This window comes from Clostridium sp. YIM B02555 (genome assembly GCF_022320955.1).
GTDB classification, from domain to species: domain Bacteria; phylum Bacillota; class Clostridia; order Clostridiales; family Clostridiaceae; genus Clostridium; species Clostridium saccharoperbutylacetonicum.
In genome coordinates, this window is record NZ_JAKJJY010000033.1 from 1 (window position 1) to 44,641 (window position 44,641).

At 29.6% G+C, this 44,641-nt stretch carries 36 protein-coding genes and 1 other annotated feature; all 36 genes read right to left on the reverse strand.

The genetic code is table 11. The features are described 5' to 3' along the window. Nucleotides 1-304: 304 nt before the first annotated feature. On the reverse strand, nt 305-1,414 hold the full coding sequence (locus L3B98_RS26985; RefSeq protein ID WP_015391736.1) for a BMP family ABC transporter substrate-binding protein: 1,110 nt from the start codon (nt 1,412-1,414) through the stop codon (nt 305-307). A gap of 161 nt (nt 1,415-1,575) precedes the next feature. After that, nucleotides 1,576-2,592, reverse strand: a complete 1,017-nt coding sequence (locus L3B98_RS26990) for a LacI family DNA-binding transcriptional regulator (protein WP_238918975.1) — start codon at nt 2,590-2,592, stop codon at nt 1,576-1,578. A gap of 242 nt (nt 2,593-2,834) precedes the next feature. Further along, a complete protein-coding gene (locus L3B98_RS26995; protein WP_238918976.1) occupies nt 2,835-4,007 on the reverse strand; it encodes an aminotransferase class I/II-fold pyridoxal phosphate-dependent enzyme in 1,173 nt (390 codons plus the stop codon). Next, complete coding sequence (locus tag L3B98_RS27000) at nt 4,004-4,483, reverse strand: Lrp/AsnC family transcriptional regulator (protein WP_015391733.1); 480 nt, start codon at nt 4,481-4,483, stop codon at nt 4,004-4,006. Before L3B98_RS27000 ends, L3B98_RS26995 begins: the two co-directional genes overlap by 4 nt. Nucleotides 4,484-4,757: 274 nt before the next feature. Continuing rightward, nucleotides 4,758-5,022: a binding site (T-box leader), on the reverse strand. A 231-nt stretch (nt 5,023-5,253) separates the two neighbouring features. Next, on the reverse strand, nt 5,254-5,406 hold the full coding sequence (locus L3B98_RS27005) for a zinc-ribbon domain-containing protein (protein WP_015391732.1): 153 nt from the start codon (nt 5,404-5,406) through the stop codon (nt 5,254-5,256). A gap of 128 nt (nt 5,407-5,534) precedes the next feature. Continuing rightward, on the reverse strand, nt 5,535-7,814 hold the full coding sequence (clpA, locus tag L3B98_RS27010; protein ID WP_238918977.1) for an ATP-dependent Clp protease ATP-binding subunit ClpA: 2,280 nt from the start codon (nt 7,812-7,814) through the stop codon (nt 5,535-5,537). 3 nt (nt 7,815-7,817) lie between these two features. Beyond that, nucleotides 7,818-8,117 (reverse strand): ATP-dependent Clp protease adaptor ClpS, encoded by a 300-nt coding sequence (locus L3B98_RS27015; RefSeq protein ID WP_015391730.1) that lies wholly within the window; start codon nt 8,115-8,117, stop codon nt 7,818-7,820. Between the two features lie 103 nt (nt 8,118-8,220). Then, entirely contained in the window at nt 8,221-8,409 is a 189-nt protein-coding gene (locus L3B98_RS27020; protein ID WP_238918978.1) for a hypothetical protein, read from the reverse strand. Between the two features lie 181 nt (nt 8,410-8,590). After that, nucleotides 8,591-10,021, reverse strand: a complete 1,431-nt coding sequence (locus tag L3B98_RS27025) for an aminotransferase class I/II-fold pyridoxal phosphate-dependent enzyme (protein ID WP_238918979.1) — start codon at nt 10,019-10,021, stop codon at nt 8,591-8,593. 85 nt (nt 10,022-10,106) lie between these two features. After that, on the reverse strand, nt 10,107-11,126 hold the full coding sequence (locus L3B98_RS27030) for an aminotransferase class I/II-fold pyridoxal phosphate-dependent enzyme (RefSeq protein ID WP_238918980.1): 1,020 nt from the start codon (nt 11,124-11,126) through the stop codon (nt 10,107-10,109). Between the two features lie 15 nt (nt 11,127-11,141). Then, on the reverse strand, nt 11,142-12,380 hold the full coding sequence (locus L3B98_RS27035; protein WP_238918981.1) for a pitrilysin family protein: 1,239 nt from the start codon (nt 12,378-12,380) through the stop codon (nt 11,142-11,144). Between the two features lie 560 nt (nt 12,381-12,940). Then, nucleotides 12,941-14,302 carry a thioether cross-link-forming SCIFF peptide maturase gene (scfB, locus tag L3B98_RS27040; protein WP_238918982.1) on the reverse strand — a complete coding sequence of 454 codons (1,362 nt, stop codon included), beginning with the start codon at nt 14,300-14,302 and terminating at the stop codon, nt 12,941-12,943. A gap of 58 nt (nt 14,303-14,360) precedes the next feature. After that, nucleotides 14,361-14,498, reverse strand: a complete 138-nt coding sequence (gene scfA, locus L3B98_RS27045; RefSeq protein WP_009172015.1) for a six-cysteine ranthipeptide SCIFF — start codon at nt 14,496-14,498, stop codon at nt 14,361-14,363. A 71-nt stretch (nt 14,499-14,569) separates the two neighbouring features. After that, entirely contained in the window at nt 14,570-14,839 is a 270-nt protein-coding gene (locus L3B98_RS27050; RefSeq protein WP_238918983.1) for a PTS transporter subunit EIIB, read from the reverse strand. Between the two features lie 417 nt (nt 14,840-15,256). Then, a complete protein-coding gene (locus tag L3B98_RS27055; RefSeq protein ID WP_238918984.1) occupies nt 15,257-17,722 on the reverse strand; it encodes a LuxR C-terminal-related transcriptional regulator in 2,466 nt (821 codons plus the stop codon). A 328-nt stretch (nt 17,723-18,050) separates the two neighbouring features. After that, complete coding sequence (gene htpG, locus L3B98_RS27060) at nt 18,051-19,985, reverse strand: molecular chaperone HtpG (protein WP_238918985.1); 1,935 nt, start codon at nt 19,983-19,985, stop codon at nt 18,051-18,053. Nucleotides 19,986-20,062: 77 nt separating this feature from the next. Next, nucleotides 20,063-21,331 carry an MFS transporter gene (locus L3B98_RS27065; RefSeq protein WP_238918986.1) on the reverse strand — a complete coding sequence of 423 codons (1,269 nt, stop codon included), beginning with the start codon at nt 21,329-21,331 and terminating at the stop codon, nt 20,063-20,065. A gap of 154 nt (nt 21,332-21,485) precedes the next feature. After that, nucleotides 21,486-23,249 carry an HD-GYP domain-containing protein gene (locus L3B98_RS27070; RefSeq protein WP_238918987.1) on the reverse strand — a complete coding sequence of 588 codons (1,764 nt, stop codon included), beginning with the start codon at nt 23,247-23,249 and terminating at the stop codon, nt 21,486-21,488. Between the two features lie 173 nt (nt 23,250-23,422). Beyond that, nucleotides 23,423-24,235: a purine-nucleoside phosphorylase gene (locus L3B98_RS27075; protein WP_015391720.1), complete on the reverse strand. Its 813-nt coding sequence runs from the start codon at nt 24,233-24,235 to the stop codon at nt 23,423-23,425. Between the two features lie 650 nt (nt 24,236-24,885). Beyond that, nucleotides 24,886-26,916 (reverse strand): ABC transporter permease, encoded by a 2,031-nt coding sequence (locus L3B98_RS27080; protein WP_015391719.1) that lies wholly within the window; start codon nt 26,914-26,916, stop codon nt 24,886-24,888. Further along, nucleotides 26,906-27,673: an ABC transporter ATP-binding protein gene (locus L3B98_RS27085; protein ID WP_015391718.1), complete on the reverse strand. Its 768-nt coding sequence runs from the start codon at nt 27,671-27,673 to the stop codon at nt 26,906-26,908. Before L3B98_RS27085 ends, L3B98_RS27080 begins: the two co-directional genes overlap by 11 nt. 191 nt (nt 27,674-27,864) lie before the next feature. Next, nucleotides 27,865-28,158, reverse strand: coding sequence for a hypothetical protein (locus tag L3B98_RS27090; RefSeq protein ID WP_238918988.1), 294 nt, complete (start codon nt 28,156-28,158; stop codon nt 27,865-27,867). 111 nt (nt 28,159-28,269) lie between these two features. Beyond that, a complete protein-coding gene (locus L3B98_RS27095; protein ID WP_238918989.1) occupies nt 28,270-29,283 on the reverse strand; it encodes a sensor histidine kinase in 1,014 nt (337 codons plus the stop codon). Next, the gene (locus L3B98_RS27100) at nt 29,280-29,951 is read right to left on the reverse strand and encodes a response regulator transcription factor (protein ID WP_238918990.1); all 672 of its coding nucleotides are present in this window, start codon (nt 29,949-29,951) and stop codon (nt 29,280-29,282) included. The genes L3B98_RS27095 and L3B98_RS27100 overlap by 4 nt, the downstream gene beginning before the upstream one ends. Nucleotides 29,952-30,050: 99 nt before the next feature. Then, on the reverse strand, nt 30,051-31,766 hold the full coding sequence (locus L3B98_RS27105; RefSeq protein WP_238918991.1) for a methyl-accepting chemotaxis protein: 1,716 nt from the start codon (nt 31,764-31,766) through the stop codon (nt 30,051-30,053). Nucleotides 31,767-31,907: 141 nt separating this feature from the next. After that, nucleotides 31,908-32,540, reverse strand: coding sequence for an amino acid ABC transporter permease (locus L3B98_RS27110; protein ID WP_015391713.1), 633 nt, complete (start codon nt 32,538-32,540; stop codon nt 31,908-31,910). A gap of 2 nt (nt 32,541-32,542) precedes the next feature. Then, nucleotides 32,543-33,271 carry an amino acid ABC transporter permease gene (locus L3B98_RS27115; protein ID WP_238918992.1) on the reverse strand — a complete coding sequence of 243 codons (729 nt, stop codon included), beginning with the start codon at nt 33,269-33,271 and terminating at the stop codon, nt 32,543-32,545. Then, entirely contained in the window at nt 33,271-34,086 is an 816-nt protein-coding gene (locus L3B98_RS27120; RefSeq protein WP_077361541.1) for a transporter substrate-binding domain-containing protein, read from the reverse strand. The genes L3B98_RS27115 and L3B98_RS27120 overlap by 1 nt, the downstream gene beginning before the upstream one ends. Nucleotides 34,087-34,114: 28 nt before the next feature. Then, nucleotides 34,115-34,837: an amino acid ABC transporter ATP-binding protein gene (locus tag L3B98_RS27125; RefSeq protein WP_015391710.1), complete on the reverse strand. Its 723-nt coding sequence runs from the start codon at nt 34,835-34,837 to the stop codon at nt 34,115-34,117. A gap of 156 nt (nt 34,838-34,993) precedes the next feature. Continuing rightward, the gene (locus tag L3B98_RS27130) at nt 34,994-36,673 is read right to left on the reverse strand and encodes an acetolactate synthase large subunit (RefSeq protein ID WP_238918993.1); all 1,680 of its coding nucleotides are present in this window, start codon (nt 36,671-36,673) and stop codon (nt 34,994-34,996) included. Nucleotides 36,674-36,928: 255 nt separating this feature from the next. After that, nucleotides 36,929-37,816 (reverse strand): response regulator, encoded by an 888-nt coding sequence (locus L3B98_RS27135; protein WP_238918994.1) that lies wholly within the window; start codon nt 37,814-37,816, stop codon nt 36,929-36,931. Nucleotides 37,817-37,972: 156 nt separating this feature from the next. Beyond that, nucleotides 37,973-39,235: a sensor histidine kinase gene (locus tag L3B98_RS27140; RefSeq protein ID WP_238918995.1), complete on the reverse strand. Its 1,263-nt coding sequence runs from the start codon at nt 39,233-39,235 to the stop codon at nt 37,973-37,975. Nucleotides 39,236-39,587: 352 nt separating this feature from the next. Beyond that, a complete protein-coding gene (locus tag L3B98_RS27145; RefSeq protein WP_238918996.1) occupies nt 39,588-40,502 on the reverse strand; it encodes an AEC family transporter in 915 nt (304 codons plus the stop codon). Between the two features lie 286 nt (nt 40,503-40,788). Continuing rightward, entirely contained in the window at nt 40,789-42,117 is a 1,329-nt protein-coding gene (locus L3B98_RS27150) for a pectate lyase (RefSeq protein ID WP_238918997.1), read from the reverse strand. A gap of 242 nt (nt 42,118-42,359) precedes the next feature. Further along, on the reverse strand, nt 42,360-44,165 hold the full coding sequence (locus L3B98_RS27155) for a pectate lyase (RefSeq protein WP_238918998.1): 1,806 nt from the start codon (nt 44,163-44,165) through the stop codon (nt 42,360-42,362). Between the two features lie 275 nt (nt 44,166-44,440). Continuing rightward, nucleotides 44,441-44,641, reverse strand: a 201-nt coding sequence (locus L3B98_RS27160) for a hypothetical protein (RefSeq protein ID WP_238918999.1), incomplete at its 5' end; no start/stop codon positions are given.

Here is a 44,641-nt window from a genome sequence, read left to right on the forward strand (position 1 = left end):
ACTTACCAGCTCCATTTTCACCAAGTAACGCGTGAATCTCACCCTTTTTCAATCTAAGAGTAATATTATCATTTGCTACTATTCCTGGGAATTCTTTTCGAATATTTAGCATTTCAACTACATATTCCATTAATAGACTCCTCCTTATTTCGATCATAATTTGTTATTTGCATTATGCTCTATATACAATGAAGGATGGAATTTCTATCAGTTTTAAATCAATTAAGACTATAGAACTGCAGAAATACATCCTTCACTAATATCACTTCATCCTAATTACGTTGTTTTAGGAATTTATTCTATATTATTTAATTAATGATCCATCATTTTTGTCATTTACTTTAACTGATCCATCTTTAAGTTTTGCAATTACATCATTAACTGTTTTCATTGTATCGTCAGTTAAATTTGGATTCTTTTCTGGAATACCAACTGCATCCTTAGTGATATCAAAAGTTAATGTTTGACCACCTGGGAACTTACCATCTTTTAATTGTTTAACCATGTCGTAACTTGCTGCTTCAACTTTCTTAATAGCTGAAGTAAGCACGATTGACTTACCATCTGCACCAACACCATCTTGATATTGGTCTCTATCAACACCAATCATCCAAACTGGTTTACCAGCTGCTGCTCTTGCTTTAGCTTCTGTTATAACACCATTTCCAACTCCACCAGCTGCACAGAATACTGCTTTTACGCCTCTGTCATACATTTGAGCTGCAAGTTGTTGTCCTGCTGCTGAATCGTTGAATGTACCTTGATATACTACATTTTCTGCTTTTAATGTCATTTTAGTTCCTAAATTCTTGTTTGCATAAGCAACACCTTGTTGGAATCCCCAGTTGAATTTTTGAACAGCAGGAATTTCCATACCACCAATAAATCCTAGGTCTCCTTCTTTAAGTTGAACTGATGCTGCAACACCTGCAATAAATCCTGCTTGATGTTCTGCAAATAATATAGATACTGCATTGTCTCCTACTTTGTAGTTTGCTTTTGGAGTAGCTCCATCATTTGGAGTACCATCAATTAATACAAAGTGTGCATCCTTATATTGATCTTGAGCTTTGAAAATAGCTGTTTCAAATTTAAATCCTGGAGTAGCTATAAACTTGAATCCAGAGTCATAAAGATCCCCAATGTTCTTTAAGTAGTCTGCTTCAGTTTCTCCACTTGGCTTAACATATTTTGTTTCAGTTCCAAAATCTTTTTCAGTCTTCTTTAATCCTTCCCAAGTACCTTGGTTGAATGACTTATCGTCGATTGTTCCTGAGTCAGTTACCATACCTACTTTTAATTTTTCTTCAGTCTTACCAGCTTTGTCACCAGCACCTGATGAACTTCCACATCCAGCAAATAAAGCCATTGATATTGCTGAAACTGCAATTAATGATAATAATCTTTTTTTCATTAATCTTCCTCCTAATTAAATAATTAATATTTAAGATCATGAAAATTTCATGATTTAAATTACAAATGTTAACTATTGTTAATCTAACTATAATTATGTATAATATGTAACTTGATTTTTATGCCTACAAATAAAGATTATACCCCGTTGTAGAATCTTATTCACAGCTTCTTTTCTGACCCTCGAATTATTATTTGAGGTGAAATAATCATCCTTCTTACGTCTGTCATTTCTGCATCGCTAAAAATCTGACTGAGCATCTCCATTGCTGCTCTTCCTAGCTCAAGCGGACTATCTTCCATATATGTGATATTTATTCCTACAATGTCTAATAAGTCAATTTTGTTGAAACCCACTATGGCTAAATCCTTAGGAATATCCTTATGTTCCTCTTTTAATGCTTTTATTACTCCCATTGTCATCATATTACTACAAACAAATAGTGCTGTAGGAGGATCGTCTTCACAAAGCATTTTCTTTGTTAATTCATATGCTTTTTCTAGTTTAAACTCTCCATGATATATGTAATTTTTATTCAATTTTATATTATTATCAAATAGTGCTTTTTTATACCCTTCCAACATATCAGTTGTGGGTTCAGAACTTAATAATCCAGTCATAATTCCAATTTTATTATGGCCTTCTTTAATCAACAAATTCGTTGCATCATATCCACCTTTAATATTATCTACAAAAACTCCATTTAGCTGAGTAAATTTAATATCTGCAGAAACTAATATTATTGGAACATTCAGTGAAGTTATTGTTTTTAAATACGTTTCATTAAATTTTTCTTCTCCAAAACCTGGAGTCATAATAATCCCTTTAATTCTTTGCTCTTTTAATAAATTAATGGCTCTTATTTCTTTTTCTAGATAATTATCTGTATTAAATAAAATTATATTCAAATTACTTTTTTCGGCAATTTCACTTACACCTTTTATAATTTCACCAAAATATGTATTAGTTATGTCAGGTACAATAATTCCTATTGTATTTGTTTCACTTTTTGACAAACTCCTTGCTATTGCACTTGGTGTATAGTTCATTTCCTTAATTGCTGTTAATATTCTTTGTTTTGTATCTTCTTTTACATAACCCGAACTATTTAAAACTCTTGAAACCGTTGCTGGAGATACTTTTGCTCTCTTGGCAATATCACTTATTGTTGCTGACATAATTCCACCCCGATCCAAGAATTGTATATGGTATCGCTACCACATATATGATAATATATTAAGAATATCATGTCAATATTCTTAATATATTATTGCTTTTATGACAATAAATTGTTATTTTTGTAGCTAAAGCCAGATTACGCCTTGCTTAAATTAGTTTTATTGTCACTTTCAAAACTAATTTGATGATTGATTTTACATAAAAAAATCCAAAATATAATTTTCTTACAACATTTTCAAACTCACTTTTGTTTTATTTTATTAACAAATCTTTCTATTCTTTTTAACGCTTCAGTAATATCCTCCATAGATGATGCATAACAAACTCTGATAAAGCCTTCTCCACAATCACCAAAAGCATTTCCTGGTACCACCAAAACTTTTTCATTTATAAGTAACTGCTCACAAAATTCATCTGAAGTTATGCCAGTAGACTTAATACTTGGAAATATATAAAATGCTCCAAGAGGTTCAAAACAGTCTAGCCCTATTTTCCTAAAGCCATTTAGAAGCACTCTTCTTCTTCTGTTATATTCCTTACACATTTCTTCAACATTTTTATCACCACTTTTTAATGCTTCAATAGCTGCATACTGTGCTGTTGTTGGAGAACACATAAGTGCATATTGATGAATTTTTTTCATAGCCTCGATTAAAACTGGATGCCCGCAAATATATCCAAGTCTCCAGCCTGTCATTGCGTAAGATTTAGAAAAACCGTTTATCACTAAAGTCTTTTCTTTCATTTCTGGAAAAGATGCAATCGAAACATGCTTTTCTCCATAACAAAGTTCTGAATATATTTCATCTGAAATTGCTATAATATTTTTATCCTTTAAAACTTCTACAATTTTAGCTAATTCATCTCTTGTCATTATTGCACCTGTCGGATTATTAGGAAAAGGTATTATAACAACTTTAGTTTTAGGAGTAATAGCTTTTTCTAATGCCTCTGCTGTAAGTTTAAACTCATCTTCTGCTTTAAGATCAAGTACCTTTGCAGTTGCTCCAGTAAAAGCTGTACATCCTTTATAAGCTACAAAGCTTGGTTCTGGAACTATAACTTCATCTCCTGGTCCAACTAAAGCTCTAAGTGCTATATCAATACCCTCACTACCTCCAACGGTAACTATTATTTCATCTACTGGATTATAATTTAAACTAAATCTTCTATGAAGATATTTTGCTATTTCAGTTCTAAGCTCTATAAATCCAGCATTCGATGAATAATGTGTATGACCTTGTTCCAAAGAATAAATTCCAGCTTCTCTAACATTCCAAGGAGTAACAAAGTCTGGCTCCCCTACCCCAAGGGATATTACATCCTCCATTTCATTTATAATATCAAAATATTTTCTTATACCTGAAGGAGGCATATTTTTAACATTATCTAAAATCATATCTTCTAAAATCATATGAATATTGCCTCCCTATCATCTAGTTTCTTTTCTTTAAATATTGTTCCATGGTCTTTATATTTTTTTAGCACAAAGTGAGTAGCTGTACTTAATACATATTGCTGTACTGCAAGCTTTTCAGAAACAAATAGCGCCACTTGCTTCATAGTCTTCCCTTCAACTATAACGGTCAAATCAAAACCTCCAGACATTAAATAACATGCTTTAACCTCTGAAAATTTATAAATTCTTTCTGCCACTTTATCAAAGCCTTCTCCTCTTTGAGGTGTTATTTTAACTTCAATTAGCGCTGTAACTGTTTCACTACCTGTATTTTCCCAATTTATAAGAGTTGTATACCCAGCTATTATGCTTTTTTCTTCATAATCTCTGATTGCTTCTCTAACTTCTTCAACTGTTTTTCCTGCCATCACAGCAATTTCTTCATCACTATAACGACTATTCTTTTCTAGAATTTCAAGTATTTCTTCCATTTAAAATAACCTCCTTAAAATATAAAAAAATCGCAGGCGACTGTGGAGCCGGAGATTTTTTTTACGCATCTGCCTTTTCGAACGCATGTGAGAAAAATGTGCACCTTAGAAAGAGCAGCTATGCTGCATATAAGAACATTTTATGCAGGCGAATAAGATTTATTTTTTATTCTTTTTGACACACAAAACCTACTTAATTTGCCTTTTCAATAAGTTATCCACAGATTTAACTTTATTATAAACTCCTAAAGAATAAAAAAATCCTTCATCCCAAAAAAGGGACGAAGGAACTACTTCGCGGTACCACCCTAATAAACAATATAAATATTGTTCACTCAGTTAGAGTATATTTTCATACTCCGCCTCTATAACGTGAGGAATACGTTATAACCTAATTAAAAATTATCGTATGTTACAATTTTTATTTTTCAGTTATAAAATTCAAAGGCTGCTTCTATAAAGTTTGCTTACTAGATTGCACCAACCTCTAGCTCTCTTAAAAACTCACTCCATATACTATTCCTTATCACCATTTTTAATTATATTAAATATTAATTAATTTAATGTACATTATTAATTATTCTTTAAAGAAATAAAGAAAATATAATTTTCAAATCATTCCTTCAATTAAAGCTTTTTTTACATTATACTAGTAAAAGTATAAAAAATTCAATAGAATTTAAATATTTTTATTAAATTATTATTTTTATAATTAAAAAGAACCACATTTCTATGGTTCTTTAATAAACAAACAACTTTATACTTACTAATTATCTTCTAGCTTGATCTTTTTTAGCTCTTCTACACTCAGCACATCGAACAGGCTCATTTTCAAATCCTTTTTCTTTATAAAATTCTTGTTCTCCTACAGTAAAAGTAAATTCTTTTCCGCAGTCTTTGCATATTAAATGTTTATCTTCCATTAAAATGTCCCATTGTTAAAGTTAAATAATAACTTTACAATAGTTCACCTCCTCTTTTAGTTTAAAGATTTCTCTTTGTATAAACATATTATGCCTAAATATTATTTTTTTATTCATTAATTATTGTTTTAATTTATTGTTAATTCAAATTTATCTCCTATTAAATCAATTTGGCATTTACCACCATCACTTAATTTTCCAAATAAAATTTCATCAACTAATAAAGGCTTAATATTTGAAGCTATCACTCTTGCAATTTCTCTTGCACCAAACTCATCAGAGGTTCCAATCTTAGCAACATGCTTTATACATTCATCACTAAATTTAATTTCTATATTTTTACTACTTAGCTTAGCTTCAAAATCATTTAATTGCTTTTTAGCTACACTTAAGGCCATTGAATCGCTCATGCTGTTAAACACAACAATCTTATCTAATCTATTTCTAAACTCAGGCGTAAAGAATTTCTTAACTTCTTCCATTATAGCTTCACCTTTAACTTCACGCTCACCAAAACCTATAAGCTTTTTCCCTATGTTCTTTGCACCCGCATTAGAAGTCATTATTATTATTACATTTCTAAAATCAGCTTTTCTGCCTTTATTATCTGTTAGGGTTGCATAATCCATAACTTGAAGCAATACCCCTAAGATATCTTCATGAGCTTTTTCTATTTCATCTAATAACAACACACAATGTGGTGTTTTTCTTATAGAATCTGTTAATAATCCACCTTCTTCATACCCTACATATCCTGGAGGAGATCCTATTAATTTAGCTGCCGCATGCTTTTCTCCATATTCACTCATGTCAAATCTAATTAGATCTATTCCAAGCAGTTTAGAAAGAGTCCTTGCTATTTCAGTTTTACCAACCCCTGTTGGTCCAACAAAAAGCATTGATGCAACTGGTTTATCCTCTTCATTTAATCCTGATCTAGACATCTTAATGCATCTTACAACCTCTTCGATTGCATTATCTTGTGAAAAAATATTTTCTTTTAATTTAGCTTCAAGGTGCTGCAGTGCATTTATTTCACTGCTTTCAACAGTTTGCTTTGGAATACTGCACACTTTTGATATTATTTCCTCAATGCTCTTTCTATCAATAGTTATTTTCTCTTCCAAGTTTTCATTGTGCATACGAGCATAAGCCCCTGCTTCATCTATAATATCAACAGCTTTATCAGGTAAAAATTTATCCTTGATATATTTATCACTTAAAGTTACAGAATCACTTATTGCATCACTTGTATAAATTACATTGTGATATTCCTCATAATTTACTTTAAGTCCATTGAGTATTTCTATAGCTTCTTTAATAGATGGCTCTTTAACATCTATTTTTTGAAATCTTCTACTTAAAGCTTTATCCTTTTCAAAAAACTTTTTATATTCATCAAAAGTAGTTGCTCCAATAAATCTTATTTTCCCCTCTGTTAAATAAGGTTTTAAAAGATTTGATGCATCTAAAGCTCCACCATTCAATGCTCCAGCACCAACTATATTATGAATTTCATCTATATAAACAATAGGCTTTTCCTGTTTACTGATTATATCCAAAATTCTCTTTATTCTCTCTTCAAAATCACCTCTATATTTAGTACCAGCGATCACAGAACCTATGTCTAAAGAAAACATTGAGCTTCCCTTTATTCTATCAGGAACTTTATTTTCTCTAATAAGCTTTGCAAGACCAAAGGTAATTGCAGTTTTTCCCACACCAGATTCTCCAACATGAATTGGATTATTTTTTATTCTTCTGCAAAGGATTTGAATACTCCTCTCCAAAATATCTTCTCTTCCTATTAAAGGATCATTATTTTCTTCATTAACTTTTTCAATTAGATTTATAGTAAACTTACTAAGAAAAGCATCTTCTTTTTTCTTAGTAACAACTGCTTCATCTTCTTCTGCCTCAGAAGAATTTATTTGTAAATCTTCCTTAATTTCTTTCTTCCTTTGATCTTCATAAGAATTTTCCTCATCCTTTATACTATGACATAAGGAATATAATAAGTCCCTTTTAGTAACACCTTCCTGTTCTAAATAATAACGTGCGTAACTATCCTCCAACTCAAAAATTGCTGCAAGTATATGATCAACATCTATAGCATCTTTACCACTATATTTAATTTGCTCATTTGCTGTTAAAATCACCCTTTGAAATTCAATACTTTCTTGAGGATCCCCCTGCCCAATTTTATTAATATATGTCCTAATATAAGTAATTAAATTATATCTTAAATTTTCTAAACTCCCACCGCATTCTTTTATAGCATTTCCAACACTATTATCAAAGGTAGCTGCATAAAGCAAATGCTCTGGAGTAATATATTCACTATTTCTTCCACTCGCTTCTTCATAAGCCTTTAGTAATATTAAATTCACTTCATTAGTAATTTTCATTCATTACGCCTCCTCCACAGTAAGTTTAAACGGAAATCCATTTTCTTTAGCCAAAGACATTGCAGTTGTAACTTTAGTCATTGCAATATCATAGCTATATATTCCAGCCAGTCCTTTGCCCTTTTTATGTACATCTAACATTATTTTTTCAGCTTCAATTTGATTTTTATTAAATATAACCATCAATATTTCAATAACAAATTCCATCGTAGTATAATCATCATTATACATAATAACTTTATATAATTTAGGTTTTTTCACCTTAATTTTTTCCTTTTGCTTGGTAGCAATATTTGTTTCCATAAGCTATCGATTTGCCCCCTAACATTGTTTTTTCAATTGTCAACTGTCAATGTTTAACTGTCAAGTAGTAGAAATCATCCTATATTTTACTTAGACACATGAACTAAAAAGTCAAAAATACCATTATATTATGTGTTCTTAATTGTAGCATAGCTACTTTTTTTATATAAGTTCTTAATTGTAGCATAGCTACTTTTTTTATATAAGTTCTTAATTGTAGCATAGCTACTTTTTTTATATAAGTTCTTAATTGTAGCATAGCTACTTTTTTTATATGTGTATATTTTATCATAACTATATATAGATATCCAAATTAATAATCAGACAACCAAGTGGAATATACATGTATTGTTGAGAAATTTTTAATCATATCACTACACTAGAAATTAGATACATTTTTCTGGAAGCAGGCATGTGAAATTGAGCTGCTGAAGAAGATAAATGTATCTGCTTTCGGTAATTGTTGCATAAAACTAATTAATAACTACTCTTATTTTATTATCCTTAACGCCAATAATAGTTTTTTTATTTCTACTATAATCTATTACAATATCAATTATTTCTTTAGAAATCACTTCTCCAGGGCAAACTACAGGTATTCCTGGTGGATATGGTATTATTGAATCTTTTGCAATTCTTCCTTCACACTTTTTAATGTCATACCATTCACTAGTTTTTTCAAATACTTCATAAGGTTCTAATTTCTTTATAGGAATCTCAGAAACATACTTTGCTTCTGTTTCACCAACTATATCCTTCATTTCTAATTTTACAATAGCATTATAGATAATATTAAAATCCTCATCTGTATTAAAAGGTGATAATATTAAAACTACTCCTCTTGCAAAACTCATTTCAGCCTGTATTTTTTCTTTTCTAAGATAATCCAATAACTTATGTCCGCTATATCCTTTTGGCAAAATCATTATATATCGGCTTAAATCAATACTATACATTCCCTCTTCTGTATGTGATTTATTTAATGCATGTTCATCAAACAAGTGTACTTTGTTTAGTTTATTAATTTTTTCTTTCCAGCTTTCAGCTTTATCTATTAGTATTTCATAATCTCTTTCACCATAATTATCTAAATAATGTCTAGCATAATCTAAAGAAGCCATAATTAAATAGGACGGTGATGTTGTCATAAAGGCTCTTAAATAAAATTCTAATAAATTATTTTCTTCATTAACCAAAAGATATGCACCTTGCGTCAAAGCTGGCAAGGTTTTATGGGCACTTAAAATAACATAATCACCTAAACTTGCAATTGATTTAGGTAGTCTCGTGTTTATTCCAAAGTGAGCCCCATGAGCACAATCTACAATAACCTTAATCCCTTTTGCTTTTAAGTCTATTATTATATCCCCAATATCATAAGTGATTCCAAAATAATTAGGATAAGTTAAAATAATCCCCTTTGGATTTAAACCTTCGCTTAATGCCTTATAAATATTTTCTTTATCTGGAGGTAAAAAAAGCCCCGATTCATCATCAATAATAGGCTCAATATATTTAATTTTTAATTTTCTCATTATCAAACCATTATAAATTGATTTATGGCAATTTCTTTCAACTAATACCTCATCGCCTTCTTCAAATGCCGAGAAAATAGCAGCCATATTTCCTGACGAACTACCATTAACTAAAAAATACGCTTTTTGAGCCGTATAAGTTTTAGCCAATAATTCTTGTGCTTCCTTAATTATTCCCTCTGGATAGTGTAAATTATCTAATGGTTCAACTTCAGTTATATCCAAATTTCCTAATCTTTCTACGAATTCCTTCCCAATATCATCCCTTAGAAATCCACTTCCACCTTTATTTCCTGGCATTGAAAGAAGTAAATTCTTTTCATCATGATACTTAAGCAATTCTTGTAATAGTGGTAACTTTTCAACCATAAAATATACCTCTTAATTATTAATTCTTTTTATCAACTGTAAATTGTAAACTGTAAACTATTCTTCACCAACTGTAAATTGTAAACTATAAATTTAGTTCTTCCACAAATTCTAATACTTTTTCTTTACTTGTTGCCCAAGAGGTTACTAATCTAATCACAGTATTGTTTTCATCAATTACTCTTTCAACATTAAAAGAATATTTTTCACTTATCTTGTTCACAACCTCATTAGGCAAAATAGGAAATTGCTGATTAGTGTAAGATTCGCATAAAAATTCATAGCCTTTTTCTATTAATGCATTTTTTAATATTATAGCCAGATTATTTGCATATTTTGCCAATTCAAAATATAAATCATCTTTGAATAATTCTTCAAATTGAATTCCAAGCAATCTTCCCTTAGCTAAAAGTCCACCCTTTTGCTTAATAAAATATCTAAAATCTTCTTTTAACTCATCCTTACATATTACAAGTGCTTCTCCAAAAAGTGCTCCATTTTTAGTTCCTCCAATATAAAATGCATCAACTAATTTAGCTATATCAGCCAAAGTTAAATCATTTTTTTCTGCTGTAAGAGCAGATCCAAGTCTAGCACCATCTAAATATAATAATAATTTATTTTTCTTACAACAATTATGTAAATCAGTTAATTCTGCTTTTGTATATAAAGTTCCAAGTTCTGTGGAATCAGAAATATAAACAAGCTTTGGCTGAACCATATGTTCATCTTGATGTGCATCCACAACCTTTTGAATTAAACTTGGTGTTAATTTCCCATCATCTGTTTTCATTGTCATTACCTTATGTCCTGTCGCCTCAATTGCTCCTGTCTCATGACAATTAATGTGACTTGTATCTGCTCCTATTGCTGCTTGATGAGGTCTTAAGAAGGCTGATATTGCTGTAAGATTAACTTGAGTGCCACCTACAAGTAAATGAATGTCTACATTTTGATTATCTATTTTATCCTTTAATATTTGAACTGCTCTTTCTGTATGATAGTCCTCACTATAGCCATCTGTTTGTTCAAAATTACTTTCAACCAGTGCATTTAATATTCTTTCATGAGCACCTTCACTATAATCATTTTTAAAACTGTACATAATCTTTTCCTCCATCTATGCCTTATTAATTATTTGTATTGTCATATTATTTAATACTTTATTAGTAACTTCAACTATTTTTTCACTTGTAATCTTATTTAAATCCTCAGTTTCATTAATGTAAATATTATAATCCCCAAACATACAATCATAAGTTGCTAATTCTTTTGCTAATACTATACTTTGTTCTTCCCTGAATAATCTTTTTAATTTAAAACTTTTAAATAATTGGTTTAATTGCTTTCCATCAAGCTTATATATTAAATTCGATATATTTTGTATGCACTCTTTTACTAACTTTATTGCTTTGTCAACATTTTCTTTTGATGTGTTAAATGAAATTTTATATAATTTTATATAGTTTTCATAAGCAACATTAGTGATAACATCATATATCAGTCCATTTTTAGTCCTTAAGGTATCGTAAAGTACAGAGTTTACGCCTTCTCCAAAATACTGATTGAAGATTTTTAGACATTTCATTTCCTTCTCACTTAATGAATCTATAGGGAATATAATTTCAACCCTACAAGTTTTTATGCCCTCTCTTTTATCATTATATTCGCCAGGTTTCAATGCTTCATATTTAATATATCTCTCTAATCTATTTCTATCTTGCTTTTCACCACTTTGCCTTCTCCAGCCACCAAAATATTTATTCACTTCAGCTTTTACTTGTTCAAATTCTAAAGATGAAACTATTACTATAGATGTATTACCTGGAAAGTAATGCATTTCGTAAAATTCTCTTATTTCCTTCAAAGTAATATTATTCAAGCTCTCTTCTGTACCTATAATAGGATATTTTATTCTCCTACTTTCAAAGGAATTAAAAAACAACTTATCCTCACAATATTGCTCTAACTCTTCATCCCATTCCCTTAATTCTTCTTTTATTACAGCCATTTCTTCTTCAAAGCCAAATTCCTTAAAACTTGGATTAATAACTATATCACTTAATAAATCTAATCCTTTTTCTAAATCCTCTTTAAGCAAAGTTCCATAATAAATTACATAAGGATAATTTGTCATAGCATTATTAAAACCAAAAACATTACTTAAACCTTCATTTATTTCTTTCTCATTCCTATTTTTTGTTCCCTTATAAACCATATGTTCAGTTGCATGAGCAATCCCATACTTTTCATTTTCAACTCCTGCTCCAGCATCTACTGCTATACAAATCGACGTTAATTCAGAATCGCTACGCCTGTATATCAATTTTAAATCATTTTCCAAAATATATTCTTTCATTAATTGTTCTCCTAAAAAATCACAGATAATTTTCAATTTACTCTTTGTCTTTTATTATAGATATCCAAATTAATAATTCAACTTATAAATGTAATATATATGTATTATTGAGAAAGTCTAATCGTAACACTACACTAGAAATTAGATACATTTTTCTGGAAGCAGGCATGTGAAATTGAGCTGTGATGGTTATTAAGCAGAGAACCCAAATCTATGATTTGGTGTGAATCGCTTACTCAGCGAACGAACGTGAGTCGAGTTTCCTCTAAGGTTGTTCCATTTTCTGCTTGTCATAAATTTACTTTAGGAACATGCAGAAATGGGGGCATCCTTCCACTTATAACCCATCCAGCGAAAATTTCACTAGTCCTGTGGAAGATAAATGTATCTGATTTCGGTAAGTTTTGCATAAGTCTAATTCTCGCGTTGGATATATATATTCTAAAATAAAAGTGAGTGTCCAATAGATCTTTTTTCATTAGTTGACCTTTGACAATTGATATAGAAAAAGATAATAACTTTGCATATTATCAAAATTATTATCTTTAATATTTTTATTTTTAGTTTTCTTCAACCTTTAATGCGATTGCACATTCAATTCTCTTCTTTTGCATTTTACAACCAATTTCATATGGAATATTCATATCTCCATTAAAATTGTAGTTATTTGCCTGACATCCACCACTACAGTAGAACTTTGCCCAACATTCTCTACATTTAGGTTTATTGTATATATGAGCTTTCTTAAACTTCTTAGCAAGTTCTGAATTATATGTATCCTCATAGATACTTCCTAACTTAAACTCTTCTTTTCCTACAAATTGATGGCAAGGATATACTTCTCCTTGAGGTGTTATTGCCACATATTCAAAACCTGCTCCACAGCCTGAAATTCTCTTATAAACACATGGACCACCTTGTAAATCTATATTAAAGTGATAGAATTTAAATTCATCATTTCCTTCTCTTTTTCTGTTTTTCATTTCTTCATATAGCTTATCATAATTTTCAAAAATCGTATCAATATCTTCTTCTCTGATTGCAAGAGGATGTCCATTTTCTAAAACAACAGGTTCTATAGATAATTCTCTAAACCCTTCGTTTACCATAGCCATTACATCTTCATAAAAATCAGTATTCTCTCTTGTGAAGGTGCCTCTAACATAATAAGTTTTGCCTTTAGTTCTTCTCTTAATCATTTCCTTAATATTAGGAACTATATCTTCATAAGAACCACTCTTATCAGGCTTAATTCTTACATTATCATTAACTTCTTTTCTACCATCTAAAGAAAGAATTATATTTCCCATTTCTTTATCCATATAATCCATCATTTCTGGAGTTAAAAGCGTTGCATTAGTTGTCATAGTAAATCTAACATTTTTGCCCCACTTCTTTTCATTATCTCTAGCATATTGAATTATTTCCTTTATTGTATCCATGATCAAGGTTGGTTCTCCACCAAATAAATCAATTTCTATATTTTTTCTTGGACCACTTCTTTTAATAACATAATCTATTGCCTTTTTAGCTGTCTCAGCACTCATGACACCACCATGTCCATGATACTCACCTTCATCAGCAAAGCAATATTTACATCTTAAATTACATCCATGAATTACGTTTAAACAAATAGCCTTAATATAATCCCTGTCATCCATAGAACTATGTGCAATTTCTTCATATTGATCTTCTGAATAAAGGATCCCTTCTTCTGCTAATTCTTGTATTTCATCATAAGCTTCTGAAAGTTCCTCTTCATTATATTTACCTTTAAGGACTTCCATTACTTCCTTTTTATTTTTCAATTTATCATCATCCAATATATCATAAACCAGTTCATCAACAACATGAACTGCACCTGTATTCACATCTAAAACAAAATAATTTTCACCTTGTTTAAATTTATGTATTAAAGACAAATCTTTTCCCTCCTAAACATATAAAGTAAGCAGTAACTATAAAGCTACTGCTTGAAAATTAGTTTTCACATTCTAAGTTTGCAACTGTACAAGATGTCTTACAAGCTGATTGACATGAGTTTGCACATTCTTTGCATCCTGGTTTGCATAAACTATTTTTTATATTTGGTTTGTTTATAGTTTTTATGTGTTTCATTCCAAAATCCTCCATCAAAAAAAATATCCGTAGCTATTATATCATACTATAGGAGGTTATTAAAGATTTATCTAAATTCTATTTTTGAATTCATAAACTTTTTTGAATTCAGTAATTAAATTTTTTGCCTTTTTAGGCTCTAGTATTATTTGTAATTGTTCTTTTGTTTCAACAATCCCTAAAACTCCCTCAACTTTTTTAAATTGTCCAACATCTACCTTTCTTTTGTCTCTTAAATTTAATCTTAATCTTGTTGTGCAGTTTCCAACGGATACAATATTATCTTCATATCCAATGAAACCTAAAATATCTTCTGCTGATTTAGTAAGTTCTGTGTTCATCTAAACTCTCCCCCTAATTTTTAATTGATTCTATATCAAAAGCATACAAATTGTAAATTTCACAAAATATTACAACATTGCATATTTCAATACTTCTCAACAAACTTAACAATTTTCTCCCTAATTTTTCTAGAAAAAAATATAATAAATACCTTATAATCAGAACCTATCCCTAAACCCCTTGTTTTTTAGATCCCCAAAAAAGTATTTACTATATTTTGATTTTTTCGGTAGTACAATTAACCCCTTAATTAGTACTACCACACCCTTCATTAACTCTATAAATTCAATTTTCACCCATAGTTGATCTATATTTACCCTAACATATTAAATCTCTCAACAATTAGATTATATTACTATTTGGAAAATTTGTGTATTATACTAAAGTATAATTTATTGTATTTTTTTATGTTTTTTTTATAATATTCCTTTTTGTTTTAATAAATTTATTGCTACTGTTTTATTATTAACATCCAATTTATAGTAAACAGATGCCATGTGCTTTTTTACAGTTATTAATGCTATATGTAATTTATTTGAAATTTCAGTTTGCTTGTACCCCTCGTCCACTAATTTCATAACTTCAAGTTCTCTCGGTGTCAATTCTATTTCTTCACTTTTAGCATAATTCTTTTGATATATATCATTAAATCGCTCGCATTTTGGTAATAATACCTTAGCAAACTCATCTTCTTTTGCAAGTTCTCTTAAAACATGGATTATATGAGGACTAAGTTCAACAAAAACCATTACTATGTTATCTCTTTTTGCTAAATTTATAGCTTTCTGTAACGATTCTTTAGCACTTTCTACTCCATAAAGCTTGTACTTTGCTATAGAATCTATCATATATGCATATAAAATCCCAAAGATAAGCTTTTTTGTCAAATAAACTTCTAACATAATTTCCGCTTGTACTTCTAATTCAATATAACTTTTTTCGTGCAGCATAGTAAAAGCAGAAACAATATATTTCATCCTTCTAGATGGAAAAACTATTTGTAGATTAGGACATTCACCATCTTCGAGCCATTTACTCATATTAGGTAAATTTCCAGTGATTCCATCAATATAGCCTAGTGCAATTTCTGTTCCATTAAAAAATCTTGGCACTTCAAAATTTCTATATTGCTCCGTTAAAATATCATATTTTTCTTTAACATCGCTTGCATCATTTTTAATTACACTAATTCGCATCAAAAGAAATAGTGCACATATTTCTATGTAAGTTTGATTTTTAAGTTTAGCTTTATGTAATGCCTTATATGCAAATAATTCTGCTTTATCACAATCACCAGTTTCAAAAAAATATTCAGCACTTACTAAATAATCTCCACCTTCGCCACATCCGCCCGAAATCTTAGCTAAATACTTTGTAAACTGCCTTAAGTTTGCTTCATCATTTATTAAGCTGCCTTCACTTTTATAAAATAAGCTTAATAAATGTGGTGAACCAAAGGTAAGCGGCATTGAATTTTCTCCTACTCTTGATACTCTTCCTCCAAGCAAATCATATGCCTTCTTAAGATATTGAACCATCTTACTAGAATCACCATATATACCTAGTGTTTCAACATATGCTATCTCTCCCAATACTTGTTGCCTATATGGTAAATCCTCATTCATTTCATAAATAATCCAAAATTCATATAAAAGTTCTTTCCCTTTTTCTATATTTAAATAAACAATATAAAAAACAATATAAATCAAATATGCTACAGGTCTATTTACCTTTTGCTCCATACTAAGCATTTCTATAACTGGTTTCATAATTCTATCCCAAACATTGGTAAGGGATACTAAGGTATTCCTTTCCATTATATCCATTACTCGATCAAAGTTATTTGCCTTATAGTAATATTCTATAGCCTCCATATCATGGTGCTTTTCATAGTACCATTCCCCACACAGATTATTTATCTTAATTATATCTGAATTTAGCAATGCCTCTTCTATCAATGCACTTCTCAAAATAGAATGTAACGTATAAATTTTACTTTCAGTATCATATCTTATAAAACAGTTATTCGATGATAAAGCTCTGATAACATCTCTTGAGCACTGATTTTCTGTTACATAAATAGCTTGCTCCAACGTAAATTTATCAATAGGTGCTAATTTTAAAAGTATTTGTTTAGTAGATTCATCAAGTTTATCATATACTGCCAGCTTAATTAATTCTGTTGCCTGAGGTATATTATCAAAGGTTTTTTCATTATAATATTGAATCAATGAAAGATAGGTAGCAGAAGTCCATCCTGCTGTATACTCATACACTTTTTCCTTCTCTTCATCATTTAGTCTAATTCCATTAAGTTTAAAAAAATCTACAGTTTCCTCAAACGTATATGAAATATCATCCTGCCACATCACCAAACATTTTTGCTTTAGTTCAAGTTCTATATATTGATTAGAAGGTTTATTACGACTTATTATAACAATATGCAAATCAGGTATTTCTTCTAACGCAATAGCTTTTATTAAATAATTAACATAAATATTTTCCGCATCATACCAATCGTCAATAATCATTACAGTTTTTTGCCTTATTGCATTTTGTATTGTTTCTATTATTGTATATAAATCTGTATTATTTTTGGGAACTCCATATGCGCTAAGTTTTTGACCTAAATTAGGATTTGCAACTTTAATTGAATTGCAAAATTTAATCCATCTCCAAGTGGAATCAATATCTTCATCTGGATTATCAAACCAAATAGTTTGTATTTCATTTTTCTTTCGTAAAAAATTTTTAACAGCAGTACTTTTACCATATCCCATGGAAGCTGATATAAAAAACACTGACACTTCCAACATTTGTGATAACATTTTATCTATACGAGGTCTGTTTAATATTTTAGGTCTAAAAATTTTATCAATCATAAGGCTTCCCTTCCATCTCATACAAATTCAGCATATTCCTTTCTTATTGGTTACAATTTATAAATTGTAACCACGCTCCTCACAAATTAAACATCCTTGTCAAACCGTGCTATAATTTATATAGAAATATTTTATCATATTTAAAATCCAATTTCAATTTTCATATATTTTTTTAAAAGTACTAAATTTGTTATATTCCATCCTTATTTTTCCAATGATCTTCATATCATTAATTGTCTAATTAGATGAAAAAAAATAGATTCTAAGCATCCTATAAATTTATTTTAGATGCTTAGAACCATTTTAACACATTGTCTATTCAATTAAATTATAATAATATAACCTTACTTAATAATTGATTATTTCTTTTTATAAATTCATCCATTTCACTTGCATCTAATTCCTTGTTAGCAATCTTAGCTAAATCTAAAATATGCTCACAAATAAACTTAACCTCATCCTTTTTCCCATCATCCTTATATACCTCTAAAAGTTTTTTAATAATAGCATTGTTATTATTAATTACCAAAGTTTTTTCTTCATCAAACATTCCTGGGAAACTCATTCCTGATTTTGCATACATCTTGCTCATTTGAGCCATTCTTCTCGATTCTTCAGATACAAGTATAAGTGCTGGAGTTTCTTCATTTTTTAATCCTTCTACTGATAAATTCTTAATTTTATCTCCGAGAGAAGTTTTAAATAACTCTTCAATTTCCTTATTTAATGCTTTTGCAGTCTCATCATTTTCATCAGTTTTGCTTCCTAATGTATCTGAAATATCTGAATCAATTCTGTTGAATTTAACCCCTGCTTCATGCATTTCTAAGAACGAAATAAAGTGATCATCTAATGAGCAATCTAAAATCACTGCATCTAAGTCATATTCTTTGAACATTTTAATGTACTGTGATTGTTGTTTTTCATCATTAGCATAGAAGACTTTATTTTCATGCTTTTCCTTATTAGCTTCAAGATAATCCTTTAATGTTACAAATTCACCTTTTAAATTCTTGAAGATAACTATTTCTTTTATCTTATCATAGAATTTTGGATCTCTTAAGCAACCATATTTAATGAATATTTGTATGTCTGGCCAGAACTTATTAAATTCTTCTCTGCTATTTTTAAATAAATCTACTAATTTATCTGCAACCTTCTTAACTATATGATTTGAAATTTTTGAAACCTCTTTATCATTTTGAAGGAAGCTTCTTGAAACATTTAAAGGCAAATCAGGACAATCTATTGTACCTTTTAATAATAATAAGAATTCTGGAATTACTTCCTTAATATTATCAGCAACAAACACTTGGTTGTTATATAATTTTACTTGACCTTCAGTTGCTTCAAATTCATGAGTTAATTTAGGGAAATACAATATTCCTTTTAAATTAAATGGATAATCTACATTTAAATGAATCCAAAACAAAGGTTCATTGAAATCCATAAATACTTTTCTATAGAAATCTTTGTATTCTTCATCAGTACAATCCTTAGGAGCCTTAACCCACAATGGATTTGTATCATTTAAAGGTTTTGGTGCTTCTGGCTCAACTAATTCTTGATATTCAGTTCCATCCTCATTTTTCTTTGTTTCATATTTAGGTTCTTCTTTTGGCTTATTTTCATCTTCTAAATATATTTCTGTTGGTAAGAATGAACAATATTTCTTTATTATTTCTCTAACCTTGTATTCTTCTAAAAACTCTGTACTTTCATCATCTATAAATAATGTGATAGTTGTACCTCTTGTTTTTCTTTCCTCTGAAGGTGCAATTTCATACTCAGTACCACCTGAACATTCCCATCTTACAGCTTCTGCTCCTTCTTTATAAGATTGAGTATCTATTTGTACCTTAGTTGATACCATAAAAGTTGAATAAAACCCAAGTCCAAAATGTCCAATTATATCTTTTCCTTCATCCATTTTGTCCTTGTACTTTTCCATAAAGTCAGTTGCTCCAGAAAAAGCTACTTGGTTAATGTACTTTTTAACCTCTTCTTCTGTCATACCAATACCATTATCAATAAATTTAAGAGTTTTCTTTTCCTTATTTACTGATACTGTAACCTTATATATATCATCTCCATTGTTATTTGCCTCTCCAAGAGAAACTAACCTTTGAAATTTGCTAATTGCATCACATGCATTACTTATTACTTCTCTTATAAATATGTCTTTATCAGAGTATAGCCATTTCTTAATAATAGGAAATATGTTCTCAGTATCAATTGAAATATTACCATTTTCTTTTATCATGTATAACCACTCCTCTTAATTTTTTCCCAAAAAATATTTTAGAATAAACAATAAAAATTGTCAAATAATTCTTGCTATCAAATAGTTGCGCTATTCCTAATAATCATTCGATTTTTTGCAATTTTCTCTGCAATAATTCCTAAAACCACAGCTAATAAAGCACTAGCGGCAGCCAAGGTATATCCTGGCATTAATCCATACTTCTCTATTATATTTCCAATTATCATAGGAGAAAGTGCACCACCACTCATTATTATTATTGATAAGGTTGAGTTTAATCTACCTCTATGAGATGCCGGAGAATTATTGGAAATAAAGGCAGATGAATTTGCTGCTCCAATTATCTCTCCAAAAGTCATAAGCGAAACCGCCATAATAAACAACGGCATAGAACCTATGCATCCAAACATAAAAAAGGAAATTACATATATAAAGTTCCCTAAACATATATTCATTAATTCCGAGAATTTTTTAGTTAGTTTCATTAGGAAAGGCGTTCCAATTATTACAATCGTCCCATTTACAGCTCCTAATAACGCAAACATACTTGCTCCATCACTTCCATATATCTTTCCAAGTTGAAGCGGCAAAGCAAAAGGCCACTCTGCATATGTAAAATTTCTAAAAAACATAATCATACAAAATACAAGAAGAATTGGCCTACTCATTAAAATTTTAAATACTGAGCCTTCTACATTATCTTCTAACTCATTTCTTTCTTCCATTTTGTTTTCTTCTTCATTCTCTATTGTACTTTTATAAATTGTTTTCTCTTTAATTAAGACCATAACAAGAACCATAGAAATTATAGTTGTAACTGCATCACCAATAAATACTAATGATAGATAACTTTTATATAGAAACCCTCCAATAATTGGTCCAATAGCAAACCCAATATTTATTCCCATATATAATAAGGAATATGAAACTTTTCTATTTTTAGTATTTGTAACATCTGCTTGCAATGCATCATACGCTGTAAATGCCATTGAATAAAGGCAGGATGATGCTATCATCATTTTAGCCGTAAGCATTGATATTGGTATAATTCCACATAAAATAATCAAAACAGCACCTAATGATTGACATACAACTATTACTTTTTTACGACCAAAGGAATCAACCATTTTTCCACCTATCACCAAACCAATCCCCTGCAAACATGATTGCAATGCAATAAAGCTTCCAGATTCAGCTGAAGACATACCAAATTTTTGTGTTAAAATAAGCGTCATCAAAGGGCCAACAAAGGATCCAAGGCAATTTATAATTCTCCCAATAAAAAGAATATAAATTTCCCTCGGTAGTCCCCTATACTGCTCAAAACTTTGTCTAATTTTAAACATAACATCTCCTTTCAATGATATTAAGACATGACAACTAAAATTATCAAGATATTCTCCTTCTCTTAATATCTAATAATTATCATGTCAATACATTTTTTCCATTAAGTAATACTTAATCCAAAATTATACAACTTTTTGAAACATAATGCAAATCCTATAAAAAATTAAACACTTCATCTACAAATAAATTAACTAATTTAGGATCAAATTGACTTCCAGAGTTTCGCTTTAATTCTTCTATCGCAAACTCCTTTGTTAATGCTTTTCGATAACTTCTATCACTAGTTATTGCATCATATGTATCTGCAATTGATATAATGCGTGCTTCCATAGGAATTTCTTCACCTTTAATCCCCTTAGGATATCCACTTCCATCCCATCTTTCATGATGGGAAAGTATATACTCTGCAATATCTGATAATTCATTTACTGTACTTAATATTCTAAATCCAATTTCAGGGTGTCGCTTAATTTCATTATATTCTTCAACTGTAAGTTTTCCTGTCTTATTAAGAATACTTTCTGCTATTGCTACTTTTCCTATATCATGCAATAATCCAGCTGTTTTTAACTCTTGAACTCTTGTCTCTGGTAACTTGAGCCTCATCCCCATAGCTTCACATAATTGTGATACTCTAATTGAATGCTGTTCTTCATTCCTATTCTTTTCATTAAGGGTATTAATTATTGTACTAACAGTTTTTCCCCTCATATTTGAACTTTCAAAAAGCTTTCTTTTATACATATAATCTTCAGCTTTTCTAAATATATCTTGGATATTCTCTTCCACATTATGTTTTGTCTCATATCCAAAAGAAATAGACAAATCTATATTCTGTATTTTTTCCTCTTTAGCTAAACTATTAATATTTTTAATAATCCTTTCTGCTTCATCGGTATCTGTTTTAGGCATCAAAATAACAAATTCATCTCCGCCTAACCTAACGATAATATCTTGAGGTCTACAGCCTTCTTTTATTATTTGTGCTGTTTTTCTAATTAACTCATCCCCCACAACATGACCAAAAGAATCATTAATTAATTTCAAGCCATTTACATCACCTAAAACTATGGTCAGAGGAAAATTGTTTTTCACATCTAACCTAATCAATTCATCCTCATAGAAACGTCTATTATATAGTCCTGTTAATTGATCATTATAACTTAAGTATTGCAAACTTTCTTCTAATTTCTTTCTAACAGTTATATCTCTTAATATAGCTAATACTTCATTTTCTCCATTCTTAACCATTCTTATTTCAAAATAGCCTTCAATTCCTTCATCAATTAACTTATACTCAAAACTTTGTAAATCACCGGTTTCAAATAAACGTTTTAAACTTTTATCAGCTAGTTCAGCCACTTCATTTGGCATAATTTCTGCAATACTTCTTCCTATAAATTTTTCTCTTGATACTAATAGCAAATTATCATCATCGGTTTCACATCCTATAAAAACACCTTGAAAATTGATAATAAACAAGACATCTGGAATAGCTTTAATAATTGCTCTACTCTTTTCTTCGCTTTTATTTAGTTTTTGCTGCTCTTCATTTATTTGTTCATATTGACTTCGTAATTCCTCTTCATAAGCAGCTAATTGCTGAGCATAAGCTTCAAGCTCTTCATGAGTATTATTAAGTTGTCGTTCTACAAAATATATTTTTTTCAAAAATGTTCCAATTAATAAATAGAGAATGATTGTTGTTACAATTATATATAGAAAACCTTTATAAATACTGAATTTTAATATTCCATTCTGATCCTTTACAATTATTGCAATAATTGTATCTGAAAAATAAATCCAAACAATACCAATTATAGCGTATATTAAGCATATCTTTATATTTTGACGTTTGAATGAATACTGATTGCTTGAAAAAAGTGAATAAATTTTATTTCTAATCCACATAATCATATTAATTCTCCTAATTTAAGAAACTATTCTCTATTTATACTTTTTTTACATACATTTTAGCAAATTATATCTTATATTATGAAAATATTCAATAATATTTAGAGACTATTGCAACTCACGTTACAATAGTCTCCAAACTTTATTTATTATACCCAATCTCAGTCTACATATTACTAAATTTCTTCTATAATCCTTGCTACCCACTTACATAAATCTATAGAAGCCTTTTGAGCTATTTCTACTACTCTATCATGAGAATGTTTTACTTTTTGTATTCCTGTAGCCATATTAGTTATGCAAGCTATTCCAAGTACATCCATTCCTAAATAATTTGCAACTATAGTCTCAGGTACAGTTGACATTCCAACTGCATCAGCTCCATGACGTCCAATCATCACTATTTCTGCTGCAGTTTCATAATAAGGTCCCATAAATCCTGCATAAACTCCTTCTGCATAATTTATTTTTAATTCCTCTCCTATTTTCTTTGCCTTATCAATAAATTCTAACTTAAAAGGCTCTGACATATCAGGGAATCTTGGCCCAAGTCTCTCATCATTTATTCCAATTAAAGGATTATCTCCAAATAAATTTATAAAGTCATTAATGATCATTAATGTTCCTGGCTCAAAACTTTTATTTATTCCACCACAAGCATTAGTTACAACGATTTTTTCTATACCTAATTTTTTCATTACATATATTGGATATGTAACTTCCTTCATTGTGTAACCTTCATAGTAATGAAATCTTCCCTGCATTAACATTACTTCTATTCCATTAATTTTTCCAAATACTAACTTACCTTCATGTCCTTTAACTGTTGACACAGGAAAGTTTGGAATATTCTCATAAGGAATTTCTTCTACTTCTTTTACTTCACTAACCAAATCTCCTAACCCTGTTCCAAGGATTACTGCAATTTTAGGCTTTCTATTAACCTTACTGTTAATGTATTCTACTGATTCCATTATTTTATCGTACATAATTTTTCCTCCTACTTTAATAAGTTTATGTATACTACTATATAATTTACTATATTTTAGATAATAATTCTATAATCACTAATAAAAAAGCATACTAAAACTAATTTAAATTTTTAATATGCCTTAATATATATGTTACATTGATCAATTGTCAATGCTCAATAATCAATGTATTTTGATTTCCACTTAAAGTCTTTAATCTTTCAATAATTACTTTTTCAATGCATATTTATTCTATAGATATCCCAATTAATAATCAAACTTATAAATGGAATATAAATGCATCATTAAGAAATTATAATCGTAACACTACACTAGAAATTAGATACATTTTTCTGGAAGCAGGCATGTGAAATTGAGCTGTTGAAGGGTATTAATGGGGGCTTGTTTCATTTCAGCTTGTCCAAAAGTGAATGTCCAAAAAGTAAGTGTCCAAATTTTATATTTGGAAACACGAACTTTCTCCCTGGAGCTTTTATATTTGGAAACATGAACTTTCTCCTTGGGGATTTTACATCTGGAACACGCTGAAATGACGACAAGCCGCCATTTAGAACCTTCCAGCGAAAATTTCATTAGTCCTGTGGAAGATAAATGTATCTGATTTCGGTAATTGTTGCATAATTCTGATTCTCGCTTTGGATTAATAACTAATTATATTCATTTGCAACTACATTCTTGTAAGCTATATAAGTTGCATATAAGTATCCGCCATAAACTATAACCATTATCAAAGCTGTAACTAAAATAGATTTTAACTGGTCTGAAGAACCTAATACAATTAAATAATTGTTTACCACTTTTATTCCAACATAAGAATGGACTACTGAAAGACCTAATGGTAATGTAAAGAATATTGCCACTTGCTTAAATATACTTTTATTAATCATCTTCTTAGTTGCACCTATTTTTCTTAGAGCTCTATATCGTTCTATTGATTCATTACACTGAGATAATTGTTGAAGTGCTAATACTGCTGCACTTGCTAGTAAAAATACTATTCCTAAATATACAGCTATAAATAATATTAATGCTGATACGCCTCTATTGGCCTCATATGCCATTTCCCTTGTAAACCCATAAATATTATAATTAGCTTTTTCACTTTCATTGCCAGCATTATAGGTAAAATCATTGAGTATAGTAGTTAATTCTGCTTTAGCTTTTTCTTTATTGTCTCCAGTAAAATTCAAGTTCACCATTTGTTCTGTTGGTTTCAAGCCTTCCACTAAATTATCTGGAACGATTAAGGTTAATAAACTATCACTTGAAGGTGAAGTTGAAAAAGCCTCCTCATTAACTTTCTTTTCTTTAAGGTTAAATTCCTTATTTCCAAGTTTTATTGAGTTTTCATTATTTACAAACTTAGTTAATAATTCTTTTAACGGTTCGTAATTCGAGGATACTAAAATTTCATTATCCTTAAGATTTATTTTTGCTTCACCTTTTAAGTTTCTCATGTCATTATATTCAGATACTTTAATCATACTTAGTTTTTCAAAAATCTTCATATTTAGCACACCTTTTTGATCATCAGTAACTGCATACTTATTCAATAAATCTTTTGCACTTGCATTATATTCATAACTTGCAATAGTGAAATACTTAATATCCTTATCTAAATCCAAATTCAACTGTTTTAAAACATCAATTGTTGAAGGCACCTCATTGCCTTTATTGCTAGATAATACAATAGATGCATCAAAGGGTGTTTGATTTTTCAATGTACCTTCCATAGAATTTTTAATGCTAAGCCCTGATGCTAGAGTACCTATTGTCACAAGAAGCATTAAACAAATTATTGTCATAGAAATGAAATTAGTATTAAACTTACTTGAAATCTGCCTTATATTAAATATATTTAATTCACTTAAATACAAATTTTCATTTTTTTGAAGTAGAAAAAATGCAGCTGATGCAATTCCATAAAAGAAAAGTCCAGTTCCCAAAATTCCAAGGGCTATAGATGCTTTAAATCTATTATCATAGAAATTTAAGCCAGCCTTATTTACTAAATAGTAAGCATAGCCTAAAACAATTATTGAAAGAATTAAAATAAGTGCTGCTAAAAAAGGATTTCTAATCTTTACCCTTTCATTTTTCTTGTCTGCACATAATAAATCAATCAATTTATATCTTGAAACAATAATTACATTAAATATCATTACTAATAAATACATTATTGCAAAGTATAAGATTGTTTTTAATATAGCTTTTGTTGATACTACAAAGCTATATTTTGTCATTTGCATTGCAAAAAGTTTAGCGGTAAAAATTGATAATACTTGTGAAAATAGTAGTCCAAGTAATAATCCAGCCACTAAGGATATTATACCGATGTATAAAGTTTCAAAAAATAATATCTTTGACATCTTTCTTTTGGCCATTCCTAAAATCATATATACTCCAAATTCTTTTTTTCTTTTACTAATCAAAAATTTAGTTGCATATATTATTAACCCACCTAAAATAACAGAAACTCCTATTGATATAATTGAAATCATTTGTTCCATTACTTTAACGTATCCTGCCTGACCTTTACTCATATCAGCCATTACAGATTGAGATTCAATTGAGTTAAAGCTATAAAATATACATACTGCAAAAGTTAAAGTCAAAAAATATATAGTATAATCCTTAAAGCTTTTCTTTACATTGTTTAGAGCCATTTTAGAATACATCTTTAGAATCACCTCCAAGAAGAGTTACAATTTCAATAATCTTATTAAAAAAATCTTTTCTAGAATCTTCTCCCCTGACTAATTCATTAAAAATCTTTCCATCTTTAATAAACAATATTCTATGAGCATAACTTGCTGTAAAAGCATCATGAGTTACCATCAAAATAGTAGCTTCTAATTCTTTATTTAATTTTTCAATAGAAGTTAAAAGCAATTTTGCAGCTTTAGAATCTAAAGCTCCTGTTGGCTCATCCGCTAATATAAGCTTTGGATTATTTACTATAGCCCTAGCTGATGCAACCCTTTGCTTTTGTCCTCCTGACATTTGATATGGAAATTTGTTTAGCACTTCTGTTATTTCTAAGCTTTCAGCTGATTTCCTAACTAATTCATCAACTTCTTTTCCTCGCTTACCGGCAATTGTCAAGGCTAATGCAATATTTTCATATGCAGTTAATGTATCTAATAAATTAAAATCTTGAAATATAAATCCAAGCTTATCTCTTCTGAATTTTTCTAATTTCCTACTTTTTAATCTTGTAATATCATCTTCATCTATTATTATTTCTCCAGTAGAAACTTTATCTATTGTTGAAATACAATTTAACAAAGTAGTTTTCCCACTACCAGAAGGCCCCATAATTCCAACAAATTCTCCTTTTTGAACTTTAAAGCTTATATTATCAAGTGCTTTAGTCACATTGTCTTTACTTCCATAATACTTTTCTACATTTTGTACGTTTAAAATATTTTCCATAATTGTTCCTCCGTTTTCTAATTAAATTGGATTTTTCTAACTCCATGACTATATTCTAATATCTAGCACCTTTTTTTCATATTGAATTAGCTTTCATATATCTTTCATTATTGTAAGGTAAATTAAATAATAATCATAAAATATAGAGCACCTACTTATTCAAATAAGGTAAGTGCTCTACATTTAATGAATTAATTTTGTATTTTTTCTTCTATTTTACTTTCATTTTTCCTTTGATTTTCTAGTTCGGCTGCTTGTAATAGACCTGGTGCATTTTCTTTTATAAATAAATATTCTTCAGCCTTTACAGCAGCATTATTTTCTATTTTTTCTGCTATTAAATATACATTAAACATCTTCTTATGTACTTTTTGAAAATTCTTAATAATTTTCGAGAAATCTTCTTTTTTGTGTTTATCAGCTTTTAAAATTGATTTAAAGCACTTCTTTTGTACTGATAGGATCTTCTCCTCTTCAACTTTCATCAGCTATTCCCCCCAAAATTATCCATTACTTATATTATCGAGTAATATTAGGGAATATTAACTCAAATTATCAAAACAATCATTATTTAAAATTTCAATTACTAATTGCTACTATTTTATATTTGAAAAGTCTCCAATTGGGAAAATTATATTAACCTCAGTACCTTCACCTTCTACAGATCTTAGGGATATTCCAAGTCCTAACTTTTCACAAAGTTTTTTGCACAAATAAAGACCTATCCCAGTAGATTTCCCATACTTTCTTCCATTCTCACCTGTAAAGCCTTTATCAAAAACTCTATTTATCTCATTTTTAGGAATACCAATTCCGTTATCCTCAATTGTTAATATGATATTTTCTTTTCCAAACGTTGTATAAGCTTTTAAATGAGCATTATTAGTCTTATTATATTTTATTGAATTAATAATAATTTGATTTACAATAAATATTATCCACTTAATATCTGTAATCACTTTTCCAACCACTTGTTCAATGTCTACAGATATTTTTTTATTTATAAAATCCCTCCTATTATTTCTAATTACCTCTTGAATTGCTTCCTTTATTTCAAATTCTCGTACTATATAATCCTTGCTTACATCAGTGCTTCTAGAATAATACAGCGCTTGATTTATATAGCCTTCAATTTTTCTAAGTTCATCTCCTAAAGCATTTTTATCTTTGCTTTCACTATTTTCTATAATTAATTTTGATGATGATATTGGCGTTTTTATTTCATGCACCCAAGCTTCAATATACTCTCTATATTCCTGTTGAAGATGTTTATAAAAATTAACATGCTCATGCATATTTCTATTACAGTCACTTAATGTTTCATATATAACTCTTCCTTCATAAAAATTTGGTGATTTTATTAATTCAGGCAACAGATACTTTTTATCCAAATTTTCAATAATTGAATTGATATTATCAAAAAAACTTTTCTTCTTAAAGTAATCTATTATTATATACACGGTCAAAGGCAAAAACCAAATTAAAAAAACAACAAACATTATAACTCCAGAGACATTAATTATCCCCATAATAACAAGAATTAACGAATATACTATTAAATTAATTACAATATATGGAGCCTTTGAAAGAAAATATTCCTTTGTATTCATAACAAAATATAACCTAATCCTCTCTTAGTCTCTATTCCATCTTTAAACCCTATCTCTTGAAGTTTCTTTCTTAATCTTGTAACATTCACTGACAATGTATTATCATCTACATAAATATCTGAATTCCATAGATAATCCATTAAGTCATCTCTTTTAACTATTCCACCTTTATTTTTCATTAGACAAAGAAGTATTCTAAGTTCATTTTTTGTTAGATCAATTTTTTCTTCTTTAAAACTTACACTTCCATTTGTTATATTTAACTTTAATCCCTTATGTTCAACTATTTCAGAAGCCGAATTGCCTCCTGAAGTTCTCCTTAAAACTGCTGCAATTCTTGCAAGAAGTATTTGAGTATTATATGGTTTTGTAATAAAGTCATCAGCTCCAAGATTCATACTCATAATTTCATCCATTTCACTATCTCTGCTTGTTACAATTATTATAGGTATATCCTTTTGTTTTCTAATTTCCCTGCATATATAATATCCATCATAGTAGGGAAGATTTATATCAAGTAAAATTAAATTTGGTTCCTCTTTTAAAGCTATTTCAACTATATTTTCAAAGTCGCTTGGTCCATAAGCTTCATATCCATATCTTCTTAAAAATTCAATAAGTTCATTTTTTATATTTTCATTATCCTCTATCAACATAATCTTAGCCATATTAAACCTCCTTTAAACAACTGTATGCATAACCAATAAATTTATTATTGATTATGCATACATAAATAAGATACCATAAATTAGTAAAAATTTATATAGTTATAGAGTAAATTTTTCAATTTGATTTATCATTGAAGCTGTCTTTTCTTTTAATAACTTAGAGGTTCCTTCTACTTTATCTGAAGAAGTTATCATATTTTGAGTTGTAGCTGAAATTTCTTCTGCTGAGGCAGAATTTTCTTCTGCAACAACTGAAGTATTTTCTGCAACAGAAATAATATTATTCTTACTCTTATTTACTTCTAATATAGAATTATTAATTTCACTAACCTTAGGTATAATAGCTTCTATTGAAACAATAATATCTTTAAACGAATTTATTGATGTATCTATAATAGAAATCTGCTTTGAAAGAGCTTCATTTGCATCAGTAGTAGTTTTTGTTACTACATTGGTTTCATTTTCTATAGAACTTATTAATTCATTAATATCACTCGAAGAATTCTTTGATTGCTCAGCTAAATCTCTTATTTCCTCAGCAACAACAGAAAATCCTTTTCCTGCTTCTCCAGCTCTTGCTGCTTCAATTGCTGCATTCAAAGCTAAAAGGCTTGTTTGTTCAGCTATATCATTCAATAAAACTGTAATTTCAGTTATAGCTTTAACGCTATTAGTTAAATTTGATATTTTTGAAGTTACTTCATTAAAGGAATTTGATATATCTCCTATTGAACTTATTAACTGTGTTAATTCCTTATTACTATTTTGAGCTTTAGCACTTATTTCCTTAGTACTACTATCTACACCACTTATAGTCGTTGCAACATCATCTAGTGTTACTCCAAAAGAATTTAAAGAGCTATTCATAGTTGAAAGTTCTGCTGCTTGATTACAAGAACCTTGAGCAACAGCCTCTATTGCATTTGATATTTCTTTTGTTGAATTATTCATTTCCTCAGATAGATTAGACAGAGAACTAGCTTGTTCAGATATCAATCCTGAATCTGATTCAATATTTTTTAAGATATTTGCAATTGAATCAATAGTTTTTTTCAAGGCTGCATTCATAACACCAAACTCGTTTTTCAAGCTTGTATCAATTTCAATGGTAAAATCACCTTCTGATAAAGTTTTTAATTTAGCTGTAAATTCTCCTATAAGATTTTTTATAGCTACAGCCACTATCAATGAAATTATTGATAATATCAATAAAGATAATCCAAATATAATGCCAAATATAATCATATTATTGTGGTAAAGCTTTCTTGCTTCATCGTTTTTTATATTAGCAGCATTCTTTTGATAATCTACAAGATCAGTAATATTTTTAGCCAAATCTGATCCGTATTTTCCCATGTCCACATTAGTTATTTGTTTATCTGGTGTTAATCCTTGTTTTCTTTGTTCTATAATATTAGGTATAAAGGAATAGTAGTGTTCAAATGCTGTTTTAGCATCATTAACTAGTTTTGCTTCATTTTCATCACCTTTACTTGCAACTGTTTCTTGCTCAATTATAGTAGTTATATTATCATGAAGTTCTAGCATTGATTTTTCATTAGCAGGATCAAAATCCCTATCAATTATTTTTGTTAACGTGTTCCGTAAAACACCCATATATCCATTAACGTCTCCCCAATCCTTCAGTTTAGGAATGACATCACTATTAATTTGATTTGTTAAATTATACATCTTATTAGTGCTAAAGTAACCTACCCCTCCAATAGCAACTGTTCCTATAAGCGACAAGAACCATATTAATATTATGGTTTTAGTTATTTTAACATTTCTCAATGTTTTTGAATTTATCTTCATAAATAAATTCCTCCGTTCTGTGTTTTATAAATTATATTATCTACTTCTTTATATTCGTAAATATAAGAAAAAACTTCACTATAAGTGAAAAATTTACAGAGCAGGTTAATAACAAACCTGCTCTAATAGAATTTTATATTATTAATATTCAGTTCTAATATTTCTAACACCACATGATATAGCAAAGTTAATTATAAAGTAAGTTCCTGCTATAGCTCCAAACAATAAAAATATTTGGGATGATGAGACAAAACTTCCCATGAGAATCATACCTTTTCCTGTAAATTCCTCTATTCCAACTGCCCATAAAAAGGATGTATCTTTTATTACAGTAACTGCCTGTGATAAAAATGTGGGAATACAGCGTCTAAAACTTTGAGGCAAAATAATATATCTTAATGCTTGGAATTTCGAAAAACCTTGTGAATAAGCTGCTTCATATTGCCCCTTACTTACAGAATTCATCCCACCTCTAAATATTTCTGCCATAACTGCTGAAGTAAATAGTGTAAATGATAGAATTCCTGAATACATAGGTTTTATTGGAACTAAAAATCTAATAGATAATATCCATAATAGTAATGGAGTATTTCTAAAAATTTCTATATATACAGCTGCAAATCTTCCTAAGATTCCTTTTGAAAAATTTCTTAAGACGGCAAGAATAGTTCCAAAAAACATACTAAGGATAATTGATACTAGGGCTATAGTTAATGTTAATTTTATTCCTTGCATTAAAAACATCAAATTGGTTTGATTAAATACTGTTGACATAATTATAGCCCTCCTTCCGCCGCAACAGTTTGTGCAGCTATAGATTTTTCAATATTAATTGACGATTTCTTTTTTTCTCTTAGCTCAAGTTTCCTTGAAAACATTGCAAGTGGATAACACAATATGAAATAAAGTACACCTGTTATCACATATGCTGGCCCATAGTACATATTTGAACTTGACCATGAATCAGCTGTATACATTAAGTCTCCTCCTGCAATCATTGCTAATATAGATGTATTTTTTATTAGATTTACTAACTGATTTGCAAGTGGCGGTATTATTATCTTTACTGTCTGTGGTAATATTATATATCTCATTGTTTGAATGTGTGAAAAACCTTGTGATTTTGCAGCCTCAAACTGTCCCTTTGGTATTGATGTTATACCAGTTCTTACAACCTCAGATATATATGCTCCATGATATACCCCTACTCCAAGTACTCCTATAAGGAACACTGGCAATACTATTTTTACATATGGCAAACCATTAAATAAGAAGAATACTTGAATTACAAGGGGCGTATTTTGAATTATCTCAACATATATTCTACTTATAATTTTTAAAAATTTGATTTTACTTGTAGATAGCATTCCAAAAATGACTCCAAGTATTAGGGCCAGTATAAGCCCTAATATTGATACTTCAAGTGTTGTTATAAATCCCTCAATGAATATGCTAAAGTCTTTAAAAAGTGCTTCCCATTTAAATAACGAAAAAGGTCCATTCATTACTTAATTTCCCACTTTGCAATTAATTTATCCATTTCACCAGAAGATTTCATATCATTTACTACGCCATTTATAACTTTAGCAAGTTCAGTATTATCTTTTTTACTTGCAATACCATATTCTTGAGGATTATATCTATCATCTAAAATCACTGTTGAATCATCTACATACCCATTTAAAATAGATGCATCAACTGCAAAACAATCAATTCTTCCTGAATCTAATGCTGCCTTAAGTTCTGGATAGCCACCAAGTTCAGAATATTTAAGGGTGATGCCTTGCTTCTTTGCTTCATCTTCTAGAGCCGCTTTAGTTGTAGAGCTTTGAGCCACACCTATAGTTTTTCCATTTAAATCTTTTAATGATTTTGCTCCAAGACTCTTTTTAACAAGTAATCCAACTCCATCTTTTATATAAGAGTCTGAGAAATTATAACTTTTCTTTCTTTCATCTGTAATAGTAAATGTCGCTGCAACCATATCTACTTCGCCATTATCAAGAAGTGGACCTCTTGTCTTAGCTGTAACCCCTTGAAATTCAACTTTGTTTTCATCACCTAATAATTTCTTTGCTACTGCTTTTGACAAATCAATTTCAAAACCTTCAGTTTGCCCACTTTGAGGATTTTTATATCCATATTTAGGTACGTCGACTTTTACCCCAACTTTAAGTACCCCTCTATCTTTTATTGCTTGTATCTCTTTTGCTTCAGAGCTACTTCCCCCTGAACTGCTTGCTGTTTGTGCTGAGCTGCAGCCTGACATCATAATACACATTCCTAATCCTAATGCTAAAAATACCTTTTTCAATTTCATATATAGCTCCCCTTTTTTATAATATTATTTATCTTATTACTTTGTTTAAAAAGCTTCTTGCTCTTTCATTCTTTGGATTTGAAAAAAATTCATCTGGAGTTCCTTCTTCTATTATTTGACCTCCATCCATAAACACAATTCTATCTGCTACTTGCTTTGCAAATCCCATTTCATGAGTTACAACCACCATTGTTATATTTTCCTTTGATAATCCCACTAAAACATCCAAGACTTCTTGAATCATTTCTGGATCTAATGCTGATGTAGGCTCATCAAATAACATTATCTTTGGATGCATATTAAGTGCTCTTGCTATTGCTACCCTTTGCTGCTGACCTCCTGATAATTGACTTGGATAGGCATTTGCCTTTTCCTCTAGTCCTACTTTTTCTAAATACTTCAATCCAGATTCTTCTGCATCCTTCTTACTCACATTTTGAAGTTTTATTGGTGCCAGTGTTAGATTCTCTAATACTGTCATGTGTGGATATAAATTAAATTGTTGAAAAACCATTGCAGTTGATTGCCTCACCTTAGCCAATTCTTTCTTTAAGCTTAAATCACACTCATCTACAGTAACTTTTCCTGATGTAGGTTCTTCTAAATAGTTCATACATCTTATGAGTGTTGATTTACCAGATCCACTTGGTCCTATAACAACCAGTTTTTCCCCTTCCTCCACTGTTAAACTAACATTTTTCAATACATGAACATCCCCAAAATTTTTAACTATATTATCTAATTTAATCATTTCTTGCCCCCTTGATTTTTTTCATAGCTCACTTTACACTATCATAATTTTAAAATTAAACATTCTTATACAATCGCATATACAAATCTTTATCCCCACATCTTCAAAATTCAATTACACTCTTATTAAATTAAACATTCTTTACTTTATTATCTTTTAATTATCACTAGCATAAATTTCTTTTAAGCGTTCAGTTAATCGTATGTTTTCACCATAATCAACTGGACAATCAATAATAACTGGGACAGTTTGCTTAAATGCCTCTTCTAGTGTTGGTATTAAATCTTCAGCCTTTTCAATACGATATCCCTTAGCATTCATACCTTCTGCTAATTTCACAAAATCCGGATTAGTGAAATCCACATAGCAGCTCTTACCATATTGTTCAAGTTGCTTCCATTTTATAAGTCCATAGTTGCTATCATTAAAGATTAGAGTTACAAATGGAGTTCCTATACGAATAGCTGTTTCAATTTCTTGAGAATTCATCATAAAGCCTCCATCCCCAGCAATTGCAAGCACCTTCTTATCTGGATTTATTAATTTTGCTGCAACTGCACCTGGTACCCCAATTCCCATAGTTGCAAACCCATTAGATATTATGCAAGTATTTGGTTTATAACAATTGTAATGTCGTGCTATCCACATTTTATGTGCCCCTACATCTGAAACTACAATATCCTCTGCTCCCATAACTGTTCTTACATCTGCCAATATTTTTTGTGGCTTCATAGGAAATGACATGTCCTTTGAATAGCTTTCATTTTCCATTTCAAGTTTTTCCTTAATGTCTAAAGCATATTTAGGCTCATCTTTTCTAGAAGTTCTTCTTGCAACCTTCAAAAGTGAATCTGAAATATCACCAATTACTTCTACTTTTGTTTGATACAATTTATTAATGTGTGCTGACCTTGTGTCAATGTGTATGATTTCTATATCCCCTTTAGGATTCCACTTTGACGGTGCATATTCAACAATATCGTATCCAACTGCTATCACCATGTCTGCCTTCTCAATTAATTTATTTACATAATCTTTTTGTGGAATACCGATAGTTGCTATAGAATAAGGATTATCGCAAGGGATAATTCCTTTTGACATCATCGTCATGACAACGGGAATCTTTAAATCTGTTGCAAATTTAGTTAATGCTTCACTAGCTTGTCCTCTAACTGCACTGCTTCCAGCCAATATTATAGGATTCTTTGCTTTAAATATTGCAGCAGCAGCTTCTTCAATAGTATCAAGTTCCGCTAGTTCCTTTGGTGGTATTTTTTTTATTAATGGCTTTTCACAATCTTCAACTGGCATCTTAGCTATATTAACAGGTAAATCTATATGACATGCACCTGGCTTTTCACTTTCTGCATATTTAAAAGCAATTCTTACAATTTCATTTACTGTATTAGGTCGAACTATCATCTTTGTTCTCTTTGTAATTGGTTCAAACATCTTACATAAATCTAAGAATTGGTGTGAAGTAATGTGCATCCTTTCAGTTCCAACCTGACCAGTAATTGCAACAAGTGGTGCTCCATCACTATGAGCATCTGCAACCCCAGTAACCAAATTAGTTGCCCCTGGCCCTAAAGTAGCTAAGCATACTCCTGCTTTTCCTGTTAGTCTGCCATATATATCTGCCATAAATGCTGCACCCTGTTCATGCCTAGTTGTAATGAATTTAATAGATGAATCATTAATTGCATTCATGACTTCCAGATTTTCCTCACCTGGGATACCAAAAATATATTTAACGCCTTCTTCTTCCAAACATTTGACTAATAGCTGTGCAGTATTTAAACTAACTTTTTCTTTTCCTCTGCTATTCTCTTCCATAGTTCTTTCTCCATTCCAATGATAATTTTTATAGGTTTCTTCAACAACGTGGCTGCACCACATTTGAATTCATAAGCCTTTCAAATTTCTAAAATCATATTTTTTCTATATAACCAAAAAGGAGCCTTGGCATGTACACCAAAGCTCCTTTGCTTCTACTTATCTTGAATAAGATTATATATTTCCAAAGTATTTAAGTCAATGAGATTTATCATTTTGTGTTTTCTGTAGTTTTCTGTAGTTTTTAAATATGTTTTAATTTAATATCTTAATCAATATTCCTTCTATAAACTTTTTGGTATTAATTTTTCCTTGAATAAAAGATGGATGTTTCAAATGTTTAATTTCTTGCTTCACCTGCTTAATATCAAATAGGGAGTATGCATATTCTTTATATAAACTGTTCTCTTCATTTTCAATTCCAAAACTGGCTAATGAAGTCATTGCCTTAGTAATAGTTCTTCTAATACGCTGCTCCATAGATTTGCAATTAATAGAAGCTAACATATCCCCATATAGCTCTCTTGCAACGTCCATATATACTCCTTTAAGTTGGTAAGGCTTTGATGGACTAGCTTGTTTTTTACTTACTATATTCAATATAACAAGCTTAAGTTCATCTACTCCTGCAGTGCCTACAATATTTATATCTGAAAAAATACTCATTAATTTATCTTCTAATGAATCTTCTGATTCCTTTTTTGAACTTTGATTTTTTTCAATATTTTCTTGAAGAACTACACTCTTAATCATAGAAATGGACTTTTCTAATTCAACTTGCTTTTTCACATTAGTAATTACACTTATTGTTTCAATCATATTTATAGGTTTATTTATATAAAAAAGTATCCCGCTCTTATATGCATTTGAAATCATTTCTCCCTCTTCAACTTGAGATATCATTATAACTTTCCCCTTATATCCACTACAAATAATATTCTTTACAATTTCAATACCATCAACTTCTGGCAATAATAAATCAATTAGTATAATATCAGGATTAATTTTTAAAATAGTATCCTTTGCATTTTTTCCTGTTGTCAATATTGATAATACCCTGCCTAATTGATTTTTCTTAATAGTTTGCTCTAAAATCTTGCATATTGCTATATCGTCATCAATAACTATAAATGTTGTTTCCATAAACAGCTCCCCCTATTAAATATTGCACATTGTATAATCAATGTAGCAATTTATGTTTACACTTCATAATTCATACTGAAAAGCCCTCGACTTTTCATAAAATATATATTATAGCAATCCCTAAAAGGATTTCTTTCTCAACTAGTTTCTTATCACCTACAACTTTACAATTGGTATCTTAACAATAAACTTTGTTCCCATACTAACCTGACTTTTTACTTCTATTGAACCACCTAAATCATCAATGAGATTTTTTACATGACACAGTCCTATTCCTGTAGACATAGCTCCAGTATCCTGATTAAATTTAGTTGAAAATCCAATATTAAAAATATATGGTAATACATCTTCCTCAATGCCTGTACCATTATCACAAACTATAAGTGCAAGTTCTTTTTCTGATATTTCACCGATTACACTAATCGTACTCTTATCATCACATGCTTCAATTGCATTAATAATCAAATTATTCAAGATTGCAAATACATCATAATACCTTCTTATATAGATATCTTTTTCTAATTTGAATTCTATGAAAATATTAGGATTTATACTTTCTATCTGTCTTTTAGTGTTATCCGATATTATAGAAAAAATTTCCGAGACTGACATATATTCAGTTTTCTCAACGTTCTCCACCAATGCATTAATACCTTTAAGCACGCGATCATTATTTTTTCTAATTTCATGAGCATTTTGCGCTATAGATAAAGCTTTAGTTGAAACTTGTGCTTCACCTTTAGTCATTTCATACAAATTATAAGCTTCCTTCATAACATTATTTAAGTCATTAGTAGATTTTTGTAAATAAAATGCTTCTGCATATATCTTTGAAACCATTAAATTTAATTCCGCGTAACGTTTCTGGTGTTCTGATTTTTTAATATATAACTTTTGATAATTGTATATTAAAAAAATCATACATTGTATAAAAGCACGTATAATTGCAGTAAAAACTATTATCTTAATAGCATCTAAGGAAATCATGCTTCTAACCGATATCTCTATAAGGTTACATATTACATCAAAACCTAATAATGAAAGATATAAACGTAGTATTGATTTATTCTGCTTATATAGCGGAAATATTGTTCCTAACATTCCATAAACAAAATAAAATATAGCTGCTGGAGCAAATTGTATTACCACTTCCAATGAATAGCTATAAGAAGCCCATGCTAAACCAAAACTTCGAATAAGTGTAGTTAGAATCCCGCTGATTATTCCTATTATTAATGGATAAGAACGCTCTGTAATTGCAAGCACAAAACCAATTGCAACTACCCCAAGGCCTAAAACAAATCGACTGCTAAATGGGTAAATATATATTTGAGCAGAAACACTGATCAAAATAGAAAATAATATAGTATTTCTCAAACAAAGTTTAGTTTTTGCTGTTATCTTAATTTTACTTATCATCTTACATCACTCTTTTAAATAATTTATGTTTTGTTAATTTTTCACACTGTTCATTAATACTTAAAAAATATATATTTGATAGTTCTTTCAAGTTTCTAATACCCCATAATTTTCTTTTACAAAAAAATAGCAAGGACATCAAAAAGTTATGACATCCTCGCCAAAAGCATTTATACTAATTTTATTACTTATAATTATAAACTATATACTTAGTCTAAAGTCAATAGTTTTTTATAATTTCACTTTATATCCCTAGTACACGATGAAAATTTCCTTTAGTGCTTGTTTTATTATGTTTTTATTTCATTAAATTCTCGACTTAACCTGTTAATATCATTAATCAGCCTTCCATTTACCAAATAATATTTGCTAAATACAATATCATAGGAATTGTAATTAATGATAATAAAGTGCTTAAACCTACTAACTTAGCTCCATATTCATAATCCCCACCATACATTTGTGAAAACATTGGCACTGTAAGACCAACTGGAGTGGACATAGCTATTAATACAACTTTTTTGATTTCTGCTAGATTTTCTGGAAGAAATTTAAATAAAATTAATATTACCATTGGAATTACAATTAATTTTATAAAGCAAACAAAATAAGCATATTTATTATTAAACAAAGTAATAACCTTATTCTTTGCTATATATGTACCTAGTAAAATCATAGCTATAGGGGTATTAGTCTGTCCAACTAAATTAAAAGAGTTGTATAAGAAATCCGGCAATTTTATTGGTGAAATAAAAATTATCAATCCAATGACTACAGCAAGAATTCCTGGATTCAACACAATACTTTTTAAGGTAACTAAACTTTTGTTATTTGATACAAGGTAAATTCCATATGTATAACTTAAAATATTAAAACAAACTAAATATGCTGAAAGGAAAAAGACTTGATCTAAACCTATAATGCTTGTAACTAAAGGAATACCAATAAAGCCTGCATTTGCAAAACCTATTGCAAACTTATCAATCCTCTGTTCCTTCTTAAAGAAAATTTTTCCTATTAAAAATCCTATTATCATCGCAGCTAAAGAAATTATAAATGATATTCCAAGCTGAATTAACTTCTCCAATGAAAAATTCATTTGATAACGAGTTAACATAATCATAGGATTAATAACCCATACTAACAAATTTGAAAGCTGTTTTGAGCCTTCATCATTAATTAATTTTTTACGATATACAATAAACCCAATTATCATTAATACATACATAATGCTAATTTGACTTACAATCGTTGAAATAATTTCCATAATGCATCTCCGTTCATTTGAATATTTTATCTTAACGTTTATTTATAATCATATGTCGAAATATATTATATCATTTGTTACATGTATATTCTATTATATATTTTTCAAGATCAAATTGACTGCTGCATATGAGAACATTTTATGCAGGCGAATATGATTTGTTTTTTATTATTTTCTTATACACAGCTCATTTAAATAGTCCTTTTCATATATTATCCACAGATAAAAAGAAAAACCATACAAAATTAGGTATTTAATTACCTATTTTGTATGGCTTTTCGTTTAATTACTTCCAGAAACTAAAGTTCATACGTGTTGGAATTTTTTTATTAGCAAGTTCTTGTCTCATCTTAGCTATTGCTGCATTTACTTCTGTTCTTATAGCTGCTTGTTTTGTTGCATCTACAATTGTTACAGTTCCACCAATTGGTTGTTTTAAATTTTTTGTAGCAAATGCTTGAACATTGGTAAAGGTTCCAGCCTTCATAAGATCAAGCTGATAATCACCTTTCGCATTACCTAATGACATACCATTAGTTATGTTAATTGTACCAGTTCCATTATTTTCATCAAATCCCTTTGACATATTATCAACCGCTAAACAATCTGTCATATTTCTAACACCATTTGTTTGAGCTCCATATTTAGATGATCCAGAACCCATCTTAAATCCATTTCCATTACCTTTACATTTACCAATTGTTAAATCATTATCAACTGGTAGTCCATTAGCTTTATCATATGCTCCACTATAAACTGTTGCATCACCACAATGATATGCTACACAATGATCATAGGTTAAATCGCTATTTCCTACACCGAAACTATCCCAAGCATCATCTGAGTTTTCAGCTGATACACAATATGAGAATACATTCCCTGTTCCAAGGAAGAGTTTTGCTGCAAATCCATCAGCATTTCCACCACTTGTTAGTATATCAAAGTTTCTATAAGCTACACATCCAGTAACTGTATTGTTATTTGGACGTACACTAATTCCTGCTTTTTCAAGGCTATTACTTCCTGAAATTTGAAGACCTGCATCCCCATTATAGCTGAATACACAATCAATAATATTATTATCATCTGGTTTTCCTGGTACTTGCTTTGCTGCTGGTAATGTACTATTATAATTTGGCTTTATAAGCATGCCATTATCATATGCCTTTTCAATTGTAAGTCCTTGGATTGTATAATTACCTCCACTTACTCTAACACCTACATATGAATCTCCAGTTGCCTTAGGACTTGCTTTCTTAGCAGCATCTCTAAATGAAGAAAAATCTAACACTGGAGAATATCCATCTGCTGCCTTTATTGTAATACCTGAATTTACTTTATCAAGTACAAGCTGGCTTGTACAATCAAGCCTATCTGCTGCAATTTCAATTGTTTGTCCACTCACTGCTGCTGCAACAGCTGCCTTTAATTCATCAAAAGTTTTAACTGTAACAACCTCTGCAGCTTTGAAAGTTACAGCACTGCTAGTAGTAGTTTTTAAACTAGTTGTTGCTGCAAAAGTATTTACAGAAGGATTTCCTGAAACATAACAAATAGATAGAGCCATAGACACAACTGCTAATTTTGCTAATAAAGTTTTTAATTTTTTTGACATAATTCTATCCCCTTTTTTTATTATAATTTATACGTAATATTAATTTTGTATTTGTACCATTGATTAACGTCCTATTATCAATTGATGGTCACATCAATTGAGTATTCATTAAATTGAGCTGTACAATAATCCTAGTTAGAATTTATATATAGCTTTTATAGTAAATATAAACCAATCCCTTTAAAATAGTAATTGTTCACGTTAACTATAATTTCAAAAAAATTATAGTCATTATTTTAGTCTTATTTAGTTGCTGAGTTTCCTCCAACAGCCACTAAGTCAGATGTATAATTCACAATCTTATCCTTTAATTCAGTATTTATTGAATGATCAGCATCATCTGCATCTGTAAATGTCCATTTGAAATCTCCACCATCTACTCTTCCTGCATAAGCAGTAACTTTATCTTTTGCTGCTTCTGGTGAGTCTGGTGTATATGAATACATACTTGAAGCTGTATCAAAGTTGTTATAAGTATTTCCTCCACTTACTGTCTTGTAAGTGCTTGGAACTGCTTCATTTCTTGACGAAGCTAAATACGCATCAAATTGATTAGCATCTTGGTTAGCATAAACAAGTCTTGTTTCTCCTACGATTTGATTATTATATGCTTTAATTATTCCACCTGCTTCTCCTGAAAAGCCTCCTTTAGGATTTTCATAAATATCGCTGCCTTGTAACGAACTCAACATTGGATATTTACAATTTCTAAAATAGTTACCTTCTACAAAAACAGAAGAACCTTTTGTAACACCAACTCCATATTTTGAATTACCATCAAAATAATTATTGTACACGTGAACAGAACCAACCCTAATACGTGGATGTCTTGAGTCAGAATGATCAAACCAATTATGATGATAGGTTACAAAGAAATTATTTGTATCTGACATACCACAAAGTGAACTTTTACCTGAATCATGGAAATGATTATATGATACTGTAACATAAGTTGAAGTTTGTTTTATATCACAAGATCCATCTCCTTTTACTTGATCTGCATCACTTCCAGGTGCTCCATAGAAAAAGTCATTATTATGCACCCATATATTTTCATTATCTGTATCGAGTGAAACTCCATCATCCGGGAACATCATAATTCCAAGATTTCGAACTTCTACATTATGAGCATTTCTAACAAGTATTCCCCATCCATAAACTGTAGCATCTTCTCCTACTCCTTCAAGAGTCACATTATAACAGCCTTTTAATTGCAAATACCCAGAACTGTTAAGTCCATTAATATCAGAACCTTTAATTTCTCCTACCATACGAATAATAAGTGGAGATTTATCATAACCCTTTTGACGTGCTGCTAAAATATTAACAATACCAGTGCAAGTAGTTTTACTTCCCTTAGCATTTGTTATAACATCTGCTGTTATTGTATTTACATTGCTTGCTGTAATATATAATATTTTTGCATTACTTGCTACAGTACCATCATCCTTATATCCACCAGAACCTGTACCCATTGATGATTGCTTTGAAAATGCAAAACCTTCTCTTGTATTTGCATCTACTTTAAGAGTTTTTGTGATTGCTTGTGAGGAAGAAGCTTCTTGATTATTTATAATAGGGACTATTTTTATCACATAATTTCCTTGTGCTAAACCTAATACATCAGCTCTAAAATATGATTGATATTTTCTAATTAATTGATTGTCTAATTGTTTATATGTAGAATCTGATCCATTTGCTGCTTTGTAATAAACATTATATCCACTAGCCTCTTCAACAGGACTCCATTCTACGCTTGCTGATTCTAACCACCCTTCACTATCTAATATAGATACTGAATTATTTACTACAGATACTGCTGCTAAAGTAGTTCTTGTAGCCATACTTAAATTGTTTGTAGTTTCTGTCGTCTTCGCATCACTTGCGACAGTAGCACTTTTATTTCCACTTAATGTACTAGCACTAGCACCAGTAATAAATGTTGATGACATAACAACTGAAGATGCTAAAGTAGCTACTGCTACTCTTTGTGAAAATAATTTGAAATCTTTTTTCATTTGTTTGCTTTTTTTTAATTCTCTTTTCATTTCATTCCTCCATTTTATAACCATATTTTTTTATTTATATTGAATTAAACTCCTACATTAATACCTTTACATTCATAGTGATTTAATCCATATAATACATTGTATTGCTTGTAAGTAACTATTTAACTCTCAACAAGTACATACTCTCATAATTCATAAATAATGTAAATGCATTTTTCTTTAAACGTATAAAATCACTCCTTAAACTCCAATAATTTATATTCTTCTTATTAATTCTTCTTTTTATTCCCAAAATTAGACGTTTTATACCAATATTATCCTATTAAAGAATATAAAAGACCTATATAGATATCCAAAGCGAGAATTAGACTTATGCAACAATTACCGAAATCAGATATATTTATCTTCCACAGGACTAGTGAAATTTTCGCTGGATGGGTTCTAAGTGGAAGGATGCCCCCATTTCTGCATGTTCCTAAAGTAAATTTATGACAAGCAGAAAATGGAACAACCTT

Coding starts and splice junctions, on each gene's coding strand:
- L3B98_RS26985 (WP_015391736.1), bottom strand. CDS start 1,414: ATGAAAAAAAGATTATTATCATTAATTGCAGTTTCAGCAATATCAATG.
- L3B98_RS26990 (WP_238918975.1), bottom strand. CDS start 2,592: ATGTCAGCAACAATAAGTGATATTGCCAAGAGAGCAAAAGTATCTCCA.
- L3B98_RS26995 (WP_238918976.1), bottom strand. CDS start 4,007: ATGATTTTAGAAGATATGATTTTAGATAATGTTAAAAATATGCCTCCT.
- L3B98_RS27000 (WP_015391733.1), bottom strand. CDS start 4,483: ATGGAAGAAATACTTGAAATTCTAGAAAAGAATAGTCGTTATAGTGAT.
- L3B98_RS27005 (WP_015391732.1), bottom strand. CDS start 5,406: ATGGAAGATAAACATTTAATATGCAAAGACTGCGGAAAAGAATTTACT.
- clpA (WP_238918977.1), bottom strand. CDS start 7,814: ATGAAAATTACTAATGAAGTGAATTTAATATTACTAAAGGCTTATGAA.
- L3B98_RS27015 (WP_015391730.1), bottom strand. CDS start 8,117: ATGGAAACAAATATTGCTACCAAGCAAAAGGAAAAAATTAAGGTGAAA.
- L3B98_RS27020 (WP_238918978.1), bottom strand. CDS start 8,409: ATGATAAAATATACACATATAAAAAAAGTAGCTATGCTACAATTAAGA.
- L3B98_RS27025 (WP_238918979.1), bottom strand. CDS start 10,021: ATGGTTGAAAAGTTACCACTATTACAAGAATTGCTTAAGTATCATGAT.
- L3B98_RS27030 (WP_238918980.1), bottom strand. CDS start 11,126: ATGTACAGTTTTAAAAATGATTATAGTGAAGGTGCTCATGAAAGAATA.
- L3B98_RS27035 (WP_238918981.1), bottom strand. CDS start 12,380: ATGAAAGAATATATTTTGGAAAATGATTTAAAATTGATATACAGGCGT.
- scfA (WP_009172015.1), bottom strand. CDS start 14,498: ATGAAACACATAAAAACTATAAACAAACCAAATATAAAAAATAGTTTA.
- L3B98_RS27050 (WP_238918983.1), bottom strand. CDS start 14,839: ATGAACACAGAACTTACTAAATCAGCAGAAGATATTTTAGGTTTCATT.
- L3B98_RS27055 (WP_238918984.1), bottom strand. CDS start 17,722: ATGATTGATAAAATTTTTAGACCTAAAATATTAAACAGACCTCGTATA.
- htpG (WP_238918985.1), bottom strand. CDS start 19,985: ATGATAAAAGAAAATGGTAATATTTCAATTGATACTGAGAACATATTT.
- L3B98_RS27065 (WP_238918986.1), bottom strand. CDS start 21,331: ATGTTTAAAATTAGACAAAGTTTTGAGCAGTATAGGGGACTACCGAGG.
- L3B98_RS27070 (WP_238918987.1), bottom strand. CDS start 23,249: ATGATTATGTGGATTAGAAATAAAATTTATTCACTTTTTTCAAGCAAT.
- L3B98_RS27075 (WP_015391720.1), bottom strand. CDS start 24,235: ATGTACGATAAAATAATGGAATCAGTAGAATACATTAACAGTAAGGTT.
- L3B98_RS27080 (WP_015391719.1), bottom strand. CDS start 26,916: ATGTATTCTAAAATGGCTCTAAACAATGTAAAGAAAAGCTTTAAGGAT.
- L3B98_RS27085 (WP_015391718.1), bottom strand. CDS start 27,673: ATGGAAAATATTTTAAACGTACAAAATGTAGAAAAGTATTATGGAAGT.
- L3B98_RS27090 (WP_238918988.1), bottom strand. CDS start 28,158: ATGAAAGTTGAAGAGGAGAAGATCCTATCAGTACAAAAGAAGTGCTTT.
- L3B98_RS27095 (WP_238918989.1), bottom strand. CDS start 29,283: ATGAATACAAAGGAATATTTTCTTTCAAAGGCTCCATATATTGTAATT.
- L3B98_RS27100 (WP_238918990.1), bottom strand. CDS start 29,951: ATGGCTAAGATTATGTTGATAGAGGATAATGAAAATATAAAAAATGAA.
- L3B98_RS27105 (WP_238918991.1), bottom strand. CDS start 31,766: ATGAAGATAAATTCAAAAACATTGAGAAATGTTAAAATAACTAAAACC.
- L3B98_RS27110 (WP_015391713.1), bottom strand. CDS start 32,540: ATGTCAACAGTATTTAATCAAACCAATTTGATGTTTTTAATGCAAGGA.
- L3B98_RS27115 (WP_238918992.1), bottom strand. CDS start 33,271: ATGAATGGACCTTTTTCGTTATTTAAATGGGAAGCACTTTTTAAAGAC.
- L3B98_RS27120 (WP_077361541.1), bottom strand. CDS start 34,086: ATGAAATTGAAAAAGGTATTTTTAGCATTAGGATTAGGAATGTGTATT.
- L3B98_RS27125 (WP_015391710.1), bottom strand. CDS start 34,837: ATGATTAAATTAGATAATATAGTTAAAAATTTTGGGGATGTTCATGTA.
- L3B98_RS27130 (WP_238918993.1), bottom strand. CDS start 36,673: ATGGAAGAGAATAGCAGAGGAAAAGAAAAAGTTAGTTTAAATACTGCA.
- L3B98_RS27135 (WP_238918994.1), bottom strand. CDS start 37,816: ATGGAAACAACATTTATAGTTATTGATGACGATATAGCAATATGCAAG.
- L3B98_RS27140 (WP_238918995.1), bottom strand. CDS start 39,235: ATGATAAGTAAAATTAAGATAACAGCAAAAACTAAACTTTGTTTGAGA.
- L3B98_RS27145 (WP_238918996.1), bottom strand. CDS start 40,502: ATGGAAATTATTTCAACGATTGTAAGTCAAATTAGCATTATGTATGTA.
- L3B98_RS27150 (WP_238918997.1), bottom strand. CDS start 42,117: ATGTCAAAAAAATTAAAAACTTTATTAGCAAAATTAGCAGTTGTGTCT.
- L3B98_RS27155 (WP_238918998.1), bottom strand. CDS start 44,165: ATGAAAAGAGAATTAAAAAAAAGCAAACAAATGAAAAAAGATTTCAAA.